Source organism: Halobacillus sp. H74, assembly GCF_052246715.1.
GTDB lineage: Bacteria > Bacillota > Bacilli > Bacillales > Halobacillaceae > Halobacillus > Halobacillus litoralis_A.
Map to the genome: position 1 here is coordinate 57,672 of NZ_JBQQCI010000010.1, position 52,608 is coordinate 110,279.

General features: G+C 42.8%; 59 protein-coding genes, 12 tRNA genes and 1 rRNA gene. 54 read left to right on the forward strand and 18 right to left on the reverse strand.

Going from position 1 to position 52,608, the window contains the following annotated elements:
- Window positions 1-62: 62 nt before the first annotated feature.
- From ACTWPX_RS18570 to ACTWPX_RS18600, 7 genes are all read left to right on the forward strand, one after another.
- Window positions 63-344: a YkvA family protein gene (locus tag ACTWPX_RS18570; protein ID WP_128524772.1), complete on the forward strand. Its 282-nt coding sequence runs from the start codon at window positions 63-65 to the stop codon at window positions 342-344.
- A 77-nt stretch (window positions 345-421) separates the two neighbouring features.
- Window positions 422-838 (forward strand): organic hydroperoxide resistance protein, encoded by a 417-nt coding sequence (locus tag ACTWPX_RS18575; RefSeq protein WP_128524771.1) that lies wholly within the window; start codon window positions 422-424, stop codon window positions 836-838.
- Between the two features lie 221 nt (window positions 839-1,059).
- Window positions 1,060-1,344: a hypothetical protein gene (locus tag ACTWPX_RS18580; protein ID WP_443121017.1), complete on the forward strand. Its 285-nt coding sequence runs from the start codon at window positions 1,060-1,062 to the stop codon at window positions 1,342-1,344.
- A 68-nt stretch (window positions 1,345-1,412) separates the two neighbouring features.
- Window positions 1,413-2,024 (forward strand): metal-dependent hydrolase, encoded by a 612-nt coding sequence (locus tag ACTWPX_RS18585; protein WP_443121018.1) that lies wholly within the window; start codon window positions 1,413-1,415, stop codon window positions 2,022-2,024.
- Window positions 2,025-2,242: 218 nt separating this feature from the next.
- Window positions 2,243-2,815, forward strand: coding sequence for a class I SAM-dependent methyltransferase (locus ACTWPX_RS18590; protein ID WP_443121019.1), 573 nt, complete (start codon window positions 2,243-2,245; stop codon window positions 2,813-2,815).
- Window positions 2,816-3,011: 196 nt separating this feature from the next.
- Entirely contained in the window at window positions 3,012-4,046 is a 1,035-nt protein-coding gene (locus ACTWPX_RS18595; protein ID WP_443121020.1) for an AimR family lysis-lysogeny pheromone receptor, read from the forward strand.
- Window positions 4,047-4,205, forward strand: coding sequence for a hypothetical protein (locus tag ACTWPX_RS18600; protein ID WP_281976193.1), 159 nt, complete (start codon window positions 4,047-4,049; stop codon window positions 4,203-4,205).
- A gap of 63 nt (window positions 4,206-4,268) precedes the next feature.
- On the opposite strand, the gene ACTWPX_RS18605 is transcribed toward ACTWPX_RS18600, so the two are convergent.
- Window positions 4,269-5,780 carry a BCCT family transporter gene (locus tag ACTWPX_RS18605; protein WP_443121021.1) on the reverse strand — a complete coding sequence of 504 codons (1,512 nt, stop codon included), beginning with the start codon at window positions 5,778-5,780 and terminating at the stop codon, window positions 4,269-4,271.
- A gap of 394 nt (window positions 5,781-6,174) precedes the next feature.
- Here ACTWPX_RS18605 and ACTWPX_RS18610 point away from each other — a divergent pair, with 394 nt between their 5' ends.
- From ACTWPX_RS18610 to ACTWPX_RS18620, 3 genes are all read left to right on the forward strand, one after another.
- Complete coding sequence (locus ACTWPX_RS18610) at window positions 6,175-6,990, forward strand: DUF368 domain-containing protein (protein WP_443121022.1); 816 nt, start codon at window positions 6,175-6,177, stop codon at window positions 6,988-6,990.
- A 73-nt stretch (window positions 6,991-7,063) separates the two neighbouring features.
- Window positions 7,064-7,381, forward strand: a complete 318-nt coding sequence (locus ACTWPX_RS18615) for a thioredoxin family protein (protein WP_281976196.1) — start codon at window positions 7,064-7,066, stop codon at window positions 7,379-7,381.
- Between the two features lie 53 nt (window positions 7,382-7,434).
- A complete protein-coding gene (locus ACTWPX_RS18620) occupies window positions 7,435-8,520 on the forward strand; it encodes an FAD-dependent oxidoreductase (RefSeq protein ID WP_443121023.1) in 1,086 nt (361 codons plus the stop codon).
- A gap of 119 nt (window positions 8,521-8,639) precedes the next feature.
- On the opposite strand, the gene ACTWPX_RS18625 is transcribed toward ACTWPX_RS18620, so the two are convergent.
- The 5 genes from ACTWPX_RS18625 to ACTWPX_RS18645 are packed head-to-tail and all read right to left on the reverse strand — an operon-like array spanning window position 8,640 to window position 13,110.
- Window positions 8,640-9,284: a TVP38/TMEM64 family protein gene (locus ACTWPX_RS18625; protein WP_443121024.1), complete on the reverse strand. Its 645-nt coding sequence runs from the start codon at window positions 9,282-9,284 to the stop codon at window positions 8,640-8,642.
- On the reverse strand, window positions 9,281-10,249 hold the full coding sequence (ccmA, locus tag ACTWPX_RS18630; protein WP_443121025.1) for a heme ABC exporter ATP-binding protein CcmA: 969 nt from the start codon (window positions 10,247-10,249) through the stop codon (window positions 9,281-9,283). The genes ACTWPX_RS18625 and ccmA overlap by 4 nt, the downstream gene beginning before the upstream one ends.
- The gene (locus tag ACTWPX_RS18635) at window positions 10,246-11,046 is read right to left on the reverse strand and encodes an ABC transporter permease (RefSeq protein WP_443121026.1); all 801 of its coding nucleotides are present in this window, start codon (window positions 11,044-11,046) and stop codon (window positions 10,246-10,248) included. The genes ccmA and ACTWPX_RS18635 overlap by 4 nt, the downstream gene beginning before the upstream one ends.
- Entirely contained in the window at window positions 11,046-11,903 is an 858-nt protein-coding gene (locus ACTWPX_RS18640; RefSeq protein WP_443121027.1) for an ABC transporter permease, read from the reverse strand. The genes ACTWPX_RS18635 and ACTWPX_RS18640 overlap by 1 nt, the downstream gene beginning before the upstream one ends.
- Window positions 11,884-13,110, reverse strand: coding sequence for an ABC transporter substrate-binding protein (locus ACTWPX_RS18645; RefSeq protein WP_443121028.1), 1,227 nt, complete (start codon window positions 13,108-13,110; stop codon window positions 11,884-11,886). The genes ACTWPX_RS18640 and ACTWPX_RS18645 overlap by 20 nt, the downstream gene beginning before the upstream one ends.
- Before the next feature lie 165 nt (window positions 13,111-13,275).
- Here ACTWPX_RS18645 and ACTWPX_RS18650 point away from each other — a divergent pair, with 165 nt between their 5' ends.
- The gene (locus ACTWPX_RS18650) at window positions 13,276-13,863 is read left to right on the forward strand and encodes a class I SAM-dependent methyltransferase (protein ID WP_443121029.1); all 588 of its coding nucleotides are present in this window, start codon (window positions 13,276-13,278) and stop codon (window positions 13,861-13,863) included.
- Window positions 13,864-13,918: 55 nt separating this feature from the next.
- Window positions 13,919-14,173 carry a DUF2164 domain-containing protein gene (locus tag ACTWPX_RS18655; RefSeq protein WP_443121030.1) on the forward strand — a complete coding sequence of 85 codons (255 nt, stop codon included), beginning with the start codon at window positions 13,919-13,921 and terminating at the stop codon, window positions 14,171-14,173.
- A 38-nt stretch (window positions 14,174-14,211) separates the two neighbouring features.
- Here the strand turns inward: ACTWPX_RS18655 and ACTWPX_RS18660 are convergent, their stop codons facing one another.
- The 7 genes from ACTWPX_RS18660 to ACTWPX_RS18690 form a co-directional block, all read right to left on the reverse strand.
- The gene (locus tag ACTWPX_RS18660; RefSeq protein ID WP_443121031.1) at window positions 14,212-15,873 is read right to left on the reverse strand and encodes a methyl-accepting chemotaxis protein; all 1,662 of its coding nucleotides are present in this window, start codon (window positions 15,871-15,873) and stop codon (window positions 14,212-14,214) included.
- Window positions 15,874-15,888: 15 nt separating this feature from the next.
- Complete coding sequence (locus tag ACTWPX_RS18665; protein WP_443121032.1) at window positions 15,889-16,839, reverse strand: BMP family lipoprotein; 951 nt, start codon at window positions 16,837-16,839, stop codon at window positions 15,889-15,891.
- A gap of 207 nt (window positions 16,840-17,046) precedes the next feature.
- On the reverse strand, window positions 17,047-18,045 hold the full coding sequence (locus ACTWPX_RS18670) for an LLM class flavin-dependent oxidoreductase (RefSeq protein WP_443121033.1): 999 nt from the start codon (window positions 18,043-18,045) through the stop codon (window positions 17,047-17,049).
- Window positions 18,046-18,183: 138 nt separating this feature from the next.
- Window positions 18,184-19,431 (reverse strand): efflux RND transporter periplasmic adaptor subunit, encoded by a 1,248-nt coding sequence (locus tag ACTWPX_RS18675; protein WP_443121034.1) that lies wholly within the window; start codon window positions 19,429-19,431, stop codon window positions 18,184-18,186.
- A gap of 22 nt (window positions 19,432-19,453) precedes the next feature.
- Complete coding sequence (locus tag ACTWPX_RS18680; RefSeq protein ID WP_443121035.1) at window positions 19,454-20,125, reverse strand: hypothetical protein; 672 nt, start codon at window positions 20,123-20,125, stop codon at window positions 19,454-19,456.
- Window positions 20,126-20,641: 516 nt separating this feature from the next.
- Window positions 20,642-22,030 (reverse strand): MATE family efflux transporter, encoded by a 1,389-nt coding sequence (locus ACTWPX_RS18685; RefSeq protein ID WP_443121036.1) that lies wholly within the window; start codon window positions 22,028-22,030, stop codon window positions 20,642-20,644.
- Window positions 22,027-22,479 (reverse strand): MarR family winged helix-turn-helix transcriptional regulator, encoded by a 453-nt coding sequence (locus ACTWPX_RS18690; protein WP_443121037.1) that lies wholly within the window; start codon window positions 22,477-22,479, stop codon window positions 22,027-22,029. The genes ACTWPX_RS18685 and ACTWPX_RS18690 overlap by 4 nt, the downstream gene beginning before the upstream one ends.
- 181 nt (window positions 22,480-22,660) lie before the next feature.
- Here ACTWPX_RS18690 and ACTWPX_RS18695 point away from each other — a divergent pair, with 181 nt between their 5' ends.
- From ACTWPX_RS18695 to abc-f, 6 genes are all read left to right on the forward strand, one after another.
- Entirely contained in the window at window positions 22,661-22,834 is a 174-nt protein-coding gene (locus ACTWPX_RS18695) for a hypothetical protein (RefSeq protein ID WP_443121038.1), read from the forward strand.
- A 101-nt stretch (window positions 22,835-22,935) separates the two neighbouring features.
- Window positions 22,936-23,730, forward strand: a complete 795-nt coding sequence (locus tag ACTWPX_RS18700; protein ID WP_443121039.1) for a hypothetical protein — start codon at window positions 22,936-22,938, stop codon at window positions 23,728-23,730.
- Window positions 23,731-23,770: 40 nt separating this feature from the next.
- The gene (locus tag ACTWPX_RS18705; RefSeq protein WP_443121040.1) at window positions 23,771-24,694 is read left to right on the forward strand and encodes a YegS/Rv2252/BmrU family lipid kinase; all 924 of its coding nucleotides are present in this window, start codon (window positions 23,771-23,773) and stop codon (window positions 24,692-24,694) included.
- 102 nt (window positions 24,695-24,796) lie between these two features.
- Window positions 24,797-25,261 carry a MarR family winged helix-turn-helix transcriptional regulator gene (locus ACTWPX_RS18710; protein WP_128524747.1) on the forward strand — a complete coding sequence of 155 codons (465 nt, stop codon included), beginning with the start codon at window positions 24,797-24,799 and terminating at the stop codon, window positions 25,259-25,261.
- Window positions 25,262-25,321: 60 nt separating this feature from the next.
- On the forward strand, window positions 25,322-25,432 hold the full coding sequence (locus tag ACTWPX_RS18715; protein ID WP_443121041.1) for an RAxF-45 family protein: 111 nt from the start codon (window positions 25,322-25,324) through the stop codon (window positions 25,430-25,432).
- A 117-nt stretch (window positions 25,433-25,549) separates the two neighbouring features.
- Complete coding sequence (gene abc-f / locus ACTWPX_RS18720) at window positions 25,550-27,400, forward strand: ribosomal protection-like ABC-F family protein (protein ID WP_443121060.1); 1,851 nt, start codon at window positions 25,550-25,552, stop codon at window positions 27,398-27,400.
- A gap of 110 nt (window positions 27,401-27,510) precedes the next feature.
- Here the strand turns inward: abc-f and ACTWPX_RS18725 are convergent, their stop codons facing one another.
- Window positions 27,511-28,608, reverse strand: coding sequence for an SDR family oxidoreductase (locus ACTWPX_RS18725; protein ID WP_443121042.1), 1,098 nt, complete (start codon window positions 28,606-28,608; stop codon window positions 27,511-27,513).
- Between the two features lie 130 nt (window positions 28,609-28,738).
- Between ACTWPX_RS18725 and ACTWPX_RS18730 the strand changes: the two genes are divergently transcribed.
- The 5 genes from ACTWPX_RS18730 (at window position 28,739) to ACTWPX_RS18750 (ending at window position 32,445) form a co-directional block, all read left to right on the forward strand.
- Complete coding sequence (locus tag ACTWPX_RS18730) at window positions 28,739-29,368, forward strand: SDR family oxidoreductase (protein ID WP_128524744.1); 630 nt, start codon at window positions 28,739-28,741, stop codon at window positions 29,366-29,368.
- A 126-nt stretch (window positions 29,369-29,494) separates the two neighbouring features.
- The gene (locus ACTWPX_RS18735) at window positions 29,495-29,776 is read left to right on the forward strand and encodes a glutaredoxin family protein (protein ID WP_443121043.1); all 282 of its coding nucleotides are present in this window, start codon (window positions 29,495-29,497) and stop codon (window positions 29,774-29,776) included.
- A 195-nt stretch (window positions 29,777-29,971) separates the two neighbouring features.
- A complete protein-coding gene (locus ACTWPX_RS18740) occupies window positions 29,972-30,367 on the forward strand; it encodes a YppG family protein (protein WP_443121044.1) in 396 nt (131 codons plus the stop codon).
- A gap of 97 nt (window positions 30,368-30,464) precedes the next feature.
- On the forward strand, window positions 30,465-31,157 hold the full coding sequence (locus tag ACTWPX_RS18745) for an alpha/beta hydrolase (protein WP_281976213.1): 693 nt from the start codon (window positions 30,465-30,467) through the stop codon (window positions 31,155-31,157).
- A 13-nt stretch (window positions 31,158-31,170) separates the two neighbouring features.
- Entirely contained in the window at window positions 31,171-32,445 is a 1,275-nt protein-coding gene (locus ACTWPX_RS18750) for an MFS transporter (protein ID WP_443121045.1), read from the forward strand.
- Between the two features lie 92 nt (window positions 32,446-32,537).
- Here the strand turns inward: ACTWPX_RS18750 and ACTWPX_RS18755 are convergent, their stop codons facing one another.
- Window positions 32,538-33,389, reverse strand: coding sequence for a DegV family protein (locus tag ACTWPX_RS18755; RefSeq protein ID WP_443121046.1), 852 nt, complete (start codon window positions 33,387-33,389; stop codon window positions 32,538-32,540).
- Between the two features lie 67 nt (window positions 33,390-33,456).
- Window positions 33,457-34,371, reverse strand: a complete 915-nt coding sequence (locus ACTWPX_RS18760; protein WP_443121047.1) for a DMT family transporter — start codon at window positions 34,369-34,371, stop codon at window positions 33,457-33,459.
- Between the two features lie 219 nt (window positions 34,372-34,590).
- Between ACTWPX_RS18760 and ACTWPX_RS18765 the strand changes: the two genes are divergently transcribed.
- Together ACTWPX_RS18765 and ACTWPX_RS18770 are read left to right on the forward strand one after the other, a co-directional pair.
- A complete protein-coding gene (locus ACTWPX_RS18765) occupies window positions 34,591-36,060 on the forward strand; it encodes a DEAD/DEAH box helicase (protein ID WP_443121048.1) in 1,470 nt (489 codons plus the stop codon).
- A 378-nt stretch (window positions 36,061-36,438) separates the two neighbouring features.
- Window positions 36,439-36,591: a hypothetical protein gene (locus ACTWPX_RS18770; RefSeq protein ID WP_443121049.1), complete on the forward strand. Its 153-nt coding sequence runs from the start codon at window positions 36,439-36,441 to the stop codon at window positions 36,589-36,591.
- Between the two features lie 43 nt (window positions 36,592-36,634).
- Here the strand turns inward: ACTWPX_RS18770 and ACTWPX_RS18775 are convergent, their stop codons facing one another.
- Window positions 36,635-37,402 (reverse strand): rhomboid family intramembrane serine protease, encoded by a 768-nt coding sequence (locus ACTWPX_RS18775; RefSeq protein ID WP_281976216.1) that lies wholly within the window; start codon window positions 37,400-37,402, stop codon window positions 36,635-36,637.
- Window positions 37,403-37,583: 181 nt separating this feature from the next.
- Here ACTWPX_RS18775 and acpS point away from each other — a divergent pair, with 181 nt between their 5' ends.
- The 15 genes from acpS to ACTWPX_RS18850 all read left to right on the forward strand — a co-directional run bounded on the left by acpS (window position 37,584) and on the right by ACTWPX_RS18850 (window position 50,139).
- Window positions 37,584-37,940, forward strand: coding sequence for a holo-ACP synthase (acpS, locus tag ACTWPX_RS18780; protein ID WP_443121050.1), 357 nt, complete (start codon window positions 37,584-37,586; stop codon window positions 37,938-37,940).
- Window positions 37,941-38,009: 69 nt separating this feature from the next.
- Window positions 38,010-39,506 (forward strand): NAD(P)H-hydrate dehydratase, encoded by a 1,497-nt coding sequence (locus ACTWPX_RS18785; protein WP_443121051.1) that lies wholly within the window; start codon window positions 38,010-38,012, stop codon window positions 39,504-39,506.
- A 55-nt stretch (window positions 39,507-39,561) separates the two neighbouring features.
- Window positions 39,562-40,584 (forward strand): LolA family protein, encoded by a 1,023-nt coding sequence (locus tag ACTWPX_RS18790; RefSeq protein WP_443121052.1) that lies wholly within the window; start codon window positions 39,562-39,564, stop codon window positions 40,582-40,584.
- Window positions 40,585-40,720: 136 nt separating this feature from the next.
- Window positions 40,721-41,878: an alanine racemase gene (gene alr / locus ACTWPX_RS18795; RefSeq protein WP_443121053.1), complete on the forward strand. Its 1,158-nt coding sequence runs from the start codon at window positions 40,721-40,723 to the stop codon at window positions 41,876-41,878.
- 160 nt (window positions 41,879-42,038) lie between these two features.
- Window positions 42,039-42,320 carry a CopG family ribbon-helix-helix protein gene (locus tag ACTWPX_RS18800; protein WP_027956786.1) on the forward strand — a complete coding sequence of 94 codons (282 nt, stop codon included), beginning with the start codon at window positions 42,039-42,041 and terminating at the stop codon, window positions 42,318-42,320.
- Between the two features lie 5 nt (window positions 42,321-42,325).
- The gene (locus ACTWPX_RS18805) at window positions 42,326-42,676 is read left to right on the forward strand and encodes a type II toxin-antitoxin system PemK/MazF family toxin (RefSeq protein ID WP_035549815.1); all 351 of its coding nucleotides are present in this window, start codon (window positions 42,326-42,328) and stop codon (window positions 42,674-42,676) included.
- Window positions 42,677-42,892: 216 nt separating this feature from the next.
- Complete coding sequence (locus ACTWPX_RS18810; protein WP_128524732.1) at window positions 42,893-43,762, forward strand: RsbT co-antagonist protein RsbRA; 870 nt, start codon at window positions 42,893-42,895, stop codon at window positions 43,760-43,762.
- 5 nt (window positions 43,763-43,767) lie between these two features.
- The gene (locus ACTWPX_RS18815; protein ID WP_082235564.1) at window positions 43,768-44,124 is read left to right on the forward strand and encodes an STAS domain-containing protein; all 357 of its coding nucleotides are present in this window, start codon (window positions 43,768-43,770) and stop codon (window positions 44,122-44,124) included.
- A gap of 2 nt (window positions 44,125-44,126) precedes the next feature.
- The gene (locus ACTWPX_RS18820) at window positions 44,127-44,528 is read left to right on the forward strand and encodes an anti-sigma regulatory factor (RefSeq protein ID WP_128524731.1); all 402 of its coding nucleotides are present in this window, start codon (window positions 44,127-44,129) and stop codon (window positions 44,526-44,528) included.
- Window positions 44,529-44,542: 14 nt separating this feature from the next.
- Window positions 44,543-45,553: a PP2C family protein-serine/threonine phosphatase gene (locus ACTWPX_RS18825; protein ID WP_443121054.1), complete on the forward strand. Its 1,011-nt coding sequence runs from the start codon at window positions 44,543-44,545 to the stop codon at window positions 45,551-45,553.
- A gap of 67 nt (window positions 45,554-45,620) precedes the next feature.
- On the forward strand, window positions 45,621-45,950 hold the full coding sequence (locus ACTWPX_RS18830; RefSeq protein ID WP_128524729.1) for an STAS domain-containing protein: 330 nt from the start codon (window positions 45,621-45,623) through the stop codon (window positions 45,948-45,950).
- A gap of 2 nt (window positions 45,951-45,952) precedes the next feature.
- Complete coding sequence (gene rsbW, locus ACTWPX_RS18835) at window positions 45,953-46,429, forward strand: anti-sigma B factor RsbW (RefSeq protein WP_128524728.1); 477 nt, start codon at window positions 45,953-45,955, stop codon at window positions 46,427-46,429.
- Complete coding sequence (gene sigB, locus ACTWPX_RS18840) at window positions 46,401-47,180, forward strand: RNA polymerase sigma factor SigB (protein ID WP_443121055.1); 780 nt, start codon at window positions 46,401-46,403, stop codon at window positions 47,178-47,180. The genes rsbW and sigB overlap by 29 nt, the downstream gene beginning before the upstream one ends.
- The gene (locus ACTWPX_RS18845) at window positions 47,180-47,776 is read left to right on the forward strand and encodes a SpoIIE family protein phosphatase (protein ID WP_443121056.1); all 597 of its coding nucleotides are present in this window, start codon (window positions 47,180-47,182) and stop codon (window positions 47,774-47,776) included. Before sigB ends, ACTWPX_RS18845 begins: the two co-directional genes overlap by 1 nt.
- Window positions 47,777-47,970: 194 nt before the next feature.
- The gene (locus ACTWPX_RS18850; protein WP_443121057.1) at window positions 47,971-50,139 is read left to right on the forward strand and encodes a Tex family protein; all 2,169 of its coding nucleotides are present in this window, start codon (window positions 47,971-47,973) and stop codon (window positions 50,137-50,139) included.
- 42 nt (window positions 50,140-50,181) lie between these two features.
- Here the strand turns inward: ACTWPX_RS18850 and cmpA are convergent, their stop codons facing one another.
- The gene (cmpA, locus tag ACTWPX_RS18855; protein WP_443121058.1) at window positions 50,182-50,292 is read right to left on the reverse strand and encodes a cortex morphogenetic protein CmpA; all 111 of its coding nucleotides are present in this window, start codon (window positions 50,290-50,292) and stop codon (window positions 50,182-50,184) included.
- A 75-nt stretch (window positions 50,293-50,367) separates the two neighbouring features.
- Between cmpA and ACTWPX_RS18860 the strand changes: the two genes are divergently transcribed.
- The 14 genes from ACTWPX_RS18860 to ACTWPX_RS18925 all read left to right on the forward strand — a co-directional run.
- On the forward strand, window positions 50,368-50,820 hold the full coding sequence (locus tag ACTWPX_RS18860) for a SprT family protein (RefSeq protein WP_443121059.1): 453 nt from the start codon (window positions 50,368-50,370) through the stop codon (window positions 50,818-50,820).
- A 197-nt stretch (window positions 50,821-51,017) separates the two neighbouring features.
- Window positions 51,018-51,092: transfer RNA gene (locus tag ACTWPX_RS18865), tRNA-Asn, on the forward strand.
- A gap of 4 nt (window positions 51,093-51,096) precedes the next feature.
- Window positions 51,097-51,187 (forward strand) — tRNA-Ser (locus tag ACTWPX_RS18870).
- Window positions 51,188-51,197: 10 nt separating this feature from the next.
- Window positions 51,198-51,269: transfer RNA gene (locus ACTWPX_RS18875), tRNA-Glu, on the forward strand.
- A 14-nt stretch (window positions 51,270-51,283) separates the two neighbouring features.
- A tRNA-Asp gene (locus tag ACTWPX_RS18880) sits at window positions 51,284-51,360 on the forward strand.
- 6 nt (window positions 51,361-51,366) lie between these two features.
- A tRNA-Gln gene (locus ACTWPX_RS18885) sits at window positions 51,367-51,441 on the forward strand.
- Window positions 51,442-51,686: 245 nt separating this feature from the next.
- Window positions 51,687-51,762, forward strand: a tRNA-Lys gene (locus ACTWPX_RS18890).
- Window positions 51,763-51,769: 7 nt separating this feature from the next.
- Window positions 51,770-51,851: transfer RNA gene (locus ACTWPX_RS18895), tRNA-Leu, on the forward strand.
- 45 nt (window positions 51,852-51,896) lie between these two features.
- Window positions 51,897-51,984, forward strand: a tRNA-Leu gene (locus ACTWPX_RS18900).
- 67 nt (window positions 51,985-52,051) lie between these two features.
- Window positions 52,052-52,128, forward strand: a tRNA-Arg gene (locus ACTWPX_RS18905).
- Window positions 52,129-52,133: 5 nt separating this feature from the next.
- Window positions 52,134-52,210 (forward strand) — tRNA-Pro (locus ACTWPX_RS18910).
- A 32-nt stretch (window positions 52,211-52,242) separates the two neighbouring features.
- Window positions 52,243-52,316, forward strand: a tRNA-Gly gene (locus ACTWPX_RS18915).
- 17 nt (window positions 52,317-52,333) lie between these two features.
- Window positions 52,334-52,410: transfer RNA gene (locus ACTWPX_RS18920), tRNA-Ile, on the forward strand.
- Between the two features lie 119 nt (window positions 52,411-52,529).
- A 16S ribosomal RNA gene (locus ACTWPX_RS18925) occupies window positions 52,530-52,608 on the forward strand; the annotation flags it as partial.

Below are 52,608 nucleotides of genomic sequence, written 5' to 3' on the forward strand. Positions count from 1 at the left end.
GTGAGGTTTGCACTGTTTTGAGGCAGGACAGGGAAGGTATAATGAAGATTGGGAGTGATGACATGCTGAGATTGTGGCGAAGAATCAAGTTCGTATTCAATATAAGAAAATCCGTGCCATTCCTCGTTCGTTTTTTTCAATCAAAAGAAGTGAGTGCAAAGAAGAAATGGCTTTCCGTTTTATTTCTGCTCGGTTACTTATTGTTTCCCTGGGATGTAATTCCTGACTTCCTGGTTGTCCTCGGCTTAGTCGATGATTTGGCTGTTTTCACATATATCATGCAATGGATGGTGAAGATGGCACCGGATTCTTTGAAAGAGGAATATCGGCTGTACGATGAATAGAAAGGTTTAATCTACGGCAAGATGAGGTATGTGTATGTTGTGGATGATTTTTTAAATAATAGTTAAGGAGTGATGATATGAGTAATGTAATGTTTACAGCACATGCAACTGCTAAAGGTGGACGTAAGGGGCACGTTAAATCTGACGATGGCTTGATTGATTTAAATCTCTCGATGCCAGGTGAAGGTGATGAAAAAGGCTCGAACCCTGAGCAGTTGTTTGCAGCTGGATATTCCGCTTGTTATGATGGCGCATTGAATTTAGTCGCAAGCAAGCAGAAAAAAGATATTGAATCTGAAATCACTGCTGACGTAAGTTTATTGAAAGATGAATCTGATGACGGGTTCAAAGTCGGTGTTGTCCTTAACGTAGAAGTGAAAGGTGTTTCTCAAGAAGAAGCAGAAGAACTTGCAAATGAAGCCCATAAGGTTTGTCCATATTCTAAAGCCACAAGTGGCAATATTAATGTGGAAATTAACGCTAAAGCGGTATAAAATGCCAGTAAATCCCCGGGGAGCTTTTCCCCGGGGATTTTTTGTGTGGGAGCAAGCTGCTCTGAGCAGAATAGTTGGTAGGGCGACTCATAGATTCTATTTTTCTATAAGGCGGAGGGTTCTCAACACTTCTGTATAATACTTTCAGTTGAATTTTAAAGGATTTCATTTCCTGTCCCTATCAAAAATATGGTATTTTATAATCGGAGAGGTGAAGATTCATGAAAATAACCGATCAAGCACGTGATTTGGTGAATCAAATACTGGAAGATGAAGGATCGGGTTGTTTGCGTTTGTTTTTTGCTGGTTTCGGTTGTGGGGAACCGGATATCGGGATGACGATAAGTGACCCCGAAGCGGATGATCAGCTGCATCGCATCAATTCAATTCCAGTGGCGATAGATAAGCGAATTGCACATTTGACAGAAGAATTGACTATAGAAGGAAAGCAAACAATGGAAGGACCCAAATTTCAAATGCTCGGCCTTCCTGAAAGAGATTGTTGATGTAATTGCCCACTTCCAGGTGGGTTTATTTTTTGACTGCTGGAGAGAAAAGAGAGGTATAGCACACGATGATGGCACCAGGACACCAGGTTGTCGGCTTCACATTCGGGATTGGGGCATTGGCATTGATCCCCCAGTTCGAAGTGATGACGGAACGACCCTATCAAACTATTTTATTCTTCGTATTCGTCTTATTCGGCTCTTTGTTACCGGATATCGATACCCCTGCGTCTAAACTTGGTCATAAGTTTTGGCGGGGACTGATGACTATTTTTACAATCGCTTTTTTATGTTACTTATTTGCTCCTCACTATTTAAATACATATCGAGATGAACTGAAAGTATTTGTTATGCTTTTATTACCGATTTTAATAATGATCCGTGGGCATCGGAAAATGACGCATTCCCTTTTGTTCGTGAGCTTACTCGTTGGTTACTGCCTCATTCTCGAACAGATACTGCAAATCCCCTGGTTTTATTTGGGAGGTATGGTGGTGGGGGTCGTTTCCCACTTGTTTGGGGACTTCATCACCAAACAAGGGATTCCTCTGGTTTATCCTTTATCAAGAAAGTACATCCAGTTTTTCTTCACTTTTCGAACAGGGTCTAATACCGAAAGAATGATCGTATATAGCCTTGTTCTATGGAACGTTTGGTTTTTGACATCAACGGTATTTTAAATGAATGTTCCTTTTAGCGCTGTGTGTGAAAACATGCGAACTTGGTTGCAAGTTCACTTGCAGGGTTAATGACAAGCGGTTGGTCTTGTCGCTGTCTTTCCGTTTATTTCAGGTGTCATAGCATGTTCAAAAATGAAAGAAACTCTTCAAGTGGAAGGTTAAGTCTGCGATTCAACATTACTTTGAGTGATGAATAAAGTAAATAAAGGAGGGATAGATTGCAGTACCGAGAGTCTGGGATGCCGGATATGGAATTATGGGAAACTTTCTTTGACCCTGTCTCTTTTCTTACAACATTAGAGTTAAATCCTCATACAAACAATTACCTTGATGTAGGAAGTGGCTTCGGAACTTTCTTAATTCCTGCTTCAAAAATCATTTCTGGTTCGGCCATAGGTATAGATGTTAATCAAGAGTATCTCGATATTTGCAACAAACGAATAGGGGAAGAAAACCTTCAAAACATCCATTTAATTCATGGCGATTTATCTAATGAAAAAACTCTCGAGACGGTATCCCAATATGTTTCAGAAGTGGATTACATTAGCTTGTTCAACATGTTACACTGCGAAGAACCCCTGGAACTTTTGAATAGGACGGCGCAATTACTAAACCCTAAAGGTAAACTTGGCGTCATTCATTGGAAATCGAACAAGACACCACGGGGACCTACTATGGCTATTCGACCTTCTCCGCGTAAAGTTAGAGGTTGGGGAGAACAAGCAGGATTGACTTTTCTAAAAACATCAGATCTTTCCCCCTATCATTTCGGGGTATTATTTGAAAAATAAAGCACGCTCTCTTTTAAAAAGGGAGCGTGCTTATTTAAGTTCGTGATGAAGGATATTATTTTGAAAAGGAATCTGCCATTTGGTTAATTATCTCCAAACCACCTTTATAATCACTAACAATTGGAACATCTTACTAGACAGATAGAGTTTATTTACATAAAATATAAGTAATCATCGGAGAGGAGTCTCTGGACCTATGAGAGAATACCAACTAATTGAACCAAGTCCATTGATAAAGTTGCAAATGAAAAAAAGTTCCTCTTTATATTATGTCTATACCAATAATCTGGAAACATATTCCAGAATCGAAGCCATTCAGCACACAAAACAATATGCGCTGGACCACTTCCCTACAGAAAAAAACGAACAGCTGGCCCACCTGGAATTCCTCTATATGAACGATTATTTCGAGGAAATTGCTACCCTGTTGAACACTGCGGTTTTAGATGAAAACACTGGAGTGGTTTATCAATTTCTCCTGCACCGCTTGAAAAAGAAAGCGACCAGAGAACGACTGGATGATCTCTTGTCCCTCCAGTTTACTCAACCATCCTTACATTGCCTCCATCTTTTTGCCCTCGTTTACTCTTATTACGATTTGAAAGTCTATACAGTTTTAGATAAGTATTTGGATAAATGTGATAAAGCGCTCCAGTTAGTGGACGAGCCGTTAATATATTATTATTTGAACCAACGTTATCAAGAACTGCTGTTTCAGCATTATTGGAAAACTGACAATCCTATTTTAGCCAGTCGTTATGCATATAAAATGATCAACACAGAAGTTTCTCCGCGTAAGAAGAGCAGAATGTACCATAACCTGGCATTAAATAATCTTTTTAATGGATACGAGTCCTCTATAGAGCCTTTGCATAAAGCACTTAAAATAGCGGAAACCCATAATCTCGATAAGGCAGCCAAGTCAATCAAGCAACACTCTATCCCTTTCGTTTCAGCTTTTCACCTTCGTACAGATGGGGTTTATACACCAGACCCTGTAGAAACTGCCCACATCGCATTGGCAGAAGGGGATTATAAAACCACCTGCAATATATTACGGTCAATGTCATCCTTAACACCTTTTCAGGAAACCTATTTAGGTTTTGCTGAAAAGGACGTGCACCTATTAAACCATTCGTATAAACGTTTTATCCATGAACAAGGAGATCACTTTTTTGCCCGTTTACCATTGGAATACTTGTCACGCTTGAATTATGGAAGGGGTGTTTAAATGAGGAAGTCATGGACGGTACTATGTTTTACCTTTTTGCTGTCTGCAGCTTGCCTATGGGGGATTATGGATGACCTGGCTGCGGATCCTGGTGATCCAGGCATAGGTTCAGTACAAGTATTAGGAAATGAAGATCCCGGGGATCCAGGTATGGGATAATAAGAAAGGCACCCTTCCGGTATGGAGAGGGTGCCTTTCCTGGTTTTCAGATTGACCGGGGGTTTAATCTTTCTCTTTTTTCTTCGGTCTTTGTGGTAAAGGCTCTTCACGTATCATCTTAGTGAAGGCGTAGACGAATAATATGATGATTACGGTAAAGGGCAGTGCTGAAACGAGTGAAGCGGTTTGTAGAGCATCTAATCCACCAGCAACAAGCAGAACCCCTGCGATAGCAGCCATGAGCAAGCCCCAGATGATCTTTATGCCCAGGGAAGGGGTCAATGTGCCATTTGTGGTCATACTTGCCAGAATGTAGGTGGCGGAGTCAGCAGACGTAATCAGAAATGTCGCAATTAAAAAAATAGATAATATAGACAGAATTCCAGTCAATGGAAGAAACTCAAAGGTTTCAAATAACGCAACTGTAACGTCATTATTTACAGCCTCGGCTATGGATGTCCCGTTATTTAAATCACTGTTCAGAGCTGTACCACCGAAAGTCGCAATCCATAAACATGCGATTAAAGGGGGGACTACTAATACACCGAAGATAAACTCGCGAATTGTCCGGCCTCTTGATACACGGGCTACGAAAGCACCAACAAAAGGTGACCAGGCAATAACCCATGCCCAATAGAATATCGTCCATTCGCGTAACCATGATCCCCCTTCATAAGGAGTAAGACGTAAGCTGTATCCGACGAAGTTAGAAATATAATCCCCAATTCCAAGGGTGAAGCTATTCAATATGAATACCGTCGGACCGGCAAAAAAGACAAACAATAGCAAGATTAAGCAAAGGGCAAGGTTCAAGTTACTCAACCATTTGATTCCCTTATTCAATCCTGTACTTGAAGAAGTTAAGTATAAAGCGAGAAGTACTGCCGTTATAACCAATTGCATGGCAGTATTATTAGGGACACCGAATACAGCATTCAGCCCACCATTCATTTGTAAAATACCGAGACCTAAGGAGGTAGCAATCCCCATTACTGTCGCAATAACAGCTAATGAATCGATCGTATGTTTGACGGGTCTCGATTTTCCGAGTACAGGCTCAAGTGCAGTGGAAACCAGTCCGTCTTTGCCTTTTCTAAATTGAAGAAATGCGATCAAGAGGCCGACGATAGCAAATACTGACCATTGGTTCACACCCCAGTGAAAGAAAGAATACCCCATGGCAACGCGAGCAGCATCCTCTGTTTGAGCTTCCAACTCAGAAAAGGGAGTTTCAAAGAAGTGACTCATGGGCTCTGCTACGCCCCAAAAGACAAGTCCTACACCAAACCCGGCAGAAAACAGCATCCCAATCCAAGTGAAAAATGGAAACTCTGGCTTTGAATCGGGAGGCCCGATTTTTATTTTGCCATATTTACTCAGACCGAGTGCTACTAAGAAAATCACAAAGCCGAAAACTGAAAGTAAATAAAACCAACCGAAGTTTACGGTAGTGAATTTAAACAAGGCGCCGGCCACTGTGCCAAAACCTTCAGGATTTACAGCACCAATTATGACCAGGAGTGTAATGATGGATGAAGAAATAAGGAAAACAGGGTTTTTTAGTTGATCTCTCATCAGTGTCTCCTTTCTAGAACCACTTGGTTATTTAATTTTTGAAATTAAGTATTGATTTAGCTATTCCCTACATTAACTTATAAAAAACATGTCAAAAAGGGGAGATTTAACACACTCTTAAGTTTTAGTTCTTTCTAATAAATTATACAAAATGAAGGTGAGCACTTGATTCAATCTCATATTTTCAGGAAGCCGCGAAATTGGTTTTCTGGAGCCGAGTGAAATTGCATAGGGTTTTTAATTCTGGCAAAAGGTTTGTTTAAGTTTGGCGACTCTGTCCAGGTGTGTTTATACTTTTGCTACATCCTTTGTATTTTTTTTCAAGAGAATGTATCATAAAAGCTTGAAGAAGTTTGATAGAATAGATCATGTACTATGTAAAGGGGCAAAAGAGATGTGGGAATGGAGAAATATCTACCGCGGAATACTGATGGGGGCGAGTGACGTAGTCCCAGGTGTCAGTGGTGGAACAATTGCGGTAGTCTTAGGCATTTATGATCGGCTGATTGAAGCAATCAACGGACTCTTCAGTAAAGAGTGGAAGAAGCATTTGAAGTTTTTAGTGCCACTTGGGATTGGGGTCGTCACCTCGATTGCTCTCTTGGCAAAATTAATTGAATGGTTATTCGAACATTACCCCGGGCCGACTCAATTTTTCTTTCTTGGGTTGATTATCGGGGTCCTGCCATACTTAGTGCACAAAGCGGATATGAAGCATCAATTCAAGGGTAAGCATTATATACTTGTTTTGATTGGAGCAGTCATTGTAGCATCAATGGTCTTCTTTCAGACAAGTGAATCAGAACCGATGCAAAATATTACCTTTTCCACTTATATTTTACTGTTCTTCTCCGGATGGATCGCCAGTAGTGCAATGATTCTCCCTGGCATAAGTGGATCATTCATCCTGCTGATCATCGGTGTCTATTCGACGGTAGTGAGTGGGATCTCTGATTTTCAGTTGGATATTATCGCTGTGGTCGGTTTAGGGATAGTGTGCGGAATTGTTGTGATGAGTAAAATCGTTAAATTCTTTTTGGAGAATTATACTTCCGGCACGTTCGCGATCATAATCGGACTAGTGATCGGTTCAGTCTTTGTCATTTTCCCCGGTGTACCAGAGAATCTAACGATGTGGATCGTAAGTATCATCACGTTTGTTGGTGGTCTGCTGTCTGCTTGGTTATTAGGAAGAGTAGAGTACAAATAGAGCGGATGGAAAGACAAAAGACCAGATATTCATTATGATAAATATAGAAATGTAATAAAGGAGAATGAATAAAATGGAATCTATTCATACCGTTGAGAAATTCAACGAAACAATAGCAAGTGAACGTCCTGTCATTATTAAATTCGAAGCTGATTGGTGTCCGGATTGCAAGCGCATGGATATGTTTATCGGAGATATTCTTGAGGAATATAAGGGATATGATTGGTTCAATGTAAACAGGGATGAGCTTCCTGAAATCGCAGAAAAATATGAAGTTATGGGTATACCGAGCTTATTGATTTTCAATAATGGAAATAAAAAAGCTCATTTGCATAGTGCGAATGCAAAAACTCCTGAAGAAGTTGAAGAGTTTTTGCAAGCGAGTCTTTAGGAACTCCGTCCACATGGTCCTCATGTGGACGTTTTCTTTAAGGAGGTGCTAGAATGTCAAAGCGTTTATTGTTGGTAGGAGCAGGTCATTCTCATTTAGAGGTGTTGCGTCAGTTGAAGGCGACGCCCTTTAGAAGTGTTGATGTCTGTATGATCTCCCCTTCAAAATATCAATATTATTCAGGAATGTTTTCAGGCTTCACGGAGGGCATCTATTCAGAAGAAGAGACGCGTATAGACATAACAAAACTGACGAAGGATGCAGGTGTCCAGCTCATCCAGAAGAAAGCCCATACTCTCAAGGCGCTTCAACGTAAGGTCGTATGTGGGGATGGCAGCGTTTATCCTTTTGACGTGATCAGTTTCGACATAGGCTCGGAAAGTTTACCCCTTTCCTTTGAAGATACCATCGCAAGAACCATTAAACCGAATCATCGCTTCATTGATCAGATGAAAGAATTGCGGGAAACCTCTCAACCATTGATTGTAGGTGGCGGGGCAGCGGGTACAGAACTGGCCTTGTCGATGCAGGCCTATAAACAGCAGAATCGAATACCTGGTCAAGTCAGGTTGATTACAGCTGACCGTATTTTGTCTGAAACTCCAAAATGGATCTCATCAAAACTTGAAAAACTATTGCTTAATAAAGGGGTTCATGTTTGGAAGGATGAGAGAGTGGAAGATATCCACGAACAATATGTACGGACTGATCAAGGTAATAAAGTCCGTCACACGGGCGTCCTCTGGTTAGGTGGTGCGCGGGGTGATGCAATTTTTGAACGCTCCTCAATCGACACAGATCAAAAGGGATTTGCGGTTGTGCGACCGACACTGCAATTCAAGGATTATGATTATATCTTCGGTGCAGGTGATTGTGTAACTTTAATAGATTTTCCGAGCCTTCCGAAGAGTGGTGTATATGCAGTGCGACAAGGGCCGGTGCTCTGGGAAAATTTGAATAAATATCTGACAGGTGGTCGGCCGATGGATACCTATGTTCCCCAAAAAAGTGCACTCTATATTTTATCTACAGGTGGGAAGAAAGGCTTTCTGATTTATGGGCCACTCAGTTCTCATACACATAGAGCATGGAAAATGAAAAACAAAATCGATCGTGAATTCATGGCTGAATATCAATGAAAAAGTCTTTGAACCGTCCTTTATGGACATTCAAAGACTTTTTTATGGGAGACAAGGTTAAAGGACCCTGTTCAGCATCGGACTCGTTATAATTTTCAGGTTGGTGTATGGTCTTGATATTAAATCTTCAGCCATGTCTTCACTTTGTTTCTGAATAGAAAGGTGGTTACAAGTAATAGTGCAAAAATGCTGAGAGCGATAAAAATCAATGTTCGATCTCCACTCGCTAAACTTGTCCCAACAAGACTGTAAGCGAAGGTGCCCGGGAGCATCCCGATTACAGTTGCAATAACGAAAGAAGAAATCATCACTCGTGTCATGCCGGCTAAATAGCTTAAAATATCAAATCCAACGAGCGGAATCAAGCGCAGGATGAATACATAGAGGAAGCCTTGTTCTCTCATGCGGTAGTAAATGGATTCAGACCATTCAGCTTGTTGGAACTTCAATACAGAATCCCCGAAGAATCTCCCCATCAGATACCCGGTCACACCTGCACCGGTGCCACCGATCACGATATAGAGCATTCCTGGCCAAAGTCCGTATGCAAAGGCTGCCCCCAGTGACAGAACGGAAGTAGGGAAGGCTATGATAGGTCCAATAACATATAATCCCATAAAAATGAGCGGGCCAGCCACTCCGAAAGATAAAATATAGGTACGTATGTTAGCAGGGCTCACATCAAACTGACTTCTTGCAAACCAAGCCATTGCGAAGAAGACAAGTAAGAAAAGAAACGCCTGAACGATGCTTTTTGCTTTCATGAGTGTTTTCCTTGAAACGTACGTACGCTTGATTCAGGAATTGTAAGAGTTACCTCAGACGGAAGGGGGGATTTTTCAGCCACAGGGATAGAGATTTTTTGATTCAACTCTTTTATATGAATATGGGCAATGGCTCTTCCGTGTTGATAAGTAATATGTTCAATTTTTCCATCATAAGAAATTGTGTCGTTGACGGAACCAGTAGGGTTTAAGGATATTTCCATCAAAGGGACGAATTGGTTCTCATCCAAAATGAGGTGACCGCCTATAAAAGATGCGACCTTCCTATTGGCAGGAGACTCGTGTATTGCTCTTGCTTTCCCTATTTGTTGGAAGTCCCCTTCTTGAAACAGAGCGATTTGATCCCCCATAATCATCGCTTCTTCAAGGTCATGGGTGACGAAAATAGCAGTCGTTCCTTGTTTGACCAAAAAATCCCTGACCCAATATCTGAGTTCCTGACGTAAGTTAGGATCCAGACTGCTGAAAGGTTCATCAAACAAAATGATTTCAGGTTCTGTGGCCATTGCTCGAGCTAAAGCTGTGCGTTGTTGTTGGCCTCCTGAGATCTGTGATGGGAAGTGACTTCGATAATGATCCATCCCTATGGCTGCGATCTGCTTGTCTGTTTTTTCCTTTTTGTATTTCTTTGAGACTTTGGCCCCGTAGACGATATTTTCTTCCACCGTCATATGCGGGAAAAGTAATGGCTGTTGAAAAACAAGACTGATGTCGCGACGGTTGGCCTTTTGATTGGTGATCTCACGACCGTTCATAGAAATGGTTCCCGCTGTCGGTTTTTCAAGACCGGCAAGGATCCTCAATAAAGTGGTCTTTCCACTTCCAGATGGTCCTACGATGCTAAGGATCTCCCCTTGCGCCAATTGAAAGGAAAGACCATTTAGTACCGTATCCTTGTTAAATTGTTTGACTACATGTTTGACTTCTAAAGTCGTGTGCTTCATCTATGATTCCTCCAGGGTATGCGTGAATAAGGGAGCAGCAGGATCAGTGCTTCTACGATAATATACATGGCGATCGGAATGATCGCAAACCATACAGAAAATGCTGACATTAATGATGGATTGGCATTTTCCATAAACGGAAAGAAGACCATAGGAAGAGTGACAATACGGCCTCCTCCGATAATTGCTGTGATTGCGTATTGACTGAGACTGATGACAATAGTCAGGAAAGTAACACTTCTGATCGCTGGTTTCATCAGTGGCATCTCTACGGTGAATAGCTGTATAAGAAAGCTTGCACCGAGAATCGTCGGTTGTGCCAGCATGTTTGTTCCTAGTTGACGATAATTGTTATAGAAAATTTTGATGCTGTAAGGAATGGTCGGGACCAAATGGATCACGATGACTCCAGCCATCGTATCTGCTAAACCAAAACGAATCATAAATAAATGTAAGCCCATTGCTATTGCTAGTACAGGAATCAATATAGGTGATAACAATAATGCCTCAACAAATGATTTCCCTTTAAATGATAGTGACGCTAAAGCTTTACCTGTAAATAAACCTATAGCAAGATTAATGACCAAAACACTAAATCCGATGAGTATGGACCAGAGAGTAGCCTCCCATAACATAGGATCACTCAAAAGCTGTTGGTAGCTTTTCAATTGAAGTTCGATTCCAATTCCTGCCTGCCATCGCCAGGGTGCACTGAAGCTTTGCAAAAACAGAAGCAATAGTGGCGCGATGAAAAGGAGGGTTGCCAAAAGTAAGAAGGTCGTCTTTTTCCAGTTCATCATCGCCCTCCTCTCATCGCTTTCCACCTATTTTTATTCAAATACAGGTAACCAATCCCGGCTAAAATCAATAACATTATACTGATACTGACCATAGCAGCGAAAGCCAGTGGCCGATCGTCCCACGAACTTCCATAAAACCATTCATATCCAAGTACAGAGATCATTTCTGGAAATGTCGTACCGAGCAGAGCTGGTACTTCATAAGCAGATAACGTAAATGAAAAAATAATGAGAAACGTCTCAATTAGAACAGGGAGCAGGTGTGGCAGCTCTACTGCTGAAAACCTTCTCCATCCATTACCGCCCAATGTATCGACAAGGTCATAATAATTAGGGTCGATGGAAGCGTAAATCGGAAACAACATTAAAATGACTAAAGGAATCTCCTTCCAGACATAAGTAATGATGATTCCGATTCCATTTGGATCTCTTGTCAGTATCGGGAAAACTTCGGTGTCAGGCAATACCCCTGTTAAAACTGAAATTTGCGCTGCCAAACCAGTTTCCGAAAGTAACAGAATGACCATGTATCCCCAGACAAAGTGGGGGAATAACATAGGCAACCATACAAGCAGCTGGGGGGCGTTTTTTTCCAAATACCCGTGAAAGTGGCGGGTGATGAACAAACCTATGATTAAGGATATGACCGTTGCCATTAACGCTGTTCGAATGCTGAACCACAAGGAGGTTATGAACCGATCTGACTGTAATAGCTGTGCATAGTAATCGAATGTCCAATCTCCTCCAGTCTGAAGACTATGAAAAATAGCATTCATGAAACCATAAAGCGGAAGTGTCAAAAATAGCACAGCAGGAATGAATAAGTAGTAGTTCTTATTTTTGAACGACTTCATTAAACCATTGTTCTTTCATCCATTCGACGTAAGACGCTTCTGACTCAGGAAGAAAACTTTCTTCCAGTTTTTTAGTGGGAAGCACACTTTCTCCACGTTCGACCGCATGGAACTCCTTCTGTATCTCTTCAGGTATTTTATCCATACTGATGGGCGTGTTTTCTCCCCAGTAGTCAGGCTTGTATTTCGCTAATTGCGCTTCAGGAGAAAGCAAGAAATTAATAGCTGTCAGAGCTCCAGGCTGATTAGAGCTATTAAAAGGGATGGATAGGAAGTGTGTATTGCCTATGGAGCCTGGTTCCATTACAAAGGAACGAGTCGTTCTTGGAAAAACACCTTCCTCTATTAATGCTTCTGCCCGCGATTCATTATATCCCATCGTCATCCATACTTCCCTCTGACTATAGAGGCGGTCGAGTTCAGTCAAATTGTTCGGATAGTGGTCGCCTGACCGCCATAAGTCTTGTTCGATATCATTCAAATATTCCCATGTCCGGTCAGCTGTATTTGATATTTGTTCTTCTTGCAATGGTCGATTGAAGATGTCTGAAGGTTGATCTGCTTGTGCGTATAGGACATGTCTTAAGAAGGCATTGCCTGAAAAATCCTTTGCTCTCGGATAAGTGAACTTACCAGGATTTTCATGGATCCATGATTTTAATTCAGCGAATGAACGTGGAGGCTTTTCTATTTTGGCTGTATCATAATGGAAAACGAATTGCACCTTCCCCCAAGGCGCTTCCATACCTTCAACGGGGGTACCGAAATCCGTTTGAAAGGCTGGGTCTTCTGTCTGGTAATATTCCTTGTAATTCGGAAGAACTCCGGTAAATGAACCTAACAGTAGCCCGTTCTCTTTCGCATTTTTGAAGTTCTCACCATTGATCCATATGATATCAATCGTCCCATCCTGTTTTCCTGCCTGTTTTTCTGTTTGAAGCTTTTGCAGAATTTCCGGTGTGTCCATGGGGATCCGTTCTAAAGTAATATCGTAGGATTTTTTCAACCTTGGAACGATCCATTCATCAATGTATTGATTGATGCCCTCATCCCCTCCCCACATGAACATTCGGACCCTCGTATCTTCAGCGTTGCTTTCGATTTCTTTCCAGTTCTTATTTGTCCAATCAGTTTTATTCGCTGTTGGTTCTCCACAAGCCGACAAAAGCAGCAGAGTGAAAAACACCAACATACTCAATGTTCTCATTATGAACCCCCGTATCATCACCATTTTTAAAATAAGAAAAATGTTTCTCTGTCATCTATCATACAAACAAAAGAAGTGGTTGGAAACTAATCATGCTCAGATTCAGAGCATGAATGTGCCCGGATTCGGGTAAAAGAAGGAAAGGAAAGAGGAAGGAGTGAGAATGTGTTATATGAGCAATTTGCAAGGCCGTCCGGAATGGTAGGGAAATTAGCTGGATTGTTTATGAATAAAGAAAATGAACGGTTGAATGAATGGACCTTATCATTTTTAAGTATTGAACGTGGCGACAGAGTCTTAGAAATCGGATTTGGTCCGGGAAAAGCTCTTCAAAAGGTGGTTGAAACTGAAAATGTCTTCCTCTATGGGACGGATCCTTCTGAAGCAATGGTGGAAACGGTTTTGAGGAAGCTGCATGCAAAAGGAAAAGCCAAACAAGTGGGGGTCATTAATGGAACGGCACGTGATCTTGAAGCTTTCTCACAACCTCTCGACAAGGTATTTTCTGTTAACAACCTGAACTTATGGGAAGCCCCATTAGAAACTCTTGTGCATTTGCATTCGTTGTTAAGGAAAGGGGGGAAAATCGCCTTAACTCTTTGTCCACATGAAAATGGAGCGGATGATGATACGACTGTCGTCATAGGAGGACAATTGCGGGCATTGTTAGTCGAAGCGGGCTTCCATGAAGTACAAGTACACATCAAGCCGACAAAACCGAACGATTCAGTTTGTGCTGTAGGGCTGGCTTAACTCGATTTATAACAGTTCAAGCTGTGGTAGTATGAAAAAAGAGGGGGAGAAGAGAATGAAATCACTGAAAAAAGAAGAAAGAGAATATGTGAAAGAACGAATCAAAGAACATTTCGAACTCGATCGAGGGGAAGAAATCGGTGATTTGGCAGCTGAGCAAATGGTACAGGTGATAGCTGAAGAGATGGGTCCGTTTTTCTATAATAAAGGGATAGAGGATGCAAGACAGATGGTAGAGCAAAAAGTCATCAATATAGATGAAGATTTACGGTCATTGGAACGTCCGGCAGGCAGACCGAAACGTTCTTAAAAAAATACCGCTCCGATGAAGTCGAAGCGGCACTGCGTTTAAGTTTGTTCCCAGTTGAAATGCTGTAAGTGCTCATTCAAATCAGCAACCAGTCGTTCAAGTTTATCGGTTTCTTCCATCATTTGCTGGAAGGCCGTTTGTTGTTCCACAGTAGAAGCTGAAATTTCCTCAGTACCTGCAGCCGTCTCTTCGACGATGCTGCTGACATTCTCAACGGAAGTATTTACTTTCGCACTTCGTTGTTTGGATTGTTCGAGCCCTTGAACAAGGTCTTCTAAGTGATGATCAATAGAAGAAACCTGGGCACTGATTTTCTCGAAGGCTTGTTTGGACTGGTCAACGGATTGGTTTTGACGATCGGAAAGTTCAACAGTATCTTTCATTTCACGATCAATAACTTTGACACCGTCCCGAATCTGCGTCACCATTTCGGAAATGTTACCGGTCGCAGCCGTCGATTGGTCAGCCAACTTCCGTACCTCTTCAGCAACAACAGCAAAGCCTTTCCCGTGCTCGCCTGCTCTTGCTGCTTCAATGGCTGCGTTCAAGGCTAGTAAGTTCGTCTGTTCAGCGATATCATTGACAAGGTTGACCGTAGATTCAATTTGATCTGTGTATTGGATGAAATGTTTCACTGAATTTTCTACGCGTGAGATGGAGGTTGAACTTTGGTCCATCAGTGAGCGCTGCTCCGTAATACTTGATTGTCCATCATTGACATAGGCAAGCGCTTCTTGGCTGGACTTTCTTGCTTGCTGCCCCTGGTCTGTATTCGTTTCAAAACCACGATGAAGTTCATCCATTAATACGGCCATATCTTGAACATCATGGGAGATTGATTGACTTCCTTGTGCCAGTTCATCTGTCGAGTTCGTCACTTGGCTGGAGATTTCAGATAATCCTGTCATTTCTGTATTCAGGCGTGAACTGAAATCTTCTACATTTTTCCCGATATGATGGACGGACTGGACAGTTTCTTTCAAGTTATCCACCATGACTTGGAATGAACGTTTCAGTTGTCCAATCTCATCTTTTTCGCGATCATCCACTTCGATGGTCGTCGTGAGATTTCCTTTTGCAACCTCGGAAGCTTTTTCAGCTAAATTCTTTAATGGTTTGGCGATGTGTTTTGTCAATCGTATAGTAGAAAGAATCGACAACACAACGAGCACAGCTGCCGCTATCACTGTGAACAGTATAAGGTTTTGAATCGTTTTCTGCTGATCGTTCATTTGATTGTCATACCAACTCTGAGCTTCTTGTTGCAGCATATAGATGTCATTGATCATACCAGCTGTCCTAGAAGCCTGCCTCTGGACTTCGTTAACATCACTGTTTGCCAAAGCTTCTGATGCTACTTCCTGCCAGTCTGTAAACTTTGCTTCTGCTTGATTGTACCACCGCTCCTGCTCATCAGTGACGATGAGAGGTTCCATGTCTGAAAAAATGGAATTCGTCTGTTCAATTTGAGTCATCGCTTCTGTTCTGGATGCTTCAGAAGGGTTATATCCGTAAGTCGTCAATGTTTGTTCGACCGTGACGAGTTGGCCGTGCAATTCTTTACCTTCTAAGAGAATCTGTACATCCTGGTTGGATGAGCGCTGCAAATCAATCATTTGAAAAACGATGAACCCGATGAGTGCAAGGCACAATAGTAAAGGAATCAGTGTCATCGTATATAATCGCCGTCCTATGGTCATACCATTACCCCCCTTTTATTCTCCTGTTGCTTTATCCAGCAAACTTTGTTCGTCATTGTTCAATTCAATGAGTCGGATAGGTGCAAGACCGACCCCGTTTTCTTCAATCCCCAAGGTCCTTGCTCCACCTTCTAGTCCGTTTCCATCTTTCAGCTGTTGCATGACGCCGTAGAGCGCGACATTCACATTCTTTAACATGGAGGTTACGACTGCTTCTTCTGCAACGAAATATTGATCGCTGTCCACCCCGAAAGCATAAATGCCCTGTTTTTGAGCTTCTTTCAACACACCGATGCCTGTAAATCCAGCAGCGGGGAAGACATAGTCCGCTCCTTCTTCAACCATCTCTTGTATAATGGATTGGCCTTTTTGATCGTCATCGAAAGTTCCCGCATATTCCGTCAATACGGTAGCCTCTGGGTTTGCTTCTTTCACACCATCCTTGAATCCTTTCTCAAAGCGCTCAATGACCGGAATGTTTTCACCGCCAATGAATCCGACAGTATTGGTTTCTGTTTTCATACCTGCAATAAGCCCGATCAAGTGACTTCCTTCATCTTCCTTAAATGTAATCGATGTTACATTCTCCAATTCTGAAACAGCATCGATCAATACGAAGGCCTGGTCTGGGTATTCTTCGGCTAGAGTATCTATAGCTGGTTGCGCATTATAGCCAAGTCCGATGATGACATCATGTCCTTGTTTAATCAGGTCTTCTGTGTGCTTTTCATAATCCTGATCAAATGGTTCACGATAGTCGAACGTGATTCCCAACTCGTCTCGTGCTTGTTCGAGCCCCTGGAAGGCAGAGTCACTAAAAGAATCATCACCAAGACCACTTTCGGTAACTATCAGTCCTGCGCTGATTTCATTGTCTGTATTTGCCTCTGTTGTATCATTTGCACATCCAATCAATATACCGACCATTGAAAGAAATACAATGCATATGCTATATGTACGTTTCACTTTTATCACTCCTTTTGTATGATGTCTGACAACTATTGTTATCGGTCGTTTTTGTGACAATATGAATAGGAAATAAGTCTTAATGTTGGGCAGGGAAGTATCCTTTATAAAAGCGAACGGTCATTGAAGCAAATGGACAGGATTATTTGAAGTGTGTAGACATAAGAAAACTACTATGATGCGCATCATAGTAGTTTTAGTGGAATTCTACGCGTTATGGAGTTGAAAAGCATTGGCAAGGAGTTCGTATGATTTCAATCGATCATCAAAAGGAGTGACTATCGTATTGACAATGACCTCATCCACGCCATAGCTATTGGCTAATTGTTCAATTTCTTCTTTTACTTTTTCAGGTGAACCGACAATCATGCGTTTTCGGTTGTCCTGAATTCTTTCCTCTTCAAATAAAGAGCAGGAATGAGAGAGGGCTTCTTCTGGTGTGGGAAAGTGTGTCCGTTTCCCTCCCTGTTCAATTTGGAGCAAGGCTAAGTCCAGGCTTGAAGCAAGGTATTCTGCGTGTTCATCTGTCTCAGCACAAACGACGAAAACTGAGACATTCGCAACCGGAACATTCTGCTGCATGGAAGGGGTGAAGTAATCCTGGTACCGATCCATCGCTCTTATCCCTCCACGTCCATTGATGAAGTGGGCGAAAGAATAGGATGCTCCTAAATCAGCGGCTAATCTAGCGCTTGTACCACTCGAACCAAGCATCCAAATAGGTGGGGCCGTTTCCCCGGCTGGTGTCGCATATATATCCATACCCTGAGGATCCTGACCATGCAAATAAGCCATCAGTTCTTCTACTTGTGCCGGGTAACCTTCTACATTCGGAAGCTTGCCTCGATTCAAAGCCAGGTTGACGTTCGGCATGCCCCCGGGAGCCCGTCCGACACCTAAATCTATCCTGCCAGGATGAAGTGTTTCAAGTAATCGGAAAGATTCAGCTACCTTATAAGAACTATAATGGGGGAGAAGTACGCCTCCCGTACCAATTCTTATTTGATTCGTATGTGCGGCCAAGTGGGCAGCTAAAATTTCTGGAGCGGACCCTGCCAAGGTCTCTGTACTGTGATGTTCAGAAATCCAGAAGCGGTGATACCCGAGTCGATCTGTCCATTTAGCTAATTCGGTCGTTTGTTGGAGTGCATCGTGTGGGTTCATCCCTGAAAGTATGGGGGACTGATCCAATACACTGAGTTTCATATTTGTTCCCCCTTCTAGTTAAAAAGATGTTCTCTTACTTATATCGTCCCATGTGATAAATAGAGTTGCAAAACATACGTATGCTGCCCAATAAAAAAACAGGCCCTAAGGTAAAGAGCCTGTTTCAAAGTCACAGAATCATCGGGACATTATTCCGAGCAAACCATAAGTAATCATGGATTTCTGCTCCATTTTGAACAGGTCTTGAACGGGCATCTCATCGATTTTCAGTGGAGTGAAGAATGTAGCGTCGTCTCTGAATTCATCTTTCGGGTAGATGGCTAACCACTCTCCTTCTTCTAAACCAGATACGATTTCAACAAGTCCATTTTCCTCCAGACCGGACTCGATTTCACGGCGTTCCAACAGTCCTTCAGCATTCATAACCCATGCGTATAGGTTTTCGTCTGTTTCAAGAGCTGTTTCCAAGGAAGTGACAACCCCAAGAGCCTCATCAGTGATGAGTTTCACATCTGCGTGATATCCAGGAAGCAACTCTTCATTTACTTCGTCCAATGATATGGAGTAAGGATATCGGCTTGAGCGATGAACTTTCATATCCTCAGGGAATTCGTCAACAGATTCAAGGGTGCCTGTTGCTTCTAGATCAAGGTCAGGCACAGAAATTTCAGCTGACATGCCTTCTTCAATATCTTTGCGTTCACTTTCACGCAGTTCTCCTTCAAGTACCAGATTCCTGGATTCCAATGTGAGTAATGGAGCTTCCAACTCTTCAGAAATATGTGTGACTGTCCCGGAAAAAGAGCTTGTGACAGTAATTTGATCGCCATTATCCTGGAGCTGGTCAAGCTGGTCTTCAACCATTTCCAGCATCGCTTCCTGCTTAGCGAGCTCTTTTTCTTTTTCAGCAATTTTTTCTTCTTTCAGAAACTCTGTTTCCACATAAGAAGGAGGAGGTGTCTCCTCAGAATCATCACTGCCGAAAAGACTGTCATTTTCAGATTGAGGGGGATCAGGTATGGTATAATCCTCTACTTCATCTATGTAGTCCTCAATCGCTCCGACTTCCTCTTCCAACCGGCTTTTTTCTCCTTGAAGATTTGCTTCCTGCTGGTAATAATTTTCGACTTCGTACGTGTATAAGTCATCACCCTCACTGACTGAATCCCCTTCCTTGACGAGAAATTCGCCGAAAGAGCCTGTCTCCTCATTGAAATACACAGGACTGGATTCTTCAGAAGTGAAGACGCCTCTTGTATGAAGTTTTTCGAATAAATCATAGGTAATGGTCCTTGACCATTCGTTGATGTAGGATTTGCGGTCCACCTTTTCCTTATCATCAAAAAAGATGAGTAAAGAGTTTGTCGTGATAAAAGCGACAATCAATAAACCTATGATTCTTCCTTTGTAATTTTTTTTAGCCATGATTTTTCCACCTGCTGCTTTCTTACCTGATTAGATAAAGTAGGAACAAATCGTAATAGGAAAGGGCGGCGGTCCCTGCCCATAATAGCAGGTGCCAGAAAATAACACCTGTCCAAATCCACCCTTTTTTCGTTGATGATAACCAAGAAAGGCACTTAACCTGATACCAAATGATGAATAATTGAAAAATGGAAATGGCACCGCAGAAATAAATAACCCATTCAATCGAAGTGAAAGAAGATGCAATCACACCGAATGAGAAAGGGGAGACATACCAGTCGATCCCTGCGTACACCATCAATGGTATCCAAGTCACCCGTTCGATCAACATGATGAGCAGAATGTTCATCTGAAGGACGAACAATTTTTTATAGGAGACATTGTTGAATAACCAGAAAAAGAAAGATGAGATGAAAAGGATGAAAAGAAACAAGAGGATGGCAAAACCTGCCCGGCCAATCAAAAACCATGCTTTCCTCAGTTCGTATTCTACCCTGTTCATGTCTGACATGTTCGCTGGAATGGCATCTGTCCCTAAGCCAAGCCACGCGGTCCAAACATATGTAAGAATCGTCAGACCTAGTAACAAGAATAATAGGTTCCAAACATTCTTGACCCGCTCTGCCTCATTCAGTTTGAATAAATGATCATCACGGCGTGTGAACAATTTAATTAAATTGATAGAGTATGTCATGTGTTCCATCCTTTTGCGAAGAAAAATAAAACTCTCTGTCTTATTCTAACGGAAATTGTCAGTTGTTGCTATAAATAGATAGTAATCTTTGGGAAAAGATGGTGGAATCAAGAGGAGGTTGTCATAGAAAATAGGACTGACTTTCCAAACGTAAGGTTCGGTTGGCTTTTCTATCATTAAGAAAGGATTTTCCGCGTACCTGGCCTCTATGGGGTTTGCTTGATCGTTATAAAAACTTATTAAAAAAACCTCAGAGTTTGATATACTCTGAGGCTATTGCCTTAAATCATGTCATTCCTTAATACTGGCTGCTCTATTAAGTGGAAGTTTACTACTCCATGTGCTTTAGTATTCGTTTGATATTGACGGTGAATATCGCCACCGGCCCTTGTACACGCAGAGTGATTTTCTTTTAACAATCAATGAAAATCACACTTTTCAGATGTGGCAGTGCCTGCGGCAAGTATCCATCGACCAGCGATTCGTGAGAAGTAACTACAAACTTTAACAGCTCACCTAGATTGAAAAGGGTTTTTCAGTGGTCTCATATGGAGGAGCGTCTTTTTTCGATTTGAAAAAAAGTCTCCGATCTTTATATAAGAAAATCATCGATAAGGTAAAAGCTAATAAATCAGAAAGAGGGAAGGCTAACCAAACCCCTGTGACACCGAAGAAATTTGGCAAGATCAAGACAAGCGGGATGAGGAATAAGACCTGCCGGGCCATCGATAAGATAAGTGCCGGCTTCGCCATTCCTAATGCTTGGTATAGACCGCCACTGACGACCTGAGCCCCGATTAACATCGCAAGGGCGAACATAATCCGGATGGCATAGGCTCCTGTTTCAATCGTTTCTTCATCTCCAGTGAAAATATTCATCAGACCTTCAGGGAATACCATCATAACTACGAAGATGCCGGTTGAAATCACAGTGACGACCTTCATGCCGAGCAATACCGTCTCTTTTAAGCGGCTATCATTGTTGGCTCCGTAGTTATACCCGATGATTGGCTGCATCCCTTGCAAAACACCGATCATAGGCATGATGGTAAACATCGCGAGTTTCTGTACGATTCCGAAGACCCCGACCTCAAATTCCCCACCGAACTTGATGAGCATCAAATTGATGGCGATCATCATGCCGCTTCCCGATACTTGACGGATGAAAGCAGGCATTCCGATGGTCAGGATTTCTTTGATCACGTTCCACTGTGGTTTTAGGTATGCTGCTTTGATGGTCAGAGAAGACCTTCCTTTAAGGAAATAATTCAATACTACGATGGTGACTGTTGCCTGGGAAAGGACAGTCGCAACGGAAGCCCCCTGGACGCCCATATTTAATCCGAAAATGAAAATCGGATCCAATATGATATTCAATACTGCGGGGATGATCATAGTCATCATTGCAAACTTCGAATTTCCTTCAGAGCGAATGATACTATTGGTCGTGAATGCGAAGGAGAAGAAGATGGAACCGAGCATGATCGGGAAAAGATAATCTGTTGCATAGGGCAGAATGTTTTCAGTCGCGCCGAACAGTTTTAATAAAGGCTCCAGGAACGTAAATGCACCGATTAAGCCGAAACTGCTGACGGCAACAATCATAAATAAGATATTTCCGAACACCTGGTTGGCTTCTTCTGGCTTATTTTCTCCTAGTCTTCTTGATATTACAGAAGCACCGCCGATGCCGACAGCTGCTGAAATCGCCATAATAATCATCATGACTGGAAATCCGATACTTACGCCTGATACCCCTAAAATCCCGACCCCTCGTGCGATGAATAATGTATCAATGACGTTATAGAGTGCCATCACGAACATGCCTATCATGGCAGGAATCGATAAATTAGCAAGCAGTTTCGGAATCGGTTGAGTACCTAAACGCTGACTCTGTTCTTTCATTTATTTTCTCTCCCTGATGTTATAGGCTTTAAATTCTGTTGCATTTTTTTCAGCCAGGAAACCATCACCTGTTGTTCTTCTGGTGACAAACCTGCCGTCGCTTCTTTTTCAATATCTTGAATGATGCTCAAGATCGTATCGTGTAATTCCAAGCCATTGTCCGTGAGTGTTATGATCTTGGTTCGTTTATCCTTGCTGCTGGACCTCTTGGTAATACGGTCATGTTTAGCCAGAGATTCAATCAGTCCGTTCATTGATGAAGCTTTAATATGAAGGTGATTTTGTAGTTCTGTCTGACTTTGGTCACCTCTGGATGCCAAAAAATAAATGACCTTGGCTTGCGAATGTGTTAATCCATATTCTCCCAATCGTTTGTTATATACATTTTGTAAAAAGTGCGAAACCATATGGATGTTGTATCCCAATGTATGGTCTATTTGTTCTTTCATAATTACTTAGCCTCCTAAACAAAGCTAAGTATAAAGGAGAATGATAGGGAAGTAAACCTAATTGTTTGGTCTATGACAGCCTTGTGAACAAATGAAGAAGAGCAGGGAATGTCATTTATTTTTATGCTGAAGACTCATTTTTTATTGTAAAATGAAGGAAAAGGATAAGGAGAGGGTCCAGGTGGAAAAAACAATGAGGTATCATAGGAAATCCTTTTATGGAGGCTTGTTTTTTATCAGTCTCTTGTTGATTGCGAACTTCCTTATGCAAAAGTCTGAGATAACAGGAACTGTCCAGGGGCCATTGGTTTGGGCGACAGTAATTGATCGCTCGTCACTTTCACTTTTGTATTGAGAAGACGACCATCGGTTTCTGTTTTTGCCCCATTGATGCTGCTTGGGGCCCTTTTCATACATTGGATCGTTCCTGATTATGCGAAAGAAGATTTAATGGTAATGAACTATTCTCTTGTAGCCATTGAAACTTTTTTTATAGTCTTCGAAATAAGTCTTCTTATTTTCTTCCTCAGGGAGTTCCCAAAATGGAAACAAAATTATAAAGAATGCCATAAAACTCACCCTCATTTATTAGCAAGAGTGCACGCAACAAATCAACGTACTTTTTCCCGTCAAAAGAAGTATAAAGCTTTTAACAAGTTGAGCAGTCTTCTGGCAGCAGATGCCGCTGCTGTACGTTTTGCATTATTTCCACATCTGGATAAAGTCCCCACAGGCAAGGAAAGTTTCAGTTATCATAAAAATAGTGAATATTTCGGTGTATTTCTGATGCTTGTCCATGCGATGCTCATTGAAATCATCGCGGTGCATGTCATTCTTATGCAATATAGCCACACTGCCGCCTGGGTCGCTACAACACTCGATTTCTATGCTCTTTTATTTTTGGTTGGAGATTATCAGGCGATTCGGAAGAACCCTCTCATCTTAGATGAATCTGCTGTCCATATTCAAAAAGGACTGCGCTTCCATATGACTATTCCTTTGGAGAAGATAAAAGGTATCCGTCCTTATCCTTCCGCTGAAAATCTGTGCGTGAAGGAGAAAGAAGCATTAAGCTTAACATTAGGAGGGCTTGAGCCTGTTCCCCCGACATTCATAATAGACCTGGAGTGGGAAATAGAAGCCTGTCTTTTTTTCGGTTTGAGAAGGAAAGTCAAAAGGGTTTATTTGACTGTAGACGAACGTGAACGGTTTTGGGAAGCAGCTACAAGCAAGTCCTTGGTTTCAATTTAAGCAAAATAGTCAATTATGATAAGAGGAAGGAAGGGATTACATGCCTCGATATCAGAGTGGTATTTTCATATATAATGGAAACAAAGAGGAAACACAGGTAGAAACCGCTCTTGGGCAGATACTGCCTATCCTTAGTAAGGAAGTCAAAGAGCTCAAAGTTATTCAGACGATGTCGCTGGAAGAACTGGATCAAGTGTGCCGCGAGTACGGACAGGAAGTGGATGTTCTATTCATTTTCGGTGGGGACGGGACTGTGCACGAATGTATTAATAGCATGGCTGAACTGGAAAAACGTCCAGTGATCGGCATCTTACCTGGTGGGACTTGTAATGATTTCAGCCGGGTGCTGGACACTCCTCAAAAATTGGACCAAGCAGCAAGAGCTGTTATTCAAGGAGAAGAGTTGCAAGTAGACGCAGGAAAAACCGATGAGCATTATTTTCTCAACTTTTGGGGAATTGGTCTAGTTACACAAACCTCCTCAAATATCGACGAAGATCAGAAAAATCGTCTAGGAGTGCTCAGTTATTTTATCAGTGCTCTTAAAACGATGAATCAGGCAAGACCTTTCAAGTTTTCGGTCTCTGTTGATGGTGAAGTCCTGGAAGGAGAAGCCGTTATGGTGCTAGTTACGAACGGCCAGGTCATTGGCACTAGGCGTCTGCCTGTCCCCTACATCGACCTTCAGGATGGTAAGTTCGATGTGTTGATTGTGAAAAATTCAAACTTGACGTTGTTTCGGGAGTTGATGACGATGGGCCGTTCTTCCGTCGATGACCGACAGTTCCAGGAACTTTACCATCGTCAGGGAGAAAGGATAAGCATCGATGTCGATCAATCACAAGAGGTGGATATGGATGGAGAGATCAAAGGCAATACCCCGGCTCACTTACAAGTCCTTCCAAGCCATTTCACTTTTTTAGGTGGCGGGCCACAAGCATTGCAGGCAGTGCCAAATGAGTGAAAAACTTTCATTTCAGGAATTTTGAAGGTTTAGGATGGTTTGACAGTAGAAATTTGTTAAACTTATACTATCTTTATCTATAAAAAAGGATGGGCGAACGTGATGAGCGAACAAGATTTATACCGCAAGAAGAAGCAAGACCCGTCGTTGAAGCTGTTTGTCGTATTGGCGAAAGCACAACGCACGATTGCAGATTTAGTGAAAGATGACATTCAAAGATACGAGCTGAACCCTACAGAATTCGGGGTTCTTGAACTTCTCTATCATGAAGGTGACCAGCCGCTGCAGAAAATCGGCGAAAAGATTCTCCTTGCTAGCGGAAGCATCACCTACGTGGTAGATAAACTGGAGAAGAAAAAATATTTGGAACGTGTGCCATGTCCGAACGATCGCAGAATTACATTTGCTTCAATTACGGAAAAAGGCCGCGAACTATTGAATAGTATTTTTCCTGATCATTGGAAACAGATTGAAAAGATTATGGACGGGCTTACGGATGAAGAAAAGAAAGAAGCGATTGAGCTTTTGAAGAAGTTAGGCAAATATGCAGATAACAAAAAAGAGTAGCCAATTTTCTGAAATTCCGTTATGATAAGAGCAATTCTAAAGACAAAGGAGGGTATGAAGATGTTACAGATGCACGTGCTTGATTACCAAATCAATTATGTACGCCGTGCGATTATTCATGATTCAGCTGTCAACGGGACACGTATGTCCAAAAAGCCAGGTGAATTATGAAAAACGTAACGTCTCATATCTGATTTATAGGACAGGAAGAAAAGTCAGAGGTAACGGGACCTCTGACTTTTTTGTGTCTTCAATTAGTCTTTAGGAGGAATTCAAATGATTATTACAATGAAAAACTTATATAAAATTGTCGGTGGGGAAGTATTGTTTGAAGCGCTGAATATGGAATGGAAAGAACAACAGCGAATTGGTCTTGTCGGCAGGAACGGAAGCGGGAAATCGACACTGTTCCGCATCATCACCAAAGAAGAGGCTATGGATGGTGGAGATCTATTCATCCAGAAGGGCATACGAATCGGTTATTTAAAGCAGATCCCTTCTCAATGGGAGGATACTGGTAAAGCTTTTCTCGAACTTGCTTTTAAAGAACTGCTGACATTAAGTCGAAGAATGAAGGCTCTTGAAAAAGAGATGCTCGTCCCGGAAAGAATGGAAAAAGCCATATTGGAATATGGGGAAATCCAAGAACGTTTCACTCAAGACGGTGGATATGAAATGGAGGCTTCCATCCGCCGTGTAGCCAATGGTTTGAATGTCCGACATCTATTGGAACAGCCTTTTTCAAAATTGAGTGGTGGAGAAAAGACTAAGCTGGGACTAGCTAAATTGCTGCTGGAAAACCCGGATGTCCTGCTGCTGGATGAACCGACGAACCATCTCGACCTTCGGGCTATTGAATGGCTGGAAGAATACTTGCAACAGTATAAGGGAACAATCTGCATCATTTCTCATGACCGTTCTTTTCTGGATCAGGTTGTCACAGAGGTCATGGATCTTGAATCAGGTGAACTCCATACCTATCAAGGTAACTATTCCTCGTTCGAGAAGCAGAAAGAAGAGAAGTTACTAGCGGAATTCCATCAATATGAAGAGCAGCAGAAGAAGATAAAGAAGATGAAGGAATCAATCCGGAGGCTGAGGCAATGGGCTAATGAAGCGACGCCGCCGAATCCGAAACTTTTCAAAAAAGCAAAAAGTATGGAGAAAGCTCTGGCAAGAATGGAGAAATTGGACCGTCCAGTCATTGACCCGAAGAAGATGCAATTATCACTTCAGTCTGAAGGCAGGACAGGGAAAGATGTCTTTCAAGTAGAGGGCTTAGGAAAAGCTTATGGAAGCACCTCCGTGCTAAAGGGTGTCGATTTACATGTTCGTTATCAAGAGCGTCTGGCAATTGTAGGGACAAATGGAAGCGGGAAATCAACATTGTTGAAAATACTATTGGGAATTGAAGAACCAGACACAGGAAGCATTAAACGGGCACCATCTCTTGAAGTTGGTTATCTTCCGCAAAACCCTCTTCAACATGTAGATCGTGAACAGCGGATGATTGATTACTTCAGAGACTACATTCGAGTAACCGAAGGAGAAGCTCGCCAACGTTTGGCCAGGTTCATGTTTTATGGGTACGATGTATTCCGGAAAATCCGCCACCTCAGTGGTGGTGAACAGATGAGGCTGAAATTAGCGGTATTCATGTACCAGGGAATACAGGTCCTTATCCTCGATGAGCCGACGAACCATCTGGATATCGAATCTCAAGAGGTGTTGGAAGAAGCCTTGAATCACTTCGAAGGGACGATTATCGGCGTCTCCCACGACCGTTACTTTCTCAATCAATGCTTTACAAGCACAGCCTACCTTATTGATGGAAAGCTAGATCGTCATATTGGAAATTATGATGAAACCAGGGAGCGTTGGATTGAAAGTTTTGAAAGACAGAGGGAACAATCATTGCCGAGCTCTGTGGCAAAAGAAGAACCATCAGCAAATAAGAATGCTGGAAGCGAAGGGTCTCTGGAAGATGAAATCGCCCGTTTAGAAAAGCAAGTGGTGGCCCTCGAGCAGCAGATGGAAGAAAACGGGGCCGTGAGGGATTTAGTTTCACTGCAATCTGAAAAAGAACAAGTAGAGGCGGAAGTGGAACGTTTATATGAAAGTTGGCTGGAAGAAGAATAAGGAGAAGGCAGCGGAAGAGAACCGCTGCCTTTTGTGGTCTTCTTCCTCCTGCAGGATAGTGGGACGTTCCAGAACGAACGCAAAATCTTGAAGCTTACGGAACTTGGATACTAGAAAATAGAGACGTGCTTATCAGGATTCTTTTTTTGTGTCTGGTAATAAGTGACAAGGTTATTTGTGTACGTAAAGAGATCAGGACATGAAATGGGCGTACCATTCAAGTCTTTCATAGTTTGAGTACAGTCATATTCGCTTTGACAAAGAAAGTAATCAAGCGCTTCTTTTTGTATTTTTAGCTGCTGGCGGAGTGTTTTGATTTTCAAAGATTGCCGTGCAAGGCTGATCGGTAAGGTGAAGTGTGGCTTTTTGTGTACGTGAAGCTCACAAAGCCGCTGGTAGATGGCTTTGGCTGTGTAAGGGTTTGGATCTGTTAAGTGATACGTTTTCCCACTGCTTTCAGGCAAATGGGCAAAATGAATCGTGGAAGCAATGACATAATCCAATGGCACTAAGTTCACTTTCGCTTCTCCTTTTCCGAAGTAAGGGAGGATAGGTGAATGTTTTAATACATCCAGCAAGTTCAATATAAAATACGGTCCGTCAAATTTAGCGGTTATCCCTGATTCTGTGTGCCCGACGACAATGCCGGGACGGATCACTGTTGTTGGTATGTGAGGCTGTACCTCTTTCACTAATCGCTCCGCTTCATATTTTGTGAATTCGTAATGGTTCTTGAATCCTTCAGTGTGTTGGAGGTCTTCTTCGCTGATGTGCCCTTCGCGTTTTCCTGACACATACGCGGTGCTGAAATAAATATACCGGTTTAAGTTCAGGCAATTTTCCACCCATCGATTCACTACACGTGTCCCCTGGACGTTTACTTTCCATGCAGCAGAGAGCGGAATTGCCAGGTCGTAGAGTGCTGCGAGGTGGAACACATGGGTGACGCTTTTCTGGAGATTCTGGGATAAGGATGGTTCGAGTCCCAATTGCAGCTCAGTGATATCTCCTTTGATCAGATGGACTTTTTCCAAATCGATTGAAGTGTATTTTTCCCACTCTTTTATTTGGTGGCGGGCGCGTTCTTCCATAGGCTCAAGGTATAGTAAGTAGATTTTCTCAATGTGGTGGGGCTGTTCGAAAAGCTCCTTGACTAATTCAGATGCCAAGTAACCAGGAAACCCGGTGAAAAGATAAATATTCTTCATATATTCGCCTCCCCTCCTATAAACTGATTCGCTCTCATGGGAAGGATTTCCTTTCAGTGGGTATTGAACTGTTTATATTTAGATATGTAGGGAAAAACAAGGAAAAGACATTCAAGGAGGTTGATTAGAGATGAAGGTGCTAGTCATTGGAGCGAATGGAAAAGTAGGTAAACATATCATCAATAAATTAAATGATTCAGAACACAAGCCTTATGCAATGGTCCGGGACACGGATCAAATTCCTCAGTTTGAAGAGCTCGGGGTGGCTACTGTATTAGGCGACCTTGAAAAAGACTTTGAGCATGCCTTCCATGGGAAAGACGCTGTGATCTTTGCAGCAGGCTCTGGTCCGCATACTGGTGCAGATAAAACAATCGTCATTGACCAGGAAGGGGCGATCAAAGCTGCTGATTTTGCTAAAGCAAATGGTGTGAAAAGATATATGATGTTAAGCTCAATCGGGGCTGACCGTCCAGAGCAGGCGCCTGATGATTTCAAGTATTATTTATATGCCAAACACCGTGCAGATGAATATGTGAAGAGTACAGAACTGGATTATACGATCGTGCGTCCTGGTGGTTTGACGAATGAAAAAGGTATAGGCAAAGTGGACCTTCAGAAGCGAACCGAGCATGGCGAAATACCTAGGGAAGATGTTGCGGCCACTCTGGTCCATTTGCTGTCCGTAAATGAATCCGTGCATGAGAGTTATGACTTGATTAGTGGTGAAAAGCCATTAAATAAGCTTTTCTCAGATTGAGATTGAAGGGGGGACCTCCCCTTTACATAGAAATTCATACACTTTATTATGAAAATGAGTTTTTGGGTATGTGTGATGAAATCGGGTCATTTGAATCATGGAAATAAGAAACAAGGAGGGGGATCATTGACGAACTCGAACGTAATTGTTTATACAAGCAATCATTGCAGCAATTGTGAGAAGGTGAAGACACAATTAGGAGAATGGGACGTAAATTTTGAAGAACGTAATGTTTCTGATAATCGAGAGTACTTCAGGGAATTGCAAGGGTTGAGAGTATATGGTACACCTGCCACTTTTATAGAGGAAGAGAAGATTCTCGGGTTTCAGGAACAGAAAATGAAGCGTGCTTTAGGAATAAAGGGAGAAGAACGTTTTTTCAATCCAGACTCCATCGATTTTTATTGAACAAGTGATGGGTGAATCACTTGTGTTTTTAAAGCCCGGGAAATAGTAAAAGAAGGTATGCCCGAGATGCTCTTGTGCGTTTGTGCCGGGAAGTTCCGATGCGTGTGGTGTTTTCTTGGGGGCGGTTGAATCTCAATCACTTTTTTCGTCATTTTACATAGGCTGAAGTAAATACGTTAAAGGTGGAACACACTTATGTACCCATATTATCCTTATTGGAATGGATGGTACCGTTACCCTGCCAACCCTGCCTACGATCAGACAACTTATCAGCAGATGTACCCGAATCCACAAGCGAACGTCATGGGTTATGACGGCTACTCGAATGGAATGTATGCTTATCAGTACCCTTATATGAATAGTTACAACTATCCAGGTTATACTGAGACCGGTAATCCTAATCAGACGAATCCCAACGCGTCATTTAATGTTGGCTCGATTCCCAAAGGTGTAATGAATTACTTTCAGGATGAAGAAGGGCAAATGGATTTCGACAAAATGATGTCGACCACGGGGCAAGTTATGAAGACGTTTAAACAAGTGAGTCCTCTAGTCAAGGGGATCGGTACTTTTGTCAAAGGAATCAAGTAACGCGCGCTATTTGGTATAGCGCGCCTTTTCTATAGTATTTTCTGGTGTGCTATAATGTTTCGTAAGGCGAAATAATAATGTGCGGAGGAAGAGAAGCATGAGTATTGGATGTTTATGTATACATGGATATACAGGAAGCCCGGAAGAAGTACAACCTCTCGTCGATTTCCTTGAGGCGCGGACGGATTGGGAAATCGCTAATCCTACCTTACCTGGCCATGGGGAGAAGCTCGACCTCGAAGGGCATTATTATCAAGAATGGATTGCTACGGCAGAACTCGCTTTGCTGGATTTGATGAAAAGGCATGAGAAAATCTATGTCATCGGATTTTCCATGGGAGGTATGATAGCAGCTTACTTAACTGCGAAATATCACTTGGATCGAATTGTCCTTCTCTCAGCAGCAGGAAAATATGTGAGCTTGCCGCAGATGTACAAAGATGTATTGGAAATGTTAGGGGACGCTTTTAATGGAGCGCTTGCATCTAATGAATTGTTTACCAGATATCAGAAGAAGCTGAAGGATACCTATCTGTTTTCTACATTTGAGTTTATGAAATGTGTGCAATTCACGAGACCTTACCTGAAAGACGTAAGATGTCCTGTATTGATCATCCAGGGCGAGTTAGACGGTATGGTACCGAAAGAAGCTGCCTTATACTTAGAGAAAGAAATTCCATCAAAAGAAAAAGAGTTGGTTTTTTTGAAAAAATCCAAACACTTGATTTGTCATGGGGATGACAAAGAAGAACTTTTTGAAGAAGTGCTTGATTTCGTAAGACAGCCATAGGGGGAGGAAGTTAATGGAGATCAAGGATGGCAGAGCACCTGTCCAGACGCCATTTTATTATGGGTGGGTCATTGTCGCTATTGCGGGATTAAGTGTTTTTTTCTCAGGTCCCGGACAAACCTATTCCGTTTCAATTTTCATTGATTACTACATAGAAGACTTCGGCTATTCGAGGTCTTTGGTTTCAGGGATTTACTCTGGAGCTACATTGATGGCAGGGATTACTTTATTCATGATGGGGCGGCTCATTGACCGGTTCGGTCAGCGGAAGATGATGGTCGTGGTCGGCGGTTTTTTAGCATTGGCCTTATTTTGGAACGCTTTTTTGCTTGGTCCGATTATGATGTTTCTCGGCTTCTTCATGATCCGGTTGTTCGGTCAAGGGTCGATGACATTGATTCCGAACACCCTCGTGCCCCAATGGTTCATTAGGAAAAGAGGGCGGGCGCTCAGCGTCATGGCGGTTGGTGGTTTCGCCAGTTCTGCTCTATTGCCTCCTTTAAATACATGGCTCATAGAAGCCTTCGGTTGGAGGATGACATGGGGGGTATGGGGGGTCGGTCTGCTTGTGATTTTTGTCCCGCTGGCTGTTTTCTTTATCCGGAATCAACCGAAAGATATCGGAGAGGTCCCCGATGGCACACCGAAGCCTGTTAAAGGACAAATGAAAAACCCGAATATAGAGGTGAATGAAAAAAGCTGGACATTGAAAGAGGCTATGGCGACGAAGGCCTTCTGGTTCATCCTTTTTTGTGTGATCGTTCCAGCTTTGGTCAATACCGCTATTACTTTCCACATTGTTTCCATTATGGATTTACGCGGACTGGATACAGGAGTAGCTGCTATGGTGCTGACCTTAATGGCGGTCATCGGCTTCCCGGTTACTTTCGTGAGCGGCTATCTTGTCGACCGCTTTCAAGTCCATTACATATTGGCCATCACTTTTTTTGGTCATATTTTCACGCTTGTCATTTTGTTATTTACAAATACATGGTGGCTGGCCGTAGCTTTCGGTATATTCTGGGGTTTTGTCAACGGTTTCGAACGGATTGTGTTGAACATTGTCTGGCCGAACTACTTTGGACGTGAACACTTAGGCAGTATCAAAGGTCTGGCACAAACAGTCATGGTTGTTGGATCAGCCCTTGGTCCTTTGCCGTTTGGTATCTTTTACGATTGGCTTGGTGGATATCAAGAAGTGATCCTCCTGACCATTCTGTTTCCGGTCACGGCCGGAATTTTGGCACTTCTTTCACCACAGCCGGAATATGAAGATTATCATGCATAAATAAAAACGGCAGCGGTGTAATAATCTGCTGCCGTTTTATTTTTATCTGAGGAAATATGAAATACCTTCCTGTGACTATCCAGTGCTTATCATCAATCCTTGAAGAAGGCTATGACAAGACCGCCTTCACCGGCGTAGGTAGAAATAAGTGGTCCCATCTCCATGAACAGGCTTTTTTTGAAGTTATAACGATCTGTGATTTTGTTCAAAACAGACTGCCCCCGTTCTTTATCATTGCAGTGGGAAAGTGCTATCGCGCGATCCTCGAATTGATCGGTGTACTCTCCAATTTGATCGACAAAGCGTCGTAGCGATTTCTTGTTACCTCGAACTTTCTCCGTAACTTCGATAGACCCTTCTTCACTAGCTCTCATCAAGAGTTTGATATTCAATGTTTTGGCAATGGTTCCTTTGACTCTATCCAAACGCCCGCCTTTAATCACGTTTTCTAATGTTTTCAAGATGAAGAGGGTCGTTGTTTTTTCGATTCTTTCTTCCATGTGGGAGACGAGGCTGTCAAAATCAGCCCCTTCGTTCATCTTATCAGCGGCTTCATTGACGAGAAGAGCAATACCGCAAGAAGCTGTTTTTGTGTTTAATACGGCAATCTTGCGTGCTGGTTCTTCCTCGAGAAGCATGTCTTTACCCATAACTGCACTTTCGTATGTGCTGCTCAATCCCTGAGTCAAAGCAAGTACAAGAATTTCATCTTCTGGATGCACTTCTTTGAACTTTTCATAAAAATCGTTAGGGCTCGGGGAAGAGGAACGTGGTAATTCTTCCGAGCTTTTCAATTTATCATAAAATGTAGCAAGGTCTGTTTCGCCTGTTTTATATTGTTCATCCCCGAAGTGTAAGTTCAAGGGAACGTATTTAATGTCGTGTTGCTCCATCATCCCCTGGGGCAGGTCGCCGCCACCATCAATAATCAGTTGGATTGTCATTTGTTCACCTGCTCTCAAATTATCGTGGTTCTCTTAAATCTGCCATTATTATAACAAACTTTACAAGTCATCCGTCCTTGGAATCATGTGTGAGTTTCGGTTTCACCTTTTTCATTGTACTGAAAATGAACATCATCAGACCGAAGATCACGATGGATCCGCCAAGCCATTGTGACCATGAGATGGTTTCGTGCAATATCCAGAATGCTAATAGCGAGGCACCGATCGGTTCTAATAAAACAGCCATTGAAATCGTTGACGCACTCAGCCACTTCAATGTCCAGTTGAATAAGGAGTGACCGAAAAATGTCGGTATGATGGCGAGGGCTGTGAAAATCAACCATTGGTTTCCTGAATACCCAGTAAATGAATATCCGAGCACTGCATTGTAGAGGAGTAAAGTAACAGCAGCCATCCCGTAAGCGATGAATGTGTAGGTCATCAAAGAGAGACGTTGGCGTAAATTTTGACCTAAAAGGAAATACCCAGTAACCATGATTGCTCCAAGTAAGGCAAGAGCATCACCCAGTAAGGCAAGGCCACTGATTTGAAAATCGCCCCAGCCGATGATTGTACTACCTACGAGTGTAATCGCAAGGCTTAATATTGCACCTACAGTGAAACGTTCACGGAAGAAGATGTAGGTACCCAGAAAGGCGAATACCGGCTGCAAAGAAACAAGGACAACAGAACTTGCTACAGTCGTATAAGATAAAGATTGAAACCATAAAATAAAATGAAAGGCTAAGAATATGCCGGAAAATATTGCGAGGAACCAATCTTTTCGTTGAATTTGTTTTATTTCGTCAATATGTTTCCATAATACATAAGGAGCCATAATGACGACTGCCAGCGTCAGCCGGTAAAAGGCGACCATTGAAGCAGGCACATCTCCGGCAAGCTTGACGAAAATCGCTGATGTTGAGATCGATAAGACCCCAATGAACAAAATAATATATGGATGGATCGGAGGCTTTCCCAAGCTAATCCTCCTCTGGTATACGTACGTTTTCACTCATTTTATCATTATTACGTTTGAAAAGCATAGCGGAAATGTGTAGAATTAACTATGTTATATATGTTATGATGAATGAATCTATCAGGCAGATACCAGAGAAGCCTCTCCCGTTTCCTGTGGCAGAAGGCTTTTTTCATATGTATATAGGTAGAAGATTTAAAAATAAAGGAGTATGAAATTACTGTGACAACATTTCAATCACTAGGATTATCAAAACCTATCCTAAAATCATTAGACACCATGGGTTTTGAAGAAACCACACCAATACAAGAACAAACGATCCCTCTAGGACTAGAAGGGAAGGACGTCATTGGCCAGGCCCAAACAGGTACAGGGAAGACGGCTGCATTCGGTATTCCGATGCTCGAAAAAATCGATAAACAAGTGAAGGCCGTTCAAGGTCTTGTCATCGCCCCGACAAGGGAACTGGCTATTCAAGTAGCTGAAGAAATGAACCGTCTGGGTAAAGGAAAAGGCGTTCGCTGCCTGCCGATTTATGGCGGGTCTAACATGGAACGTCAAATCCGTGCACTTAAGAGCAACGATATTGTCGTAGCAACCCCTGGGCGTTTGCTTGACCACATTCGTCGTAAAACGATCAAATTGCAAGATGTTCATACCGCTGTATTAGACGAAGCGGATGAAATGCTGAACATGGGATTCATCGAGGATATCCGTGATATCTTGAAAGCACTGCCGGAAGAGCGCCAAACATTGCTTTTCTCTGCAACAATGCCGAAACAGATCCGTGATATCGCTACAACATTGATGAAAAACCCTGAAGAAGTAAAAGTGAAAGCGAAAGAAATGACAGTCGAAAACATCGAGCAGTTCTTTGTGGAAATTCCTGAAAAGCACAAGTTCGATACATTGACGCGTCTTCTTGATATTCACGACCCTGCGTTAGCGATCGTATTCGGTCGTACAAAACGCCGTGTGGATGAAGTCGCTGACGGGTTACAAGCCCGTGGCTTCAGTGCAGAAGGTATTCACGGAGACTTGACTCAAGGTAAGCGTATGAGCACGTTGAACAAATTCAAACGTGGCCGTATCGAAATCCTTGTAGCGACAGACGTAGCCGCACGTGGCTTGGATATCTCTGAAGTTTCACACGTGTATAACTTCGACATCCCGCAAGACCCGGAAAGTTATGTACACCGAATTGGCCGTACAGGACGTGCGGGTCGTAAAGGTGAATCGATCTCTTTTGTTACCCCACGTGAAAAAGATCAGCTTATGTTGATTGAAAAACTGACGAAGAAGAAAGTAGAACGCCTGAAAGTTCCTTCTTCTGAAGAAGCAGCACGCGGTCAACAAAAAGTCGCTGTTGAGAAGTTGACAGAAATGGTTCAGAACAACGACTTGAAGAACTACAAACAAGCAGCGAATGAGTTGCTTGAGCAGCATGAATCTACAGATCTTATTGCAGCAGCATTGAAGATGATGACGAAGGAACGCAGTGAAGTGCCTGTACGTTTATCCTCCGTTCAACCGATCAGCGTTAAAGGTGCGCAGCGCGATAAAGGCAACAAAAAAGGCGGCTACCGCGGAGGCGGCGGCAAACGCAACTTCAATAGCAAAAATAAATCCCGTAACCGTAACTTCAATGGTAAAGGCGGTAAGCGCGGGTACCAAAATAAAGGTCGCAGCTAAACAAGCGACAAAAAAACGATCAGACCCAGTTAGGGCTCTGATCGTTTTTTTTATGGTCCAATGAAGGATAAACGTCAAAAAAGACGAGCTCACTGAAGAACAACTTTTTGAGTTATGCACCAAATAGAGAAGCCGAATTGGACGATTTCACCGTCCAATTCGGCTTCTTTAATATTTTGATGAAACATTTGGGCTCTTACTCCTCCATGAGCTTCTCTGGGAACTTCTCTTTCATGCCTTCCTGTACTGTGTAAATCGTCTTGCTTGAGCGGTTGCGTAGCATTTCTTCTGGAGAATAAGGGTTATAGCGATTTTTTTATAATCAAAGAAAATCACTCTTTTCAGATGGGCCGCTATTGATTCCACAATGAGCGTTCGGTGGTGACGCCTGCGGGAACAGCACGAGCCGAAGATCCACTTGGTCAAGGGATCTTCTTGACCAAGTCAGCTGAGGCCGTGCCCGCGGCAAGCATCCACCGACAAGCGATTCGTGAGAAGCAACAACAAATTTTAACAGCTCCTCTAGAGTGAAGAGTTTTTTAGTGGCCTCTCGTGTGATAGAGTTTTTGGAACGTCAAAACCGGTTAATAAGAGCGAACAGTGCAAGAAATAATATAATACCCCATAATATATATTTGCCTGTGCTTTTCCCAGGTAACTTTCTTTTCTTCCACCGGGTGGGATTGAAAGAAATTTCATTGTTCCCCCGATTAGAATGCCGTGTGCGTACTTGCCAAAGGGAAAAAGGGCGAGCATTTCTCAAAATAGGAGGGGCGATTGCAAAGCCGCCAATCAAACCGAATAAATGCCCAAGCACATTGATGTTCGGGCGAGCGAACGTCATGAATAATCCTAAGGCGAAAATAACGAGAATGATTTGGGAATTGGCCTGGTCAATCAGGTGTTTTCGAAAAAGGACCATAAACACATACACCCCAAAGATGCCAAAAATCGCTCCTGATGCTCCGAGATGGGCATAGTAAGCATCGGGATTTACAATAAATGTTCCGATGTTTCCGGCAATCCCTGCAAACAGGTACATAAGGATGAACTTGCCTTTGCCGAGCATCTGTTCCAGGGCTGGGCCGAACAAAACGAGTGAGAAAGAATTGAAGAGGGCGTGTGTGAAATCAGCATGCAAGAAAATCGGAGTCACAAGACGCCAGTACTCCCCGTTTAGAATGAACAAGTTCACACCCATCCCCCATGCCTTTAAATCCTGGGCGATGCCGATTTGCAGGAAATCCATGAGAATCCATAATGCAAAGTGAAGCCCGACGAGGAACGAAACGACCGGGTAAAATTTTAAGAACTCTTTAAAGTTTTCTGTACGTACAAACATAGTGTCCGTCTCCTTTATAAATGTCGGGTGCTAGCCCTTACTACATCTTACACATAATTGAGCATTTCATATTCGCTTTCTTATCACAAATGTAGTCCATTAGTCTTTCGGGTATTCTTTTTTTATCATAAAGGTTATCGGGTATACTTAGAATAGCTTGTAATGAAAAGGGAGATGTATCTTGATCAAAGGAATCGGTGTCGACATTATTGAATTGGATCGTATTAAACAAAGTATAAAGCGAAACCCTCGTTTTGTTCAACGAATACTAACAGAAGGGGAGCACCTGAGGTATAAAGCATCGGGGGGAGGCCGACAAGTGGAATTCCTGGCCGGCCGTTTTGCAGCAAAAGAGGCATTTGCTAAAGCGACAGGAACAGGGCTCGGAAAACTCGGGTTCCATGATGTTGAAGTATTGTCAAATGAGAGAGGTGCGCCTGTGATGACAGCAACAGGCTACGAATCATGGAAGGTTTGGGTATCGATCAGCCACAGTAAGGACCATGCCATTGCTCAGGTAGTTTTAGAAGAGAGATAGAGAGGAACAGGAAAGACATAATTACATAGGTTGTCTCATAACATTGTAATGCGGGTAGGAGGGAACGAATTGGATATTGTTACCGCACAAGAAATGTACGAACGGGATCGAGTGACCGTGGAAGCCGTTGGATTAGAAGGGAAAATGTTGATGGAAAATGCAGGACGTGCTGTCACACAAGACATGCTGCGTCACATTTCACCGCAACATAAAATTGTCATTTTGATCGGTGCTGGCAACAACGGTGGTGATGGCTTCGTAATTGCCAGGACATTAATGAATCTTAATTATGATGTCGAGGCCTGGCAAGTCGTGCCAGATGGAAAAATCACCGGAGATGCAAAAGCTCACAAAGAGATTTTCCTCGCTTCTGGTCATCCTTTGAAAATGTATTCTCATTCGTCGGAGGACTTGGAATCTTCTCTTTGTCACGCTGATGTCTGCATTGATGCCATGCTTGGCATTGGAGCTGATGGGCGATTAAGAGAACCGTTAGCTGATATTGTCTATCTTTGCAACGAGCAAGCTATTCTGCGGTTGGCTGTAGATGTACCGACTGGGGTACCGGCAGATGAAGGAGTGGAAAAGTTCGATGCTTTTCATGCTCATTTTACTACAATCATTGAAGCTCCCAAGCTGAGTGCCTTTCTCCAACACGCCAAGCCTTTTTACGGGGAGTGGTCGGTTGTTGAAATCGGCCTGCCTAAGGAAAAGCTTCCAAATTACAGCCGTCGATTGTGGGGAGTCCAAGATGTCAAGCGTACATTACCTGAACGTGATGCGCATTCCCATAAAGGGACGCACGGAAAAGGGTTGTTTGTCGGCGGATCGCTCTTCATGCCTGGTTCTGTTGCCATGTCTGCTAGGGCTGCTTTGAGGAGTGGTGCTGGTCTAGTAGCTATTGCTACGGATGAGCAGGCGATTCCGTCTATCTCCCCATATGTCCAGGAAGCCACTTTCGTGGAATTGAAAGAAGGAGGACAGGCAGTCAGCGGATATGATGCGGTGGCTGTAGGGATGGGGTTGGGTCGTCGTCCATACTGCGGAAAAGTTGTAAAACAATTGATGCAGGGGGCTGATGGGCCCTTGCTGATCGATGCGGATGGACTGCATCTTCTTAAAGATTCTTTAGACGAATTGAAAAGAAGAACAGCTCCGACAGTGTTGACACCTCACCCTGGAGAGTTTGCCCATTTGACAGGTCTTACGGTCCCTGAAGTTTTGCAATCCCCTTTTGCTTACAGCCGTGAGTTCGCTGAACGTTATGGTGCTTATATCGTTTTGAAAGGCCCCTCTACAATCATTACTGCTCCTGATGGAGAACAACGGGTGGACCGTTCTGGTAATGCGGGGCTGGCAAAAGGCGGGAGTGGAGATGTGCTCTCAGGAATCTTGCTTTCTATGATCATGCAGAGCAATGGTTTGATGGATGCTCTCAGTAATGGTTGTGTTCTACACGGCTATACTGCTGAATTGTTGGTGGAGGCCGGACACTCGAAGGTTGACCTACTCGCCTCTGACGTCATCGAAGGTTTATCCCGGACCTTTCGTACATTATCTTCTTAAATCCAGATCATTACGTTCCCTTTGTCCTTAAGTAGAGACAAAGGAGTTGAGTCTTATGCAAAGACGTTTTCTGATCTTATTGTTCAGCCTGTTCGTCTTAGGTGCTTTAACCGCTTGCGGCTCACAGTCGAAAGAAGATGTCGTTAAGAAACTGGAAAAACAGTCCGAAGAAATGGCCGGCTATAAGACAGAGGCCAATATGAAGATGAAAACGGGCAAGGAGGAGCAGAAGTATCATATTCAAGTATGGCATAAAAAGGATGACTTCTATCGCGTAAAACTGCATAACGATCAGGATGAAAAAGGGAGTCAGATCATCTTGAAAAACGATAGCGGCGTCTATGTGCTGACACCGGCTTTGAATAAAAGCTTTAAATTCCAAAGCGAGTGGCCGCAAAATACTAGCCAGCCTTATTTATACGCTTCGCTTCTGAACGATATCAAAGCAGATGCAGATGCAGAGTTCAGTGCCTCAGAAAACTATTATGTATTCAAGACGAAGACCAACTATCAGAACAACAAAACTCTTCCTTTCCAAGAAATCTATTTTGATAAGAAGTCCTACCAGCCAGTCATGGTCAAAGTGTTCGATCAGGATATGAATGCACTTGTCGAAGTCCAATTCGCCAACTTTGCGAAGGATGCTTCATTGAAGAAAGAAGACTTTGATGTAGATAAGAATATGGCTATGGCTCCGACAGAAGCCCCTGCATCTAATATGGAAGGGGAAGAATTAGAAGAGGTATTATATCCACAGGAAACATTTGGAGCGGAACTTGCTGAAGAACGTGAAGTTAAAACAGAGGAAGGCAAGCGTGTAATCATGACATACGCAGGTGATAAAGGTTTCACTCTGGTCCAGGAAAAAGCGGAAGTTCAAGCAGCCAGTGCTCAGTATTCAGTACAGGTGAATGGGGACCCAGTCCAGCTGGCTGATGGAGTCATCGGGGCTATGGAACATAACCGCCTTGAATGGAACCAAAATGGAACGACTTATCAACTTGCGAGTAATGAATTGACACAAGACGAGATGGTTTCAGTTGCCAGCTCGATCAACAATGGAACAATGACCAAATAACATGGAAGGAGCAGGCTTAACGGTCTGCTTTATTTTCTTTCATTGCCACCTCTCCCTTTCGTTTCCTTCTATTTGACAGCGCTGGCTTCTCATTCAATAATAAGAGGATATTGTTGGAGAGAGAGGAGCGGGCATTTTGTCACTTGATACTTTTTATAGAGATTCATTCGTTGAAGTGGATTTATCTGCAATTCAATATAACATACACCAACTGCAGCAGCGTCTCGATCAGAAGACAGGGGTTTATGCTGTCGTCAAAGCCGATGCGTATGGGCACGGAGACATTCAAGTGGCGCATGCAGCGCTTGAAGCTGGTGCTGGTGGGCTCGCTGTCGCTCTATTGGATGAAGCAATCAAATTGCGGCACGCAGGCATCGATGCTCCTATTCTAGTTATGGGTTGGACCCGGCCAAAGGATGCCGTTGTTGCTGCAGAGCATGAGATCGCCGTTACGGTCTTTCAAGAAGAGTGGTTGAAAGAGGCGGGTCTCCTTTCTTTCTCGAAATCTTTGAAGATTCACCTTAAGCTGGACACGGGTATGGGAAGAATCGGTATTCGTTCCGTAGCTGAAATGGAGCGGACCCTTTCTTATATGAGAGAAAAAAACTTTTTTTCACTGGAAGCGTTATTTACTCATTTTGCAACAGCTGATGAGGAAGGACTTGATTATTTCGCAACCCAGGAAAAACGATGGAACGAATTGTTTTCCCATTTTAAAAGGATTTGGCCGGAAAATGTCGAAGTTCATACGAGTAACAGTGCGGCAAGTATGAGGTATCCGGGAAGACTGGATCACTATGTGCGCTTTGGAATCAGCATGTATGGACTGTACCCATCCTCTGTCGTAAAAAAGGAGCGGCCGATCGATTTACAGCCTGCCTTTTCTTTGCACAGTCAACTCATTCATGTGAAGCGGCTGGAGCCGGGAGAATCGATCAGTTACGGAGCGACTTACCGTACCGGGGAATATGAGTGGATTGGAACCATTCCGCTCGGTTATGCCGACGGCTGGATCAGGAGACTACAAGGTATGGATGTTCTTGTCGACGGAAAGAGGCAGCCGATTGTCGGAAGAATTTGCATGGATCAATTCATGATTCGGCTGGATCAGGAATATCCTATAGGGACAAAGGTTACCTTAATAGGTAAACAAGGGGAACAAGAAATCTCAGCTGATGAAGTGGCAGATCAATTGGAGACCATCAATTATGAAATTCCTTGTATGATCAGTAACAGGGTGCCGAGGGTATTTCTGAAGGATGGAAAAACCATCGATATCAAAAACTCTCTGTGACAGGGCTGCTTCCGGTTCGGACAATTCTCCCTATGTAAGGATAGAAGGTTACACAATTCACGAAAAAATTCCAACACTCCTTTGCAATGGACACTCCCGTTTGATAAGATTAGAGTGGACTAATTGACTGGTTTCTTTTGAGAGAAGATGGTGGAGGTGTATGGTTTTGTCCGATAGCATGCAGGAGATTGTCATCCGGATTCCGGATAACCTACTCAATGAAGTGGATGGCTTCATTCAACTCGATAACAGTGATCGGAGCGATTTCATGTGTCAAGCAACGAAAATGTATTTGCGTGAAAAGAAACAACGCCATATTAGAGAATCCATGCGTAGAGGCTACATGGAAATGGCGAAAATCAACCTAAACATCGCTTCAGAAGCGTTTCAAGCTGAAGAGGAGGCAGAACACACCCTGGAGCAATTAGTGAGCGGGGTGTGAAGCCAGTGATAGTCAAACGAGGTGACGTTTATTTCGCTGATTTGTCCCCGGTCGTGGGATCAGAACAAGGCGGGGTTCGTCCTGTACTCATTCTTCAAAATGATATTGGTAATCGTTTTAGCCCTACTGTAATCGTTGCGGCGATTACTGCGCAAATACAAAAAGCAAAACTCCCTACACACGTTGAAATTAATGCAGAAAAATATGGGTTCGAACGAAACTCTGTGATCCTATTGGAACAAATCAGAACGATTGATAAACAGCGTTTGACCGACAAGATCACCCAACTTGATGAACCTATGATGCAGCAAGTGAACAAAGCCTTGCAAATCAGTCTGGGTTTAATCGATTTTTGATCTGAATCGTTACCTATTGATAATGAAGTTACCTGGAAGCAGGTAACTTTATTTTTTTTTATAAAACTAGTTTATAATAGAAATGACAAGGGAAAATTTGCCCCTATGTTTTTTTGGACCTTATCGGTATAATAACTCGTTGAAATCTGATAACATTATATTCAAATATCATTTAGGGCGATAACTTAGAAGGGCAATTAGGCGGAGGTTTAGATAATGGATGAGAAATTGAAAAATGCAGTACTTGAACATAGCGATGACATTGTAAAAATGTGGTTAGAGGAAGTCAACACCCATAAGAAGAATGATTATACATCGACGATTTCTGATGAAATGTTTGAAAGCACGAATCGTGAGTTTGTCAATGTCATATTTTCGAGCATTGAGAAACGCGGACTATCTACGGATTTAGATGATTTCTCAGAGCGTTTGATCAACTTAGGGTGGCCATTAAGTTATTTGACAGATGGCATGCAGGTTTTCCGTCGGGTTGTGACTGACTTCATCTTGAAACAATCAGACAAGATCGATTCAGACTATTTCTCAGAAGTCCTTAGAGAAGTAGATGGATGGGTGGATCCGATCATCAATCAATTGGTCAATGAGTACTCAGGCAGCTGGGAACATATCGTTTCCCTGCAAAGGGTGGCATTGCAAGAACTCTCAGCGCCTTTGATTCCGGTGATGGAAAATATCACAATCATGCCGTTGATTGGTACAATTGATACGGAGAGAGCAAAACTGATAATGGAAAACCTCCTCGATGGTGTCATCAAGCATAATGCGGAAGTAGTGCTTATTGATATCACCGGTGTGCCTGTAGTAGATACGATGGTTGCTCATCATATCATTCAGGCAGCTGAAGCAGTAAGGTTAGTTGGGTCCCGGTGTATTTTAGTAGGAATCCGTCCTGAAATCGCTCAAACCATCGTGAACCTCGGTATCGACTTAGGGAAATTCCCTACGAAAAGTTCGTTACGCAAAGGATTCCAGACTGCGCTTGAGCTGACGAATCGCAAAATTGAAGAAACACAAAATAACGACGAGGATATCGAACAATTGATTGATTCGCTAGATAGGGAGTGAGACCAGTGAGAATACCTATTCTTAAGCTTCATAATTATTTACTGATTTCCATCCAGATCGACTTGGATGATCAGACAGCCATCCAGTTCCAAGAAGACTTATTGAGCAAAATCCATGAAAGTGGATCTACAGGTGTCGTCATCGACTTAACATCGGTTGATATCATCGACTCGTTCATTGCCAAAGTATTAGGCGATGTCGTTACGATGTCAGATTTGATGGGGGCAAAGGTCGTCTTGACTGGGATCCAGCCTGCTGTAGCGATGACTTTAATTGATTTGGGCATTCATCTCCAGGATGTTCCTACAGCATTAGATTTAGAACAAGGGTTGATCAAACTTCGCCAGGAATTGGAGGAGTGAGTATGGACTTTCAATCCTGTGTCAATATAAAAAAGGAGTGGGACATTGTCGGGGCAAGACAACTTGGACGGGACATTTCAAGGAAAATCGGTTTCGGAACTGTTGATCAAGCCAGAATCGCCACTACTATATCAGAGCTAGCAAGGAACATTTATTTATATGCTGGGACAGGTAAAGTCTGTTTTGAGCAACTGGAAGATATGAATAAAAAAGGGATCAGAATCGTGGCAATCGACAACGGCCCAGGAATCAAAGACATCAGCCAGGTAATGGAGGATGGCTTCACGACATCAGGTGGCTTGGGAGCCGGACTCCCCGGCGTCAAACGATTAATGGATGAATTTGATATTGTTTCAGAAGATGGTGAAGGTACAGAAATAAGAGTTGTAAAATGGCTCCGGTAAAGGAGGTATAAATGTTGAGTACATTAAAACTTGATTTGGAAAATTATAAAGAGCTTTTACAGGAGTATATTAAGACGAAAGATGAGCAAGCTCTCTATCAAGCAGAGCAATTCAGCAAATATTCTATGCAGCAGAATATTTCCCCTGAAGAAATCATTAATGTCCACATTCAATCCTTACAGGAGATATACCCGGACATGCCTGAATATATTCAATCATCAATGAGTTTTCTGCTGGAAACCATGATTTCTTATGGTTTAGCTTATCAGGAATATCAGGCACTGAGGGAGAAACAGCTAGAGCTGAAATCAGAGATCTCTGTAGCTGCGAATATGCAGAAAACACTATTATCCACTGTGAAACCTGACCTTGCAGAGGTGGACGTGGGTGCATTAAGTGTGCCGGCCAAGCAAATGAACGGTGACTATCACCACTTCGTCCACGATGGGAAAGGAAGCCTCGGAATTGCAGTCGCTGATGTCATCGGTAAAGGGGTGCCTGCTGCACTTTGTATGTCGATGATCAAATATTCGATGGACAGTTTTCCTGAGAGGCGGACAGATCCTAGTGTCATTCTCGAGAGTTTGAACCGGGTAGTTGAACGGAACGTAGACTCAAGTATGTTCATCACTATGTTTTATGGGCTGTATAATTCTAATGACCACACCTTCACTTATTCATCAGCAGGTCATGAGCCGGGTTTTTATTATCATAAAGATCGTGATGAATTTGAGGAAATCGATGTTCCGGGATTAGTTCTTGGTGTGTCACCTGAGATCACATACACACAGTTTGAGAAAAAAGTTGAAAAGGGTGACATGATCATTCTGTTAACGGATGGAGTGACGGAGTGCAGGCAAGGGGAGCGATTTATTGAACAAGAAGAAATCCTCCATGTCATCAAACAATACTCCCATCTCCCTGCTCAAGGGATTGTCGATCATGTTTATAAACATTTTGAGCGTCTCCAGGACTTTCACCTTCGCGACGACTTCACTCTGATTATTTTACGGAGGAATGTTTAAGCGAATTTAGATAAGGGTATTTAAAATTTGATTGACTTTTTTAGGAACAAGTAGGAGGGGGATATTCATGAACTTAACGATAGATGTAACGAATAAAGAAAACAGTGCCTATGTTGTGCTTTCCGGAGAGGTAGATGCGTTTACAGCTCCTAAGCTGAAAGACACATTGCTGCCTTTGACGAGAGAAGAAGGACAAGTCGTAGAAGTTGATTTTGAAGATGTCAACTACATGGACTCGACTGGACTTGGTGTATTCATCAGTGCTTTGAAGTCTACGAAAGAGCATGACACAGAGATGAAATTAGTTCAGATGCAAGACCGTGTGTACCGCTTGTTCAAAATTACTGGTCTGACGGAAATTATGAATATCGATTCTACAGTACAAGGTGGAATGTAATCATGGAACCATTTGATTTTGTAGAAGTGAAGGTACCTGCCAAAGCTGAATATATCGGAGTCGTCCGTCTGAGCACTTCTGGTATAGCCAACCGTATGGGTTTCACCTATGAGGATATTGAAGATTTGAAAGTCGCTATTTCAGAAGCGATTACAAACGCGGTGAAGCATGCATACAAAGAAACCGGTGAAGGCGAAATTACGATCGGGTTCGGCGTTTATCAAGATCGTCTGGAAGTCATGGTTGCCGATCACGGAGGCAGCTTTAACTTAGGTGAAATCAAAGAGGATATCGGTCCTTATAAGCAAGACGATAATATTGAAGAACTTCGTGAAGGTGGTTTTGGTCTGTTTCTGATTGATGCTTTAATGGATAAAGTCGAAATCAATAGTAAATATGGTGTCATTGTCTTAATGACAAAATATCTCCATGAAACTGGGGTGGGTCAAGATGGCGACCAAATCTCAACACCACAATGAGGATGTTTATGAGTGGATCGCCTATCTACAAGAGCATCCCCGTGATGAAGTCGTCCAAGAGAAAATTGTACTTGTTTACAAGGATCTTGTAGAATCCATTGCGCGAAAATACTCAAAAAACAGTACCATTCACGAAGATTTGGTCCAAGTTGGAATGCTGGGGCTTTTAGCGGCAATCAGGAGATATGATCCTGAATTCGGAAAATCCTTTGAGTCGTTTGCCATTCCCACAATCATTGGGGAAATCAAACGATTTATCAGAGATAAAACGTGGAGTGTGCACGTGCCCCGCAGAATCAAAGAACTTGGACCGAAGATTAAAAAAGCTGCAGAAGAGTTGACGAATACTCTCCAGCGGTCCCCATCTGTAATGGAAATCGCTGAATTCCTGGAAGTCTCTGAAGAAGATGTATTGGAAACGATGGAGATGGGTAAAAGCTACAAGGCGTTGTCTGTCGATCGCAAAATCGAAGCGGACTCTGATGGGAGTACAGTGACGATTCTTGATTTGATCGGAAACCAGGAAGATGGTTATTCCAACATCGATCAAAAGATGTTACTGGAGAAGATTCTTCCGATTTTAAGTGAGCGGGAACAAGAAATCCTGCAATGCACTTACTTCGAAAACATGAGCCAGAAGGACACCGGAGAAAAATTGGGGATTTCACAGATGCATGTTTCCCGTTTGCAAAGACGTGCGCTTCGAAAACTGAGAGAAGCCTTACAATCTGAATCCGTAGAGGTATTTTAGTGGAAAACGAAAATACGCGAGTAAATTTGTCGGTTTTTCAGAAGTCAAAAAAAGGGAATTATTATTGTGGCGATAGTTATTTCTATAAAGAAACAGAAGAAGCGTTTTTATGTGCTTTAGCTGATGGTTTAGGAAGCGGGGAAATGGCAATGGAATCCTCTCAGGCTGTTATGGATGTCATTGAGGAAAACCCGGTCTTAACTATTGAAGCTCTTGTGAAAAAATGCAATGAAGTGTTGGTAGGTAAGCGTGGAGTCGTTCTTGGGATACTTAGAATAGACTTTAAAACCCATACTTATTCTTATTCATCTATTGGTAATATCGGTGTGATTACTGTCGAACCAGACGGGAAGCGCAATCGAAATATTCCTTTAGCCGGTTATTTGTCAGGGTACCCGCGATCGTTACGTGTCACACGCGGGAACGTTCAGAATGGCATGGTCTTTCTTATGTTTTCAGACGGGGTAAACGACCGGCGTCTATCATCCAAATTGACACAAACTAAAAACGTCAGACTTATAACTGAGCAATATAAGGAACTTTATGGTCAAACACGAGATGATGATACAACATTGATAGCCATGGAGTATAATTGAGAATCCTTATTCTGAACCAATTGGTACAGAATAGGGATTTTTATATGTGCTTTTTCAGAGAGTGAAGGGAAGTGAAGTTCCTTGTGACTGGAGGTGGACATGGCGAGAATTGAGAATGATACATACATTAGTCTGAGGTAAACGTATAGAGAATTTGATACAATGAAACAGATGTCATTGAAGGAGGTCTTCGTTTGAGTGAAGTGAAACTAAGCCCGGAATTATTAAATCTTGTGGCTAAACAAACAAAACTAAATGAAAAAACAATTAAACAAGTGATCGGGTTACTTGATGAAGGGAATACCGTGCCCTTTATCGCCCGTTACAGAAAAGAATTGACCGGTGGTTTGGATGAAGTTCAAATCAAGGATATCGAAGATCAATGGAATTATGTTACTAATTTAACGCAGCGAAAAGAAGAAGTCATCCGGCTGATTGATGAGCAAGGAAAGCTGACTAATGAACTGCACAAAGAAATAGAAGCTGCCACTAAGCTGCAGAAAGTAGAAGACCTTTACCGTCCATATAAACAAAAACGAAGAACACGGGCGACGGTTGCAAAAGAAAAAGGCTTAGAACCACTAGCTATGCTCGTATGGAAGCAGGAGAAAATCGACTTTGAAAAGGAAGCGGCTACGTACTTTTCAAGCGAAAATGAATTAGAGACTGTAGACGATGTCCAGGCAGGGGTCAACGACATATTAGCAGAGTGGATTTCTGATGATCCCACCTATCGTGAAAAGATCCGTAAGCAAACCTTTGACAAAGGGACTATCGCATCTTCTGAAAAAAATGCCGACCAAGATGAGAAGGGCATTTTCGAAATGTATTATGATTACCAGGAACCTGTCCGTGCTATTGTCTCTCATAGAGTGTTGGCTTTGAATCGAGGGGAACGGGAAGATGTGATCAAGGTCGCAGTTCATCCTCCTGAAGAATCGATTGTCAGTTACCTTGAGAGGAATGTACTTAACCGAGACACTGTCGGTACCGTCCGTTCTATTCTAATGGGAGCAATTGAGGATAGTTATAAACGACTCATCCAACCATCTGTAGAGAGAGAGATACGGAACTCCCTTTCTGAACAGGCAGAAGAACAAGCTATTGAAGTTTTCTCAAGCAATTTACGTAGTCTCCTCTTGCAGCCGCCATTGAAAGGTAAAATCGTCCTAGGTGTCGATCCCGCTTTCAGGACCGGTTGTAAACTGGCAGCTGTTGATGAAACGGGTAAAGTCCTGGATATAGGCGTGATTTATCCGACGGCTCCTAGAAATGATACAGCAGGAGCTGAGAAGAAAATTTTGTCGCTTATGGACAACTATGATATTGAACTTATGGCAATCGGAAATGGGACAGCTTCCAGAGAAACAGAGCAGTTCATTGCTGATATGATCCAAAAGCATAGCTTGAATGCTTCATATATGATAGTGAATGAAGCTGGCGCAAGTGTTTATTCAGCCTCCAAGTTAGCTCGTGAGGAGTTTCCGGACTTACAAGTAGAGGAAAGAAGCGCAGTTTCTATCGCTCGCCGTGTCCAGGATCCACTAGCAGAATTGGTCAAAATCGACCCGAAATCCATAGGAGTCGGCCAATATCAACACGATGTCACGCAAAAGAAACTGAATGAGTCATTAACTTTTGTTGTTGAAACAGCCGTCAACCAAGTCGGTGTAAATGTGAACACAGCATCGGCATCCTTATTGCAATACGTATCAGGTCTTAGTAAGACAGTTGCCAACAACGTAGTGAAGAAAAGGGAAGAACTCGGCAAGTTCACGAAACGGACAGAACTTAAAGATATTCCGCGTTTAGGTGCGAAGACGTTTGAACAAAGTATCGGTTTTTTAAGGGTTCTGGATGGTAAGGAACCATTGGACCGGACGCCGATTCACCCCGAAAGCTATAAAGCTACTCGGGAACTGTTGAAAACGATCGGTTATAGCAGCCAGGACCTGGGTGATGAACAACTAGGGGAAGAAATCCAGCAAATAGATGATAAAGCAATGGCTGAGCAATTGGATATCGGGGAATTGACCTTGAAAGATATTTTGAAATCATTGGTTCAACCAGGGAGAGATCCGCGTGATGATCTTCCTAAGCCATTATTGAAAACGAACGTCCTTTCAATGGAAGACTTGCAACAAGGGATGGAACTTGAAGGAACCGTGCGGAATGTAGTCGATTTCGGAGCTTTTGTAGATATTGGTGTGAAGCAGGACGGGCTTGTCCATATTTCGAAGCTTTCTAACAGATTCGTCAAACACCCGATGGACGTGGTATCTGTAGGGGATGTCGTTACCGTCTGGGTCGATCAAGTCGACGTTAAGAAACAACGCATCGCCTTGACGATGTTAACTAAATAAAGAATATTGAAAAATACCTGGGAGTTATCTTCTGGGTGTTTTTTATTTGTGAAGATGTTGGTAATAATACCAGCACTGATTAAGCATCTTGATTTGATACTTATCTTTATTGAAAAAAGCTTTTACCATTTGCTTTCTTAACCATGAAGGCATATGACTTCAACTCCTTTATATTCAACTTTTTTCATTCTTATGATAAAGTATGCAAAGAATGGAGGAGGTGTTCCTGTGAACTCATTAACAGAAGTAGAATTACAACAATGGACCGAAGAGCTTTCTTTAACTTATTTTCATAAACCTTTTCTAGATGAGATTTACTTCAATAATCGGTTACGAACCACAGGAGGGCGTTATATTCCCTCAAAACGGATCATAGAAATCAACCCGAAGTATGTAAATGAGCTGAATGGGGGAGAATTGGAAGGGATCATTAAACATGAACTCTGTCATTACCATCTCCATATTGAAGGGAAAGGATACAACCACCGTGACCCGGAGTTCAAAGAACTGTTAAAGAAGACGGATTCCCCGCGATTTTGTTCCCCTTTGCCATCTGAGAAAAAGAAGACCCTGCATCATTATGTTTGCACCGAATGCGCCCAAGCATACCCGCGTAAAAGGAAAGTAGACACCAAGCGGTACCGTTGCGGGAAATGTAAAGGGAAATTAAAAAAGAAGTAAAAATTCATTGACGAAAAGAACAGCCCCGTGTTAAATTAAATAAGCCTTAACAAAACCACCTATCTTCCAATGAAAAACAACATATTTTTTCACGGAAAAGGTTTGACATTATGGGATATATATTATAATATATAAAACGTCGCTGATAGGAAAAGCGCAACAGAATGTACAAAGAAACAATGTATTTTTTACATTATTCCAACGTAGCTCAGTGGTAGAGCAATCGGCTGTTAACCGATCGGTCGTAGGTTCGAATCCTACCGTTGGAGCCATTACGGAGAAGTACTCAAGTGGCTGAAGAGGCGCCCCTGCTAAGGGTGTAGGTCGCGCAAGCGGCGCGAGGGTTCAAATCCCTCCTTCTCCGCCATTTTTATTTTGGCCCGTTGGTCAAGTGGTTAAGACACCGCCCTTTCACGGCGGTAACACGGGTTCGAATCCCGTACGGGTCACTTAGTTTTACATAGGTCCGGTAGTTCAGTTGGTTAGAATGCCTGCCTGTCACGCAGGAGGTCGCGGGTTCGAGTCCCGTCCGGACCGCCATTGTTTTGGGCCATAGCCAAGCGGTAAGGCAACGGTTTTTGGTACCGTCATGCGCTGGTTCGAATCCAGCTGGCCCAGCCATTTTCTTTTGAATAATGAGTTGACAAAATGTCGAATAAATTATATGATGTTCCTTGTGCTTTTAACAATACATCAATAATTTGAGTGTTATAGATTCCTTAAATGAAAGCCAAGAACGCAGCTTATAGAGAAGGTGCTAATTTCTTTGAACAACCTACATCGCAGACGTTGCAAAGAATGCTCACTTCATAAATAACAAAGCGAAGTTGCTACTGCATAGATTACTTTCGTTCCTTTATTATCAGGAGCCATTAGCTCAGTTGGTAGAGCATCTGACTTTTAATCAGAGGGTCGAAGGTTCGAATCCTTCATGGCTCACCATTTTTATGCGGGTGTGGTGGAATTGGCAGACACGCTAGATTTAGGATCTAGTGCTTCACGGCGTGGGGGTTCAAGTCCCTCCACCCGCACTTTCCAATTACCATGATCAGCATCCTTTTGTTCTTATACAATTTGCGGTCGTGGCGGAATCGGCAGACGCGCTAGGTTGAGGGCCTAGTGGGAGTTAATCCCGTGGAGGTTCAAGTCCTCTCGGCCGCACCATTTTTTACAAAAAAGTGCTTGCGTCAAAGTGTTATACATGTTATATTATAATATGTCGCTTCAAAATGCGCCCGTAGCTCAATTGGATAGAGCGTCTGACTACGGATCAGAAGGTTAGGGGTTCGACTCCTCTCGGGCGCGCCATTTAACGGGAAGTAGCTCAGCTTGGTAGAGCACTTGGTTTGGGACCAAGGGGTCGCAGGTTCGAATCCTGTCTTCCCGACCATCGAGAATTCAACAGGATTATAAAAGAATAACGCGGGTGTAGTTTAGTGGTAAAACCTCAGCCTTCCAAGCTGATGATGAGGGTTCGATTCCCTTCACCCGCTCCATTAATCAACTACCGTTTGGGCCTGTAGCTCAGTTGGTCAGAGCGCACGCCTGATAAGCGTGAGGTCGGTGGTTCAAGTCCACTCAGGCCCACCATGAACATTTTGATCTTTGAAAACTGAACGAACCAACCAGTACGTCAAGATATTTCTTCTTATAAAGAAGAAATTTGAAACAAGCACATTCGGTGTGCAAATGAGCAAGTCAAACTAACTTTTATGGAGAGTTTGATCCTGGCTCAGGACGAACGCTGGCGGCGTGCCTAATACATGCAAGTCGAGCGCGGGAAGCGAG

Coding starts and splice junctions, on each gene's coding strand:
- ACTWPX_RS18610 (WP_443121022.1), top strand. CDS start 6,175: ATGTGGGAATGGAGAAATATCTACCGCGGAATACTGATGGGGGCGAGT.
- ACTWPX_RS18575 (WP_128524771.1), top strand. CDS start 422: ATGAGTAATGTAATGTTTACAGCACATGCAACTGCTAAAGGTGGACGT.
- ACTWPX_RS18690 (WP_443121037.1), bottom strand. CDS start 22,479: ATGAAAGAACAAATAGACCATACATTGGGATACAACATCCATATGGTT.
- ACTWPX_RS18740 (WP_443121044.1), top strand. CDS start 29,972: ATGTACCCATATTATCCTTATTGGAATGGATGGTACCGTTACCCTGCC.
- ACTWPX_RS18585 (WP_443121018.1), top strand. CDS start 1,413: ATGATGGCACCAGGACACCAGGTTGTCGGCTTCACATTCGGGATTGGG.
- ACTWPX_RS18635 (WP_443121026.1), bottom strand. CDS start 11,046: ATGAACTGGAAAAAGACGACCTTCTTACTTTTGGCAACCCTCCTTTTC.
- ACTWPX_RS18705 (WP_443121040.1), top strand. CDS start 23,771: ATGCCTCGATATCAGAGTGGTATTTTCATATATAATGGAAACAAAGAG.
- ACTWPX_RS18790 (WP_443121052.1), top strand. CDS start 39,562: ATGCAAAGACGTTTTCTGATCTTATTGTTCAGCCTGTTCGTCTTAGGT.
- ACTWPX_RS18580 (WP_443121017.1), top strand. CDS start 1,060: ATGAAAATAACCGATCAAGCACGTGATTTGGTGAATCAAATACTGGAA.
- ACTWPX_RS18645 (WP_443121028.1), bottom strand. CDS start 13,110: ATGAGAACATTGAGTATGTTGGTGTTTTTCACTCTGCTGCTTTTGTCG.
- ACTWPX_RS18745 (WP_281976213.1), top strand. CDS start 30,465: ATGAGTATTGGATGTTTATGTATACATGGATATACAGGAAGCCCGGAA.
- ACTWPX_RS18810 (WP_128524732.1), top strand. CDS start 42,893: ATGGATGAGAAATTGAAAAATGCAGTACTTGAACATAGCGATGACATT.
- ACTWPX_RS18605 (WP_443121021.1), bottom strand. CDS start 5,780: ATGAGAGATCAACTAAAAAACCCTGTTTTCCTTATTTCTTCATCCATC.
- ACTWPX_RS18640 (WP_443121027.1), bottom strand. CDS start 11,903: ATGAAGTCGTTCAAAAATAAGAACTACTACTTATTCATTCCTGCTGTG.
- ACTWPX_RS18730 (WP_128524744.1), top strand. CDS start 28,739: ATGAAGGTGCTAGTCATTGGAGCGAATGGAAAAGTAGGTAAACATATC.
- ACTWPX_RS18710 (WP_128524747.1), top strand. CDS start 24,797: ATGAGCGAACAAGATTTATACCGCAAGAAGAAGCAAGACCCGTCGTTG.
- ACTWPX_RS18670 (WP_443121033.1), bottom strand. CDS start 18,045: ATGAAACTCAGTGTATTGGATCAGTCCCCCATACTTTCAGGGATGAAC.
- ACTWPX_RS18685 (WP_443121036.1), bottom strand. CDS start 22,030: ATGAAAGAACAGAGTCAGCGTTTAGGTACTCAACCGATTCCGAAACTG.
- ACTWPX_RS18620 (WP_443121023.1), top strand. CDS start 7,435: ATGTCAAAGCGTTTATTGTTGGTAGGAGCAGGTCATTCTCATTTAGAG.
- ACTWPX_RS18725 (WP_443121042.1), bottom strand. CDS start 28,608: ATGAAGAATATTTATCTTTTCACCGGGTTTCCTGGTTACTTGGCATCT.
- ACTWPX_RS18625 (WP_443121024.1), bottom strand. CDS start 9,284: ATGAAAGCAAAAAGCATCGTTCAGGCGTTTCTTTTCTTACTTGTCTTC.
- ACTWPX_RS18655 (WP_443121030.1), top strand. CDS start 13,919: ATGAAATCACTGAAAAAAGAAGAAAGAGAATATGTGAAAGAACGAATC.
- ACTWPX_RS18800 (WP_027956786.1), top strand. CDS start 42,039: ATGGTTTTGTCCGATAGCATGCAGGAGATTGTCATCCGGATTCCGGAT.
- sigB (WP_443121055.1), top strand. CDS start 46,401: ATGGCGACCAAATCTCAACACCACAATGAGGATGTTTATGAGTGGATC.
- ACTWPX_RS18750 (WP_443121045.1), top strand. CDS start 31,171: ATGGAGATCAAGGATGGCAGAGCACCTGTCCAGACGCCATTTTATTAT.
- ACTWPX_RS18660 (WP_443121031.1), bottom strand. CDS start 15,873: ATGACCATAGGACGGCGATTATATACGATGACACTGATTCCTTTACTA.
- ACTWPX_RS18600 (WP_281976193.1), top strand. CDS start 4,047: ATGAGGAAGTCATGGACGGTACTATGTTTTACCTTTTTGCTGTCTGCA.
- rsbW (WP_128524728.1), top strand. CDS start 45,953: ATGGAACCATTTGATTTTGTAGAAGTGAAGGTACCTGCCAAAGCTGAA.
- cmpA (WP_443121058.1), bottom strand. CDS start 50,292: ATGCCTTCATGGTTAAGAAAGCAAATGGTAAAAGCTTTTTTCAATAAA.
- ACTWPX_RS18755 (WP_443121046.1), bottom strand. CDS start 33,389: ATGACAATCCAACTGATTATTGATGGTGGCGGCGACCTGCCCCAGGGG.
- ACTWPX_RS18830 (WP_128524729.1), top strand. CDS start 45,621: ATGAACTTAACGATAGATGTAACGAATAAAGAAAACAGTGCCTATGTT.
- ACTWPX_RS18715 (WP_443121041.1), top strand. CDS start 25,322: ATGTTACAGATGCACGTGCTTGATTACCAAATCAATTATGTACGCCGT.
- ACTWPX_RS18700 (WP_443121039.1), top strand. CDS start 22,936: ATGAACTATTCTCTTGTAGCCATTGAAACTTTTTTTATAGTCTTCGAA.
- ccmA (WP_443121025.1), bottom strand. CDS start 10,249: ATGAAGCACACGACTTTAGAAGTCAAACATGTAGTCAAACAATTTAAC.
- ACTWPX_RS18570 (WP_128524772.1), top strand. CDS start 63: ATGCTGAGATTGTGGCGAAGAATCAAGTTCGTATTCAATATAAGAAAA.
- ACTWPX_RS18775 (WP_281976216.1), bottom strand. CDS start 37,402: ATGTTTGTACGTACAGAAAACTTTAAAGAGTTCTTAAAATTTTACCCG.
- ACTWPX_RS18595 (WP_443121020.1), top strand. CDS start 3,012: ATGAGAGAATACCAACTAATTGAACCAAGTCCATTGATAAAGTTGCAA.
- ACTWPX_RS18675 (WP_443121034.1), bottom strand. CDS start 19,431: ATGGCTAAAAAAAATTACAAAGGAAGAATCATAGGTTTATTGATTGTC.
- ACTWPX_RS18615 (WP_281976196.1), top strand. CDS start 7,064: ATGGAATCTATTCATACCGTTGAGAAATTCAACGAAACAATAGCAAGT.
- abc-f (WP_443121060.1), top strand. CDS start 25,550: ATGAAAAACTTATATAAAATTGTCGGTGGGGAAGTATTGTTTGAAGCG.
- ACTWPX_RS18820 (WP_128524731.1), top strand. CDS start 44,127: ATGGACTTTCAATCCTGTGTCAATATAAAAAAGGAGTGGGACATTGTC.
- ACTWPX_RS18680 (WP_443121035.1), bottom strand. CDS start 20,125: ATGACATACTCTATCAATTTAATTAAATTGTTCACACGCCGTGATGAT.